At 64.1% G+C, this 55,855-nt stretch carries 53 protein-coding genes and 1 other RNA gene (2 of these 54 only partly in view); 27 read left to right on the top strand and 27 right to left on the bottom strand.

Annotated features, from left to right (window positions below; translation table 11 throughout):
- The 3 genes in view from hemC to ASS64_RS11560 are tightly spaced (at most 49 nt apart) and all read left to right on the top strand, a layout consistent with a single transcriptional unit that may run on beyond the window.
- Positions 1-734, top strand: the 3' portion of a protein-coding gene (gene hemC, locus ASS64_RS11550; RefSeq protein ID WP_083508328.1) for a hydroxymethylbilane synthase. It extends 196 nt beyond the left edge of the window; the window shows 734 of its 930 coding nt (coding positions 197-930); the start codon falls outside the window, past its left edge; its stop codon occupies positions 732-734.
- A complete protein-coding gene (locus ASS64_RS11555; RefSeq protein ID WP_067694437.1) occupies positions 731-1,420 on the top strand; it encodes a uroporphyrinogen-III synthase in 690 nt (229 codons plus the stop codon). Before hemC ends, ASS64_RS11555 begins: the two co-directional genes overlap by 4 nt.
- Positions 1,421-1,469: 49 nt before the next feature.
- Positions 1,470-2,357: a hypothetical protein gene (locus tag ASS64_RS11560; RefSeq protein ID WP_067695225.1), complete on the top strand. Its 888-nt coding sequence runs from the start codon at positions 1,470-1,472 to the stop codon at positions 2,355-2,357.
- Here ASS64_RS11560 and ASS64_RS11565 read toward each other — a convergent pair.
- The gene (locus ASS64_RS11565) at positions 2,354-3,568 is read right to left on the bottom strand and encodes an FAD-dependent monooxygenase (protein WP_067694439.1); all 1,215 of its coding nucleotides are present in this window, start codon (positions 3,566-3,568) and stop codon (positions 2,354-2,356) included. The genes ASS64_RS11560 and ASS64_RS11565 overlap by 4 nt on opposite strands.
- A gap of 25 nt (positions 3,569-3,593) precedes the next feature.
- Here ASS64_RS11565 and ASS64_RS11570 point away from each other — a divergent pair, with 25 nt between their 5' ends.
- Positions 3,594-5,687, top strand: a complete 2,094-nt coding sequence (locus ASS64_RS11570; RefSeq protein WP_234002391.1) for a protein-disulfide reductase DsbD — start codon at positions 3,594-3,596, stop codon at positions 5,685-5,687.
- On the opposite strand, the gene ASS64_RS11575 is transcribed toward ASS64_RS11570, so the two are convergent.
- From ASS64_RS11575 to uvrB, 4 genes are all read right to left on the bottom strand, one after another.
- The gene (locus ASS64_RS11575; RefSeq protein WP_067694445.1) at positions 5,635-6,213 is read right to left on the bottom strand and encodes a hypothetical protein; all 579 of its coding nucleotides are present in this window, start codon (positions 6,211-6,213) and stop codon (positions 5,635-5,637) included. The genes ASS64_RS11570 and ASS64_RS11575 overlap by 53 nt on opposite strands.
- Positions 6,214-6,267: 54 nt before the next feature.
- Positions 6,268-7,767, bottom strand: coding sequence for a S10 family peptidase (locus ASS64_RS11580; protein ID WP_067694450.1), 1,500 nt, complete (start codon positions 7,765-7,767; stop codon positions 6,268-6,270).
- A 38-nt stretch (positions 7,768-7,805) separates the two neighbouring features.
- A complete protein-coding gene (locus ASS64_RS11585) occupies positions 7,806-9,266 on the bottom strand; it encodes an amidohydrolase family protein (protein ID WP_067694452.1) in 1,461 nt (486 codons plus the stop codon).
- Between the two features lie 96 nt (positions 9,267-9,362).
- Entirely contained in the window at positions 9,363-11,558 is a 2,196-nt protein-coding gene (uvrB, locus tag ASS64_RS11590) for an excinuclease ABC subunit UvrB (RefSeq protein WP_067694455.1), read from the bottom strand.
- 95 nt (positions 11,559-11,653) lie between these two features.
- Between uvrB and ASS64_RS11595 the strand changes: the two genes are divergently transcribed.
- The 7 genes from ASS64_RS11595 to ASS64_RS11625 all read left to right on the top strand — a co-directional run bounded on the left by ASS64_RS11595 (position 11,654) and on the right by ASS64_RS11625 (position 17,842).
- Entirely contained in the window at positions 11,654-12,202 is a 549-nt protein-coding gene (locus tag ASS64_RS11595; protein ID WP_067694459.1) for a DUF3617 domain-containing protein, read from the top strand.
- A gap of 55 nt (positions 12,203-12,257) precedes the next feature.
- Positions 12,258-13,025: an alpha/beta fold hydrolase gene (locus ASS64_RS11600; protein WP_067694462.1), complete on the top strand. Its 768-nt coding sequence runs from the start codon at positions 12,258-12,260 to the stop codon at positions 13,023-13,025.
- 82 nt (positions 13,026-13,107) lie between these two features.
- Complete coding sequence (locus ASS64_RS11605) at positions 13,108-14,535, top strand: circularly permuted type 2 ATP-grasp protein (protein WP_067694465.1); 1,428 nt, start codon at positions 13,108-13,110, stop codon at positions 14,533-14,535.
- Positions 14,536-14,551: 16 nt separating this feature from the next.
- Complete coding sequence (locus tag ASS64_RS11610; protein ID WP_067694467.1) at positions 14,552-15,496, top strand: alpha-E domain-containing protein; 945 nt, start codon at positions 14,552-14,554, stop codon at positions 15,494-15,496.
- A complete protein-coding gene (locus ASS64_RS11615; RefSeq protein WP_067694470.1) occupies positions 15,496-16,311 on the top strand; it encodes a transglutaminase family protein in 816 nt (271 codons plus the stop codon). The genes ASS64_RS11610 and ASS64_RS11615 overlap by 1 nt, the downstream gene beginning before the upstream one ends.
- A gap of 21 nt (positions 16,312-16,332) precedes the next feature.
- The gene (locus ASS64_RS11620) at positions 16,333-17,079 is read left to right on the top strand and encodes a proteasome-type protease (RefSeq protein WP_067694473.1); all 747 of its coding nucleotides are present in this window, start codon (positions 16,333-16,335) and stop codon (positions 17,077-17,079) included.
- A 133-nt stretch (positions 17,080-17,212) separates the two neighbouring features.
- Positions 17,213-17,842 carry a response regulator transcription factor gene (locus tag ASS64_RS11625; RefSeq protein WP_067694476.1) on the top strand — a complete coding sequence of 210 codons (630 nt, stop codon included), beginning with the start codon at positions 17,213-17,215 and terminating at the stop codon, positions 17,840-17,842.
- Between the two features lie 13 nt (positions 17,843-17,855).
- Here ASS64_RS11625 and ASS64_RS11630 read toward each other — a convergent pair whose 3' ends face one another.
- The 4 genes from ASS64_RS11630 to putP all read right to left on the bottom strand — a co-directional run bounded on the left by ASS64_RS11630 (position 17,856) and on the right by putP (position 22,314).
- Positions 17,856-18,524 carry an extensin family protein gene (locus ASS64_RS11630; RefSeq protein ID WP_067694480.1) on the bottom strand — a complete coding sequence of 223 codons (669 nt, stop codon included), beginning with the start codon at positions 18,522-18,524 and terminating at the stop codon, positions 17,856-17,858.
- Positions 18,525-18,604: 80 nt separating this feature from the next.
- Positions 18,605-18,976: a VOC family protein gene (locus ASS64_RS11635; protein WP_067694483.1), complete on the bottom strand. Its 372-nt coding sequence runs from the start codon at positions 18,974-18,976 to the stop codon at positions 18,605-18,607.
- 25 nt (positions 18,977-19,001) lie between these two features.
- A complete protein-coding gene (gene ggt / locus ASS64_RS11640) occupies positions 19,002-20,792 on the bottom strand; it encodes a gamma-glutamyltransferase (protein WP_067694486.1) in 1,791 nt (596 codons plus the stop codon).
- A 40-nt stretch (positions 20,793-20,832) separates the two neighbouring features.
- A complete protein-coding gene (gene putP, locus ASS64_RS11645; protein WP_067694488.1) occupies positions 20,833-22,314 on the bottom strand; it encodes a sodium/proline symporter PutP in 1,482 nt (493 codons plus the stop codon).
- 119 nt (positions 22,315-22,433) lie between these two features.
- Here putP and ASS64_RS11650 point away from each other — a divergent pair, with 119 nt between their 5' ends.
- Positions 22,434-23,189 carry a hypothetical protein gene (locus tag ASS64_RS11650; RefSeq protein ID WP_067694491.1) on the top strand — a complete coding sequence of 252 codons (756 nt, stop codon included), beginning with the start codon at positions 22,434-22,436 and terminating at the stop codon, positions 23,187-23,189.
- 230 nt (positions 23,190-23,419) lie between these two features.
- Positions 23,420-23,659 (top strand): hypothetical protein, encoded by a 240-nt coding sequence (locus ASS64_RS11655; protein WP_067694494.1) that lies wholly within the window; start codon positions 23,420-23,422, stop codon positions 23,657-23,659.
- A gap of 40 nt (positions 23,660-23,699) precedes the next feature.
- Here the strand turns inward: ASS64_RS11655 and ASS64_RS11660 are convergent, their stop codons facing one another.
- Both ASS64_RS11660 and typA read right to left on the bottom strand, forming a co-directional pair.
- Positions 23,700-24,476 carry a LuxR family transcriptional regulator gene (locus ASS64_RS11660; protein WP_198147702.1) on the bottom strand — a complete coding sequence of 259 codons (777 nt, stop codon included), beginning with the start codon at positions 24,474-24,476 and terminating at the stop codon, positions 23,700-23,702.
- Positions 24,477-24,550: 74 nt separating this feature from the next.
- Positions 24,551-26,374, bottom strand: a complete 1,824-nt coding sequence (typA, locus tag ASS64_RS11665) for a translational GTPase TypA (protein ID WP_067694500.1) — start codon at positions 26,372-26,374, stop codon at positions 24,551-24,553.
- A 257-nt stretch (positions 26,375-26,631) separates the two neighbouring features.
- Between typA and ASS64_RS11670 the strand changes: the two genes are divergently transcribed.
- Complete coding sequence (locus ASS64_RS11670) at positions 26,632-29,325, top strand: TonB-dependent receptor (protein WP_067694503.1); 2,694 nt, start codon at positions 26,632-26,634, stop codon at positions 29,323-29,325.
- Between the two features lie 87 nt (positions 29,326-29,412).
- On the top strand, positions 29,413-29,880 hold the full coding sequence (locus tag ASS64_RS11675; protein ID WP_067694506.1) for a GNAT family N-acetyltransferase: 468 nt from the start codon (positions 29,413-29,415) through the stop codon (positions 29,878-29,880).
- On the opposite strand, the gene ASS64_RS11680 is transcribed toward ASS64_RS11675, so the two are convergent.
- Both ASS64_RS11680 and ASS64_RS11685 read right to left on the bottom strand, forming a co-directional pair.
- A complete protein-coding gene (locus tag ASS64_RS11680) occupies positions 29,877-32,384 on the bottom strand; it encodes an ABC transporter permease (RefSeq protein ID WP_067694509.1) in 2,508 nt (835 codons plus the stop codon). The genes ASS64_RS11675 and ASS64_RS11680 overlap by 4 nt on opposite strands.
- Complete coding sequence (locus tag ASS64_RS11685; RefSeq protein WP_067694512.1) at positions 32,381-33,085, bottom strand: ABC transporter ATP-binding protein; 705 nt, start codon at positions 33,083-33,085, stop codon at positions 32,381-32,383. Before ASS64_RS11685 ends, ASS64_RS11680 begins: the two co-directional genes overlap by 4 nt.
- Before the next feature lie 47 nt (positions 33,086-33,132).
- On the opposite strand from ASS64_RS11685, the gene ASS64_RS11690 reads away from it, so the two are divergent.
- Positions 33,133-33,840 carry an arylesterase gene (locus ASS64_RS11690; RefSeq protein ID WP_067695227.1) on the top strand — a complete coding sequence of 236 codons (708 nt, stop codon included), beginning with the start codon at positions 33,133-33,135 and terminating at the stop codon, positions 33,838-33,840.
- On the opposite strand, the gene recF is transcribed toward ASS64_RS11690, so the two are convergent.
- On the bottom strand, positions 33,837-34,919 hold the full coding sequence (gene recF / locus ASS64_RS11695) for a DNA replication/repair protein RecF (RefSeq protein WP_067694515.1): 1,083 nt from the start codon (positions 34,917-34,919) through the stop codon (positions 33,837-33,839). The two genes, ASS64_RS11690 and recF, sit on opposite strands and share 4 nt — an antisense overlap.
- A 229-nt stretch (positions 34,920-35,148) precedes the next feature.
- Here recF and ASS64_RS16430 point away from each other — a divergent pair, with 229 nt between their 5' ends.
- The 3 genes from ASS64_RS16430 to ASS64_RS11700 are packed head-to-tail and all read left to right on the top strand — an operon-like array spanning position 35,149 to position 35,646.
- Positions 35,149-35,268: a recombination protein F gene (locus tag ASS64_RS16430; RefSeq protein WP_083508330.1), complete on the top strand. Its 120-nt coding sequence runs from the start codon at positions 35,149-35,151 to the stop codon at positions 35,266-35,268.
- A 43-nt stretch (positions 35,269-35,311) separates the two neighbouring features.
- Positions 35,312-35,428, top strand: coding sequence for a recombination protein F (locus ASS64_RS16845; protein WP_198147703.1), 117 nt, complete (start codon positions 35,312-35,314; stop codon positions 35,426-35,428).
- On the top strand, positions 35,425-35,646 hold the full coding sequence (locus ASS64_RS11700) for a PspC domain-containing protein (protein ID WP_067694518.1): 222 nt from the start codon (positions 35,425-35,427) through the stop codon (positions 35,644-35,646). Before ASS64_RS16845 ends, ASS64_RS11700 begins: the two co-directional genes overlap by 4 nt.
- A 99-nt stretch (positions 35,647-35,745) precedes the next feature.
- Here ASS64_RS11700 and ASS64_RS11705 read toward each other — a convergent pair whose 3' ends face one another.
- From ASS64_RS11705 to ASS64_RS11725, 5 genes are read right to left on the bottom strand one after another with little or no spacing between them, the layout of a single operon-like run.
- On the bottom strand, positions 35,746-36,528 hold the full coding sequence (locus ASS64_RS11705; protein WP_067694521.1) for an SDR family oxidoreductase: 783 nt from the start codon (positions 36,526-36,528) through the stop codon (positions 35,746-35,748).
- Positions 36,525-37,103 carry an NUDIX hydrolase gene (locus tag ASS64_RS11710; protein WP_067694525.1) on the bottom strand — a complete coding sequence of 193 codons (579 nt, stop codon included), beginning with the start codon at positions 37,101-37,103 and terminating at the stop codon, positions 36,525-36,527. Before ASS64_RS11710 ends, ASS64_RS11705 begins: the two co-directional genes overlap by 4 nt.
- A gap of 11 nt (positions 37,104-37,114) precedes the next feature.
- On the bottom strand, positions 37,115-37,789 hold the full coding sequence (locus tag ASS64_RS11715; protein ID WP_067694528.1) for a TPM domain-containing protein: 675 nt from the start codon (positions 37,787-37,789) through the stop codon (positions 37,115-37,117).
- Positions 37,789-38,607, bottom strand: a complete 819-nt coding sequence (locus ASS64_RS11720) for a YgcG family protein (RefSeq protein ID WP_067694531.1) — start codon at positions 38,605-38,607, stop codon at positions 37,789-37,791. The genes ASS64_RS11715 and ASS64_RS11720 overlap by 1 nt, the downstream gene beginning before the upstream one ends.
- 11 nt (positions 38,608-38,618) lie before the next feature.
- Entirely contained in the window at positions 38,619-39,242 is a 624-nt protein-coding gene (locus ASS64_RS11725) for a LemA family protein (protein ID WP_067694534.1), read from the bottom strand.
- A gap of 208 nt (positions 39,243-39,450) precedes the next feature.
- On the opposite strand from ASS64_RS11725, the gene ssrA reads away from it, so the two are divergent.
- Together ssrA and ASS64_RS11735 are read left to right on the top strand one after the other, a co-directional pair.
- Positions 39,451-39,797, top strand: a transfer-messenger RNA (tmRNA) gene (ssrA, locus tag ASS64_RS11730).
- A 362-nt stretch (positions 39,798-40,159) separates the two neighbouring features.
- The gene (locus ASS64_RS11735) at positions 40,160-40,840 is read left to right on the top strand and encodes a CPBP family intramembrane glutamic endopeptidase (protein WP_067694537.1); all 681 of its coding nucleotides are present in this window, start codon (positions 40,160-40,162) and stop codon (positions 40,838-40,840) included.
- Between the two features lie 3 nt (positions 40,841-40,843).
- On the opposite strand, the gene ASS64_RS11740 is transcribed toward ASS64_RS11735, so the two are convergent.
- From ASS64_RS11740 to ASS64_RS11755, 4 genes are all read right to left on the bottom strand, one after another.
- Positions 40,844-41,104, bottom strand: a complete 261-nt coding sequence (locus ASS64_RS11740) for a hypothetical protein (protein ID WP_067694540.1) — start codon at positions 41,102-41,104, stop codon at positions 40,844-40,846.
- Between the two features lie 144 nt (positions 41,105-41,248).
- The gene (locus ASS64_RS11745) at positions 41,249-42,517 is read right to left on the bottom strand and encodes an N-succinylarginine dihydrolase (RefSeq protein WP_083508332.1); all 1,269 of its coding nucleotides are present in this window, start codon (positions 42,515-42,517) and stop codon (positions 41,249-41,251) included.
- Positions 42,499-43,515: an arginine N-succinyltransferase gene (locus ASS64_RS11750; protein ID WP_067694544.1), complete on the bottom strand. Its 1,017-nt coding sequence runs from the start codon at positions 43,513-43,515 to the stop codon at positions 42,499-42,501. The genes ASS64_RS11745 and ASS64_RS11750 overlap by 19 nt, the downstream gene beginning before the upstream one ends.
- The gene (locus tag ASS64_RS11755) at positions 43,512-44,720 is read right to left on the bottom strand and encodes a hydrolase (protein ID WP_067694546.1); all 1,209 of its coding nucleotides are present in this window, start codon (positions 44,718-44,720) and stop codon (positions 43,512-43,514) included. The genes ASS64_RS11750 and ASS64_RS11755 overlap by 4 nt, the downstream gene beginning before the upstream one ends.
- A gap of 131 nt (positions 44,721-44,851) precedes the next feature.
- Between ASS64_RS11755 and ASS64_RS11760 the strand changes: the two genes are divergently transcribed.
- Positions 44,852-46,954 (top strand): malate synthase G, encoded by a 2,103-nt coding sequence (locus ASS64_RS11760; protein WP_067694549.1) that lies wholly within the window; start codon positions 44,852-44,854, stop codon positions 46,952-46,954.
- Here ASS64_RS11760 and rsmA read toward each other — a convergent pair.
- From rsmA to ASS64_RS11780, 4 genes are all read right to left on the bottom strand, one after another.
- Complete coding sequence (rsmA, locus tag ASS64_RS11765) at positions 46,935-47,768, bottom strand: 16S rRNA (adenine(1518)-N(6)/adenine(1519)-N(6))-dimethyltransferase RsmA (RefSeq protein WP_067694553.1); 834 nt, start codon at positions 47,766-47,768, stop codon at positions 46,935-46,937. The genes ASS64_RS11760 and rsmA overlap by 20 nt on opposite strands.
- Positions 47,761-48,765, bottom strand: a complete 1,005-nt coding sequence (pdxA, locus tag ASS64_RS11770) for a 4-hydroxythreonine-4-phosphate dehydrogenase PdxA (RefSeq protein WP_067694556.1) — start codon at positions 48,763-48,765, stop codon at positions 47,761-47,763. The genes rsmA and pdxA overlap by 8 nt, the downstream gene beginning before the upstream one ends.
- A gap of 5 nt (positions 48,766-48,770) precedes the next feature.
- Positions 48,771-50,105, bottom strand: coding sequence for a peptidylprolyl isomerase (locus ASS64_RS11775; protein WP_067694559.1), 1,335 nt, complete (start codon positions 50,103-50,105; stop codon positions 48,771-48,773).
- Positions 50,106-50,248: 143 nt separating this feature from the next.
- The gene (locus tag ASS64_RS11780; protein ID WP_083508333.1) at positions 50,249-52,645 is read right to left on the bottom strand and encodes an LPS-assembly protein LptD; all 2,397 of its coding nucleotides are present in this window, start codon (positions 52,643-52,645) and stop codon (positions 50,249-50,251) included.
- Positions 52,646-52,745: 100 nt separating this feature from the next.
- Between ASS64_RS11780 and ASS64_RS11785 the strand changes: the two genes are divergently transcribed.
- The 5 genes from ASS64_RS11785 to ndk all read left to right on the top strand — a co-directional run.
- Entirely contained in the window at positions 52,746-54,206 is a 1,461-nt protein-coding gene (locus tag ASS64_RS11785) for a leucyl aminopeptidase (protein WP_067694562.1), read from the top strand.
- A 30-nt stretch (positions 54,207-54,236) separates the two neighbouring features.
- Positions 54,237-54,404, top strand: a complete 168-nt coding sequence (locus ASS64_RS16435; protein ID WP_083508364.1) for a DUF2256 domain-containing protein — start codon at positions 54,237-54,239, stop codon at positions 54,402-54,404.
- The gene (locus ASS64_RS11790) at positions 54,401-54,847 is read left to right on the top strand and encodes a DNA polymerase III subunit chi (RefSeq protein ID WP_067694565.1); all 447 of its coding nucleotides are present in this window, start codon (positions 54,401-54,403) and stop codon (positions 54,845-54,847) included. Before ASS64_RS16435 ends, ASS64_RS11790 begins: the two co-directional genes overlap by 4 nt.
- 34 nt (positions 54,848-54,881) lie before the next feature.
- Positions 54,882-55,412, top strand: coding sequence for a hypothetical protein (locus tag ASS64_RS11795; protein ID WP_067694568.1), 531 nt, complete (start codon positions 54,882-54,884; stop codon positions 55,410-55,412).
- Positions 55,413-55,492: 80 nt separating this feature from the next.
- Positions 55,493-55,855 carry the 5' portion of a nucleoside-diphosphate kinase gene (gene ndk / locus ASS64_RS11800; protein ID WP_067694571.1) on the top strand. It continues 60 nt past the right edge of the window, so 363 of the gene's 423 nt are visible here — the first part of the coding sequence; it begins with the start codon at positions 55,493-55,495; the stop codon falls past the right edge of the window.

Raw genomic sequence — 55,855 nt, forward strand, 5'->3', positions numbered from 1 at the left:
CGCGCGAACTGGATCACTGGCTCATCGAGGGTCGGATCGATGCGGCGGTCCATTCGATGAAGGATGTCGAGACGATCCGGCCCGATGCGCTCGCTATTGCCGCCATCCTGCCGCGAGCGGACAAGGCCGATCGCCTCCTCGGGGCCGGCTCCATTGCGGATATTCCCCAAGGCGCGCGGGTCGGCACCAGCGCGCCGCGCCGCGCCGCGCAGCTGCTCCACCTGCGGCCAGACCTGACCGTGGTCGGCATTCGCGGCAATGTTGCCACGCGCATGGCCAAGCTCGAAGCGGGCGAGGCCGATGCGACCTTCCTCGCCGCCGCCGGGCTCGACCGACTGGGCGAGGATGCGGTGGGCGCCCGGCTCGACCCGCAGGAATGGCTGCCCGCGCCCGCGCAGGCGGCAATCGGCATCGAATCCCGCAGCGGCGATACGCGGGTGCGCGATCTGCTGGCGGCCATCGACCACGCGCAAAGCCATGCCGAGATTGCCGCCGAACGCCGCCTGCTCGAGGGATTGGGCGGATCGTGCAGCAGCCCCATTGCCGCGCTGTCGCACATTCGCAGCGGAAGAATTACGCTATCCGCGGCGATCTTCAGCCCGGATGGCAATGTGCGAATAGCGGACGAAAGCGAATTCGCGGCCGATGACGACAAGGCTCCGCTCGAGCTCGCTCGCCGGTTGCTTGGGCAGGCACCGAAAGAGGTCACGCGGCATTTCGGCGAGCGGCCGTGAAGCCGCTGTTCCTGTTCCGCCCCGAGCCGGGCTGGTCGGTCAGCGCGCAAACCGCTCGCGATATGGGGCTCGAAGTGCATGGAGCACCGCTCTTCGCCATCGAAGCGATCGAATGGGACGCGCCTTCGCCCGAGGATTTCGACGGCCTGCTGGTCGGCAGCGCGAATGTCTTTCGCCATGGCGGCAAGCAACTGGAAAAGCTGACCAAGCTTCCCGTACATGTTGTGGGGGAGGCCACTGGCGACGCGGCGCGCAGGGCGGGCTTTCTCGTCGGCCGGACGGGGCGCGGAGGACTGCAGAACCTGCTCGACGAGCTCGGCGAACGTGAGCTGCGGCTACTCCGCCTTGCCGGGGCCGATCGCGTGACGCTGCGCCTGCCCGACACGATCAAGGTCGAGACCCGGACGGTTTACCGTGCCGTGCCCGAGCAGCTGGGCGAGGAAGATCGCGAGCTGCTCGTTACGGGCGGGGTGGTGGCGTTGCATTCGGGTGCCGCGGCCGAGCGGCTGAAGGTCGAATTCGACCGTCACGGCCTCGATCGCGCGCTTGTCGATCTCGCCGTCATCGGGCCGCGCGTTGCCGAACTGGCCGGGGAGGGCTGGCGCTCCGTCCACATTGCCCCGGCGCCCGGCGACAGCGAGCTACTGGCCTTGGCGCAGGCTTTGTGCCAGACCGACGCTCAATGATATGGAAGGGCCCTTGAGAACCGGCCCCAGGGTCGCGGAACGGTATTCGATGGACGATTTTATGAGCACCAGGCGCAAGGGGCCTTCGACGAGGCCGGTCCTTATCGCCGTGCTTGCCAGCTTCCTGCTCGGTGGTGCGATCGCCGGGTACGTGGTCTATTCGATGACCGACCGAGATCAGCCCGTTTCCGCTTCACCCGCGCAAGGTCCGCAGGCTCTCTCCAGCCCGACCGCGGAACCTACGCCCACACCCAGCGCCACCGCCAGCCAAGAGGCGCAAGAGGCGGTCGAACGCGTCGAACAGCAACAAGGGGGTATCGACCAGCGATTGGCCGCTGCCGAACAGCGTCTCGCGCGCCTCGACCTGCAAGCGCAGGCCGCTGCCGGCAACGCAGCCCGCGCCGAGGGCCTGCTGATCGCCTTCGCCACGCGCCGCGCGCTCGAGAAGGGGGCCGAACTCGGCTATCTTGCCGACCAGTTGCGCCTGCGTTTCGGTGATACGCTGCCCAATGCGGTCGATACGATCATTCGCACCAGCCGCGATCCGATCACGCTCGACCAGTTGATCGCGCGGCTGGAAGGTCTCTCGCCCCGGCTGGCCGCGCCGAGCGACCGGACCGGATTCGACCGGTTCAGCGAGGAATTGGCGCAGCTGTTCGTCATTCGCCGAGAGAGCGCGCCTTCGCCGCAACCCGAGCGCAGGCTCGACCGCGCGCGGCTGTTTCTCGAAAGCGGGCGGACGAATTCGGCGATCGCCGAGGTGCGCAACCTGCCGGGCGCCGATCAGGCCGAAGGCTGGCTGCGCGATGCCGAACGCTATGCCGCCGCGCAGCGCGCGCTCGATCTGATCGAGACCGCCGCCGTGCTCGAGCCGCGGCGCCTGCGCGACGGCGCGGGCAACCGGATAGAGCAGCCGAGCCCCGCCGAAGAGACCTAGGCCTTGAGCAGTTCGGGCAGTTCGCCCGAGATGCCGCGTGCCTCGTCCATGAAAAAGCGTTTGAGCCAGCCACTGCGCTGAATACCGGTCATGCCCAACCGGCGCACGGCGCTTGCCGCCTTGCCCGGAATGCCGAATATCCGCGTCAAGCTGTCGGTTGCGCCCATCACCATGAGCGAGTCGAGCGCGCGCCACTCTTCGTACTTTTTCAGGACCTGCGCATCGCCGAGGTCGAGGCCGAGCCGAACCGCCTCGTCGAGCACCTCGACCAGCGCGCCGACATCCCGCAGGCCGAGATTGAGGCCCTGGCCCGCGATCGGGTGCATGCCATGCGCACTGTCGCCGACCAGCGCCAGGCGGTGCTCGACGATCTTCGCCGTGTGCTGGAAACTCAGCGGATAGGACGAGCGCGCGCTGTTGATGGTGAGCTCGCCGAGAAGGTCACCCATGCGCTTGTATACCTCGGCGAGGAAGGCACGGTCGGACAGTTTGAGAACGCCTGCGGCATCCTTCTCGTCCACCGTCCAGACCAGTGCGCTGCGATGCTGGCCGTCGGGGCCGTCGAGCACGGGCAGCAGCGCGAAGGGCCCGTCAGGATAGAAGATTTCCCACGCCACGTTCTCGTGCGGCTTCGTGTGGTCGAGCCCCACGATCATCGCGCGATGGCTGTAATCCCAGTTCGCCATTTTCAGGCCCGCTTCCTCGCGACTGGGCGATCCGCGCCCTTCCGCGCCGACCATCAATGCGGCTTCGAGGACGCGGCCATCGGCGAGCGTTGCCGATACACCGAATTCGCCGCGCTCACGCGACACGACATCGACCGGAGCATGCCATGCGATCAGCGGCTCCTTCGCTGCTGCCTCGTGCAGCGCGAGGCGCAGCTGGCGGTTGGCGAACATGCGGCCAAGCGTGCCTTCGTGCGGTTCGGGCCGGAAATCGAGCCGGCCCGCCTTCATCTGGTCGAGCACGGCGATGGCGGCGATGTCGCAGCCATGCGGTTCGAGCTGGTCCTCGAGCCCGATGTGGCGGAACAGCCGCCAGCTGGCGGTCGAGATTGCCGAAGCACGGCCGTCGAAGCCTTCCGCCGTCAGGCTGGCCGGATCGGCGCGGTCGACGAGGTGGCTCGAGAGCCCCTTTTTCGCCGCCGCCAGTGCCAGTGTCATGCCTACCAGGCCGCCGCCCAGGATCAGCAGGTCTCGCTTGTCTGTCATGGGGCCAATCCCTAGAGCGGCCTGCGTGATCGACGCAAGGATAATGGAGCGGTTCGCCGCGCTGGTGATGCTGGTCGCCTTGGCGTTGGCGTTGCCGCTGAAGGCGCAGGGGCCGGGCAGCGACCGGATGCCGGTCGACCTGGTGGCCGAAGGGGCGCCGCAGCCCGGCGAGACCTGGATGGTGGCGCTGCATTTCATGCCCTCCACACCCGAATGGCACGGCTACTGGTCCAATCCCGGCGATGCGGGGCTGGGCATGGAGCTCGAGTGGGACCTGCCCGACGGATGGGAGGTGGGCGAACCGCTCTATCCGCTGCCCAAGCGGTTGGTGATCGGTGGCTTGATGAATCATGTTTACGAGGGCGACTACGCGGTTCTCGTGCCGATTGCCGTTCCGGAAAACGCGGCGGTCGCCAATGTGGCGCCGATCAGCGTCACGGCGAACTATCTGGCCTGCACGGACAAGATCTGCGTGCCGCAGCAGGCGCGGCTGGCGCTCGATCCCGCACAGTCCGGGTTCGACCCGCGGTTCGGTGAGTGGCGCGCGGCGATCGTCCCCCAGCTCGACAGCAGCGCGCAGTTCGAATTCACACCTACGCATCTGCGCGTCGGCATTCCGATCCCTGCGGAAACCGCGCTCGGTGATCTCCACCTCTTCCTCGGTACGCCCGAATTGGGGGAAGGCGACAGACCCGATTACACGGGCGTGCAGACCTTCATCAGCGAAGGCAATCTGCTGGTGGCCGAAGTTCCGATCGAGCCAATCGCGGTGCCGGACAATGTCGAAATCGCCGTCGAGTCGCGTCCCGAAGAGATTACCGGCATTCTCGATCTCGGCAATGGACGCGGAGTACGCTTTACCGCCCTGCAGGGCGACGTGCCGCTCGAAGGCGTGAAGCCGATCCGTGGCGGCGGGGCGGAACCGGTTCTGTGGCAATTACTGGCTGCCGCACTGGTCGGTGGGCTCCTGCTCAACATCATGCCCTGTGTCTTCCCCATCCTCAGCCTCAAGGCGCTGTCGCTGGCCAAGGCGGGCGGGGATGAACGCGCGGCGCGACGGGACGCACTGGCTTATACGGCGGGCGTGGTGCTGGCCTGTGCCGCGCTTGGTGCAACCATTCTGCTCCTGCGTTCGGCGGGCGAACAGGTCGGCTGGGCCTTCCAGTTGCAGGAGCCGGTCGTCGTGGTCGGCCTGTTGCTCCTGGCACTGGCGATCACGGCTAATTTCCTCGGGCTGTTCGAAGTGCCCGGCATGGCCATTTCGGGCGGTGCGCCCTCGCGCGGGGGTTCCTTTTCGACCGGGCTGCTCGCAGCTTTCGTGGCGACGCCGTGCACCGGGCCATTCATGGCGGTCGCGCTGGGCGCGGCGCTGGTTATCCGGCCGATCCATGGGCTGTTGGTCTTCGTCGCACTCGGGATAGGGCTCGCGCTCCCGTTCCTGCTGGTCGGGTTCGTGCCTGCTGTTCGCCGGCGGCTGCCGAAGCCGGGCGCGTGGATGGAAACGTTCCGGCGCTGGATGGCGTTGCCGATGGGGCTGACCGCGCTCGCGCTTGCATGGCTCGTCTGGCGAATCGGCGGGTGGGACTATCTCGCGCTGGTACTTGTGCTCGCCGTGGCCGCACTCGCGGGCCTTGCGCTCGGCGGCCTGTTTCAGCGCAGGGCACGAAGCGGTTCGGTGGCGGTCTTCGCTGGCCTCGTCGTACTACTTGGCATCGGGGCCGCGCTGCTCCCCAGACCCGAGGCGCAGGCCGCATCGGCAGAAAGCCTTCTGGATCCCATCGGCTACAGCGAGGCCGCGCTGGCCGAAGCCCGTGCCTCGGGCCGCCCGGTTTTCATCTGGTTCACTGCCGACTGGTGCGTCACCTGCAAGGTCAACGAGGGCGTAGCGATCGAACGCGAGGCGACGCGAGCGGCCTTCGAGCAGGCGGGCGTCATCGCATTGCGCGGCGACTGGACGCAGCCGGACGAAGAGATCAGCCGCATGCTGACGCAGCAGGGGGCGGCGGGCGTCCCGCTCTACCTGTGGTACGCGCCCGGCGCCGAGGCCGAGCAATTGCCGCAGGTGCTTACGCCGGATCTTCTGGTGGAGAAGGCTCGGAACTCTCAGCCTCGTCGCTAGGCGGGTCGGCCAATGCGCGGCAGTTCTCGACCAATTCGCCAGGCAGAGCGCTGGGATTGAGGATTACGCTGCCCGCACCGGGCACGGTCGCCTCGACTTCGCGCCTGCCGGTCATGACGTCCCAGCGAGGGTCGGCTACCGGCGCTGCCCCCTCCCAGCGCCATACTTCGCCATGCCGTTTCGCATCGATCGGCAGCCTGGCGACGTGGCTATTTCCGATCAGAGCGAGCACGGCCTTGGCATGTGCGTCCGCCTTGGCGAACCGGGTGTAGGCGAGCATCGGCTCGGTCCCTTGCACGACGCATTCGAGGGCGAACAGCGGGCGCTCTCCAGGCTTGCCGTAAAGCAGGCGACCGTCCGTGTCCGCGGGAGCCCAGATCGCCCCTTCGGTATCGGGAGAATCGATCGGCTCCGAAGGTCCTTCGGCGCCGCTGTCGATCCGCGTACGTTCGACATACTCGTCCGAGGCGGGGGGCTTGCACGCCGCCAGCAGCACGATCGGCAGGACACGGACGAGTGAACGCATGCGCGGGCTATGGCACAGGCGTAACCACGTGCAAGCGGTGCGACGAAGCTATCCTCAGCGCGCGCGAATGAAGGCGCGCAGGTCGCGCGACAGCTTCGCCCGGTCTTCGTCGCGGACATACATCATGTGGCCCGATCCGTAGTAATGCAGCTCGACCCGATCCTGTGGGATACCGAAGCGGTTAAGCGAATATTCCGCTCCGAAAAACGGCGTGGCGAAATCGTAATAGCCCTGCGCATTGAACAGCCGCAGGCCGGAATTCTCGCGCATTGCCTTGCCGATCAACGGCGCGACGTTGAGATAGGCGTTGCGGCCCGGACCGCTCGATAGGCTCCAGTTCCAGTGCCGCCCCGGCTCGCGCCCGATCGACTGGTACTCGCGGTCGGTCTCGAAACCCAATCCCTCGCGCAGCCAGGCGTTGACCGCCGCGGTATAGCCTGCGTCGATGCCGTAGAAACTGGGATCGTTGTCGGGATATTCGCCGGCATTGTCGTAATCCGTGCCCGTATAGCGCGCATCGAGACGACCGATGGTGAGCCCCCGATCGCGCAGCAGTTCCTTGTAGAACCGCCGACTGGTGACGCGCAGGTTCGCCTGCTCGAGATAGGTTTCGGACAGGCCCGTCAGTCGCGAAAGCTCGGCGCGCACGGCAGCGCGTTCGGTGTCGGGAAGGTCCTGTCCCTTGAGCAGGGCGCTGGCGAACGGACCTATGGCGAAGCGGCGGGCTTCTTCGGCAATCGCTTCGACCGAAGGTGCCTCGGCCTTGCCATGGAACCACGCGGCGGCGGCCATGTTCGGCAGCGTCACCACATAGGCCATTTCGTTGCCAGGGGTCGGCTCGCGTGCGGCGAAATCGAGAATGGTCGAAACCAGAACGAGGCCGTTCAAGGCGACATCGTTGAAGGTGCCGCCCTCCAGTTCGTCGACCACCATGGCGGTGCGCGTCGTGCCGTAGCTTTCGCCGCCGAGGTATTTCGGGCTGTTCCAGCGGCCATTGTCGTTGATCCAGCGACGGATCACTTCGGCCACGGCGCGCGCATCCTCGCGCAGGCCATAATACTTCTCCGGATCGGTGCCGGGCGTGAGGTAGCTGAAGCCCGTCCCCGGCGGATCGATGAAGACGAGGTCGGCGACATCGAGCAGGCTGTCCGGATTGTCGAGCAGCGGGTAGGGCGGCGCGCCGTCGTCGCGTGCGTCGGAAGGTATGCCCACGCGCTTTGGCCCCCAGGCACCCATCTGCAACCAGACCGAGCCAGATCCCGGGCCGCCATTGTAGATGAAGAATACCGGCCGCGAGGTCTCGCGTGGGCTTTTTACATAGCTCGTGGTGACGATCACCGCTTCCTGCTTGCCGTCATCGCCCTCGAGGATCGTCTCGCGCACGGTCGCGGTATAGGAAACGCGCTGACCGCCGAAGGTGCCGGATAGGTTACGCGTGCGGACCTGCGGTTCGATGGTCGAGGCGGATGCGGCGGGGGTATCCTTCTCCTGCGCAACAGTGGGTCCGCCTAGGGCGAATGCGGCGAGAACCGCCAGAGCGCTACGAAGAATCATGCTGGTGCCTATGCCAAGCTTGCCTGTTACAGTAAATCTCAGCCGGGCCTGCCGCCCTGCTCATGCCAGAGCCGCATGAAGTCACGTCGGTTCTTCGGACCATAGGTCGCAAAGCTCGGGTTCGCCTCCGCCCGGTGGGCTGCGCGGCGCTCGGTCAAAGAGGACGCGCGTTTGGCCTGCGGCACATCGATGCCATAAACCTCAGCTCCGTTGAGACCGAAAATGCGGCGTTTGGCATAGGCATCGAGCGCCGGATATCCGAAGCGTTCCTGATATTCCTCGCCAATCTCGAAGGCACGGAAGGCCTGGATTTGGTCTTGTGGACTGCCGAACCAGATACTGTCCGTGCCCCAGATGATCCGCTCTTCGCCGAAGGTCGCAAGGAGCTTGCCGAGGACATGCGCTGCCTCGTCAGGGCGACTCATGAAATGGCGCCATAGCGAGCCGAGCTCGGCATAGAGATTGCCTTCGTTGCGTTTGAGGCCGGCGTCCTTGTGCGCCTTGATCAGCCGATCGACACCTTGCGGGTCGACAGCATTGTAGGCCCCTTCCGTTTTCGCGTGCTCCATGCCCGAATGGTAGACGAGGAAGGTGAGGTCGGGATTCTGCACCGCCGCGCGGCCCATATCCGCGGGTGAGGAAAATTCGTATTCGAGCCCGTAGAGCGGAATGCCCTTGTGAACTGCGATGGTGGTGACACCGAGCCTGCGCGCTTCGTCGAAGGCGCGGTGTGCGAGATCGCTTTCGTCGAGGAAAAACCCGCGCCCGTCCGGTCCCCATTGCGGGTACATCTTCCACGCGTCGACCTTGTGGATGCGGGCTTTCTCTTCCATCGCTTCCAGATCGCCTGGATCGTTGGGTAGCAGCCCGCCGTGAATCAGACAGCGCGCATCCTCTCCCCCGATGCTCTCGACGATTTCGCGCGCTTCCGCGGCATAGTGCGTGGGTGTGGGATTGCTCTTCTGGCTGCCCCACAGGGCGGAGACGACTGCGACATCGGTGTCGCTGTCGAGATAGACCTCCTTGGCCAGCGTCTGCGCGGAATAGCATTCATATCCCTCGCCGCCGCATTTCGCATACTGTCCGAAGGCCTGCCGCAAGACAGCGTCCCAGATCTCGCCCTCGCGCCCGACTTTCCATGCGCCCGAGGGGTCGACGCAGTGCGTCTGCACATCGAAGATAAATTCATCGCCTGTCAGGGCAGAGGCTGCCGCTTCAGTGTCGAGGGCGGCATCGTTCGGGAGAGCGTAGCGCCCGCCCGCCTGCGGATTGGCGGCGTTGCAGGCAGACAGCGTTGCTGCGGCTCCTGCCGCGCTGACGAGGAACTCGCGCCTCCCCATACCGAGCCTGCGCGCATTTGCAGTTGCGGTTTCGTGCGCGATTGCATTGGCTCGCTTCTGCTCTTGAGTGAGATCCAGGGGCAGGAATTCGGCATTGCTGGTTCCGTCAAAACGAACCGGCAGGCGCGTGCCTTCGGGATCGAGATCGAATTTGGCCATGATAATCTCCCCGGTTGAAGAGATTATCACACTGTCGGCCAAGGCGAAGCGCGATCCGATGAGCGGCGGATAGGCTTCTGCCGAAGGGGCGTGCGGCTAGGGCTTCCCGCCCATCCTCTTGTAACGCGTTTTGCCATAGCGCGTCTTGCGCGTGCCGGGCCGCCCGGCATCGCTGCGCCCGACGCGTGGGGCTTTCTTTTCCTCGTCTCCAAGGCCCAGCTCGTCGTTCTCGAGACGGCGGATCTCGTCGCGCAGGCGTCCGGCTTCTTCGAATTCGAGATCGGCGGCGGCGGCGCGCATGCGTTTTTCGAGGTCCTCGATATAGGCGCGCAGATTGTGACCGACGAGGTTGTTGCGCTCCTCGTCGCCCGTATCGACCGTGACGCCATCCTGGCTCGCGGTGTCGGCGACGATATCGGCGATCTGGCGCTTGATCGTTTGCGGCGTGATGCCGTGTTCTTCGTTATAGGCGCGCTGTTTCTCGCGGCGGCGCTCGGTCTCCGCCATCGCGCGTTCCATGCTGCCGGTGATGCGGTCGGCATAGAGAATCACGCGGCCATCGACATTGCGCGCGGCGCGGCCGATGGTCTGGATGAGGCTGGTTTCGGAGCGCAGGAAGCCTTCTTTGTCGGCATCGAGAATGCAGACCAGCCCACACTCGGGAATATCGAGCCCCTCGCGCAGCAGATTGATGCCCACCAGCACGTCGAAGACGCCGAGCCGCAGGTCGCGGATCAGCTCGATACGCTCCAGCGTTTCCACATCGGAGTGCATGTAGCGGACCTTGACGCCCGCCTCGTGCATGAACTCGGTCAGGTCTTCGGCCATCCGCTTGGTCAGCGTGGTGACGAGCGTGCGATAGCCCTTGGCCGCGGTTTTCTTGCACTCCTCGATGCAGTCCTGCACCTGATCCTCGACCGGCTTGATATCGACCGGCGGATCGATCAGGCCCGTGGGGCGGATGACCTGTTCGGCGAAGACGCCGCCGGTCTGTTCCATCTCCCATGTGCCCGGCGTCGCCGAAACGCAGAAGGTCTGCGGGCGCATCGCATCCCATTCGTTGAAGCGCAGGGGGCGGTTGTCGATACAGCTCGGCAGCCGGAAACCGTATTCGGCCAGCGTGATCTTGCGGCGGTGGTCGCCGCGCGCCATCGCGCCGATCTGCGGCACCGTCTGGTGGCTTTCGTCGACGAACAGCAGCGCGTTTTCGGGAAGGTATTCGAACAGCGTGGGCGGCGGTTCGCCCGGCAGGCGGCCGGTGAGGAACCGGCTGTAGTTCTCGATCCCGGCGCAGGAGCCGGTGGCGGCGATCATCTCGAGGTCGAAATTGGTGCGCTGTTCCAGACGCTGGGCTTCGAGCAGACGGCCTTCCTCGTGCAGTTCCTTGAGGCGTTCCTGAAGCTCGAACTTGATCGCCTCGCTCGCCTGCTTCATCGTCGGGCCAGGCGTTACGTAGTGCGAGTTCGCATAGACCCGCACCTTGTCGAGGCTGGCGGCCTTCTTGCCGGTCAGCGGATCGAATTCGCTGATTTCCTCGATCTCGTCGCCGAAGAAGCTGATCCGCCAGGCCATGTCCTCGTAGTGCGAGGGGAAAATCTCGAGATTGTCGCCGCGCACGCGGAAGTTGCCGCGCGCGAAAGCGGCATCGTTGCGCTTATATTGCAGCGCGACGAGCTTGCGGATCAACTCGCGCTGGTCGACGCTCGTGTCCTTCTTGATGTCGAAGATCATCGCCGAATAGGTTTCGACCGATCCGATACCGTAGAGGCAGGACACACTGGCGACGATGATGACGTCGTCGCGTTCAAGCAGCGCGCGCGTGGCCGAGTGGCGCATCCGGTCGATCGCCTCGTTCACCGAGCTTTCCTTCTCGATGTAGGTGTCCGACCGGGGGACGTAGGCTTCGGGCTGGTAGTAGTCGTAATAGCTGACGAAATACTCGACCGCGTTTTCCGGGAAGAAGCTTTTGAATTCGCCATAGAGTTGCGCGGCGAGGATCTTGTTCGGGGCGAGGACCAGGGCAGGGCGCTGCAGTTCCTCGATCACCTTGGCCATGGTGAAGGTCTTGCCCGAGCCGGTGACGCCGAGCAGTACCTGCGTCTGGTCGCCTTCCTTCGCCGCACCGGTCAATTCGGCGATCGCGGTGGGCTGGTCGCCGCTGGGTGTATAGTCGCTGACGAGTTCGAATTTCTTTCCCGGCATCGACTTTTCGGGGCGCGCGGGCTTGTGGGGTACGAACTCGCCGGTGGTGTCCGGCTCTTCCAACCCTCTTCGAATGACGAGTTCGCTCATGCGCGCACATATGGGGAACAGCGGGCCTGCACGCAACGGTGCTTGCCTCGCGTCGTTCGACTGCTAGCCTCGCAAGGAGAATTGGGAGACTCGATATGCGCCGTATCGCCATTGCCGCCGCCGCCAGCCTCACCCTTGCCGCCTGCGGCGACTCCACCAGTGCCGACGCCGACGGCGATGGCGAGATCACGATGGAGGAAGCCGCGGCCAAGACGGCGGACATGGTCAAGCCGCAGCCGGGCAAGTATCGCGCCACGGTGGAATTCGTCGATATCGAGATGCCCGGGGCGCCCCAGCAGGTGCAGGATATGATGCGCGGCATGTTCGATCAGGGGCCGCAGACGCACGAATACTGCCTGACCGAAGAAGAGGCCGAGCGCGGTTTCGAGGAAATGGCGCGGCAGGCCCGCGAGGACGATTCGAACTGCAGTTTCGAGAAATTCGATGCCGATGGCGGCAGGATCGACGCGGTGATGAACTGCAATACGGGCGGGCAGGGCGCTGCCCGCATGACCATGCAAGGCACCGGGGATGAAACCTCTTCGCAGATGACCATGACCATGGATGCCGAGGGTCCCGGCGGCGAAACCATGAAGATGACCATGCAGAGCTCGCAGGAACGCATCGGCGATTGTGACGCCTAGCTGACCTTGCACGATTAGGGAGCCATTCATCGGCTTCGTGCATTATTACGCGGTGATGGCATCGTTACCGTTCAAAGACACACGATTCATCGACCGCGAGGAATTGGCGCGTCGCTGGGCTTTGGCCGCCGAGCCGAGCCCCGACGATGCGCGCGGGCCGCGCTGGCAGTTGCTATTGCGCGAATTCCTCTGGCCGCTCGAGCCGGTTCGCCGGTTGGTCGACACGCCGCTGTCGATTCCGGCGGCCCGCAATCCCAAGACCGTGATGCTCCTGCCCGGCTTCGGCGCGCATCCGATCCGCATGCGCTGGATGGCGCGTACACTCGAGCGCGCGGGGCACTCGGCGAAGAAATGGGGCCTTGGCTACAATCTCGGTGCGACGGAAGCGCGTTTCCGGAAGGCGGAAGAACGGCTTGTGGACCTTCACCAACGTTCGGCAGAGCCGATCTATCTTGTTGGCTGGAGTCTCGGCGGGGTGATGGCGCGCGAACTGGCGAAGAAACACCCGGACAAGGTCGCCAAGGTGATCACCATGGGCTCCCCGTTTTCCGGCAGCCCGCGCGCCAACAATGGCTGGCGTGCCTATCAGGCGATCGCCGGCCACAGGGTCGATGAACCCGAAATCGATACCGTTATCCACGAAAAGCCGCCGGTCGAAACCGTGGCTTTCTGGAGCCCGCGCGACGGCGTCGTCCATCCACGCGCGGCGTGTGGCAAGCCCGGCGAACGCGATCGCGCCGTGCCCTTGCGGTGTTCGCACATGGGTTTCGTGCTGACCCATGAGGCGGTTGTGGCAGTGTTGGGGGAACTGGACCGCTGCTGAACCTTTAATTCCCTGAAGGAGGGCGTCCTGTCCTCTCGCTGCCGGTCGAGAATGGCGGCGATCTCAACCACTCCGGGGGGCCATGAGCGGCAACGCCGATCATTTCGACGAGATGCACAAGCCCGATGGCGGCGTTCGTGAGGCCTATTCCGGCTATTGCGAGTGGTTCGACGACCAGGAAAATGCGCTGTTGCGGCGCAAGCATGCCGAGGCCGAGACCAATTTTCGCAAAACCGGCATCACTTTCAACGTTTATGGCGAGGACGAGGCCGAGGAACGGCTGATCCCCTTCGACATGGTGCCGCGCGTGATTTCGGCCGGCGAATGGCGCAAGCTAACCCGCGGGATCGAGCAGCGCGTGTCGGCGCTCAACGCGTTCATGCACGATCTCTACCACCGGCAGGAAATCATCCGTGCGGGCCGGATCCCGGAGCGCCTGTTCAGCCAGAACGAGGCCTGGCTCCCGCATATGGTCGGGTTCACGCCGCCGGGCGGGGTCTACACGCATATCGTCGGGATCGACCTGGTGCGCACCGGACCGGACGAATTCTACGTCTTGGAAGACAATGCCCGCACGCCGTCGGGCGTCAGCTACATGCTGGAAAACCGCGAAACCATGATGTCGATGTTTCCCGAGCTATTCATGCGCGTGCCGGTGGAGCAGGTTTCGGACTATCCAAGGCGGCTGGCCAAGAGTCTTGCCGCCTGCGCTCCGCGTTGCATCAAGGGCAAGCCGATCGTCGCGGTGCTTACGCCCGGCATCTACAATTCCGCTTACTTCGAACATGCCTTCCTCGCCGACCAGATGGGAGCCGAACTTGTCGAGGGCTCCGATTTGCGGGTCATCGACGGGCGTGTCGCCATGCGCACGACCCGCGGATACCAGCCCGTCGACGTGATATACCGCCGGGTGGACGACGAATTCCTCGACCCGTTGACCTTCAACGAGGACAGCGTGCTCGGCGTGCCGGGGATCATGGATGTCTATCGCGCGGGCGGTGTCACCATCGCCAATGCGCCGGGGACCGGGGTCTGCGACGACAAGGCGATCTATTCCTTCATGCCCGAAATCGTCGAGTTCTATACCGGCGAAAAGCCGCTACTGCCGAATGTCGAGACACACCGCTGCGCGGATGAGGAAGCGTGCAAATACGTGCTGGAAAATCTCGCGGATCTGGTGGTGAAGGAGGTCCATGGTTCAGGAGGCTACGGCATGCTGATCGGACCGACCGCGAGCAAAAAGGAAATCGAGAGCTTCCGCCGGAAGATAGCCGACAATCCCGAGAACTACATTGCCCAGCCGACACTGGCCCTGTCGACTTGCCCGGTCTTCACCAAGAAGGGGCTCGCGCCGCGTCATGTCGATCTGCGTCCCTTCGTGCTGGTTTCGCCCGACAAGATCGACATTACTCCCGGCGGCCTCACGCGCGTGGCGCTCAAGAAGGGCTCGCTGGTCGTCAATTCGAGCCAGGGCGGCGGCACCAAAGATACCTGGGTGCTGAAGGACTGATGGCCGGGGGATGCCCATGCTAGGCCGGACCGCCAACGGGCTATTCTGGATGTTCCGCTATCTCGAGCGGGCCGAAAACACCGCGCGGTTGCTCGATGCGGGCTTGCGCATGGCATTGACCCGCGACCTCGTCACCGCCGAAGAGGAATGGCGTTCGGTCATTTCGACGTCCGGGCAACGTGGCGGGTACGAGGCCAAGCACGCGACCTATTCGGGCCAGCAAGCGTGGAACTTCATCCTGCGCGACAAGGACAACCCGTCCTCCATCCTCGCCATGTTCGGTCAGGTTCGCCAGAATGCCCGGCTCGCCCGCAATGCGATCAGCGGCGAATTATGGGAAGCGATCAACGAGAACTGGCTCACGATCAAGGACCAGCTGTCCAAGCCGGTCGGCGAGAACCGCGTACTCGAAACCGTCGCCACTATCCGGCGGGCCGGCACGATGGCGCGCGGCGCGATGGAAGGTTCGATGCTGCGCAACGAGGGCTATCACTTCGCGCAGGCCGGCGCCTTCATCGAACGCGGTGACAGCATCGCCCGGATTCTGGATATCAAATACTACCTTCTGCTGCCCTCGCTGTCCTATGTCGGGTCGAGCCTCGATACGGGCCAGTGGGATCAGGTGCTGCGCTCCGTCTCGGGCGACCGCGCCTATCGCTGGCTCAATGCCGGGCAGATCGATGCGCGCGGGATTTGCGACTTTCTGATCCTCGACGATTGTTTCCCGCGCTCTCTCGCCTTCTGCCATTCGGAGCTGCGCGCCAATCTGGCCGCGCTGGCGCGCCTGCATGGCCAGGAAGGCGAAAGCAATGCGCTGATGCGCGCGGCCGATACGCGGCTGGCCGACCTCACCATCGACGACGTGTTCGACCAGGGACTGCACGAATTCCTGGTCGATTTCACGGCGTCCAACGTCGCGATCGGCAATGCCATCGCCAAAGATTATCGGTTCCTGTCCTGATGCGCCTTTCGATACGCCATACGACCCGTTATCGCTTCGATTCCCCAGTGGTCCATGCGCTCCAGCGCCTGCGCCTCACGCCCAAGGAAACGCAGGGGCAGGAAATTCTCGAATGGGAGATGGAATACGATCGCGCCAATCCGGAACTCACCTACGAGGACCAGCACTGCAACACGGTGACATTGGTGGCGGTGGAAGAGGGTACGCAGGCGGTTACCGTAACCTGCCGCGGCAAGGTCGATACGCACGACCATGCCGGCGTCATCGGACGCCATGCGGGGCTTCTTCCGTTGTGGTGTTTCCTGGGCCAGACCAAGCAAACGCGGCCCGGGTCCGGCATGCACAAGCTGGCGCAGGAAATGAAAGCGCGCGACGAGGAGCGCATCGATATGCTGCACGGCCTGTCCGCGGCAATCCTCGATCGCGTTGCCTACAAGACCGGTACGACACATTCGCGTACCATTGCCGAGGAGGCCTTCGCCTCGGGTAGCGGCGTTTGCCAGGACCATGCGCACATTTTCATCGGCATCGCCCGTTCGCTTGGAATACCCGCGCGCTACGTCAGCGGATATCTGATGATGAACGACCGGGTCGAACAGGAAGCGGGCCATGCCTGGGCCGAAGCCTTCGTCGAGGAGCTCGGCTGGGTGGGATTCGATATTTCCAACGGGATCAGCCCCGATGCGCGCTATGTTCGGGTGGCCACGGGGCGCGATTACCGCGACGCCGCTCCGGTGACCGGGATCAGCTTCGGCAGCACTTCGACGGTGCTCGAGGTCGATGTCGCAGTAGAACAACAACAAGTGCAGCAGTGAACCTGCCAAGAGGATGAATTCATGACCTATTGCGTGGGGATGATGCTCGACAAGGGCCTGGTTCTGATGAGCGATACCCGTACCAATTCGGGCGTCGACAATATCTCCGTTTTTCGCAAGATGTTCACCTGGAGCGTGGCGGGCGAGCGGATCATTACGCTAATGACCGCTGGCAATCTCGCCAGCACGCAGGCGGTGATCAGTCAGCTGGAAGAGCGGATGAAAGAGCCCGACGAGCGCGGGAACATTATCCTCAAGTCGCCAACCATGTTCCAGGTCGCGACCGAAATCGGCAAGCTGCTGCGGGCGATCATCGCCGATCGCCAGCAAGCCAATGGCGAAAAGGGCAGGGGACGTTTTACCGCCTCGATCATCGTAGCCGGGCAGATCGCGGGAATGGAGCCGCGCCTGTTCATGGTCTATCCCGAAGGAAATTTCATCGAGGCGAGTCATGACACGCCCTTCTTCCAGATCGGCGAAACCAAATACGGCCGCCCGATCATCATTCGCGGCTACGACCGAGCCATGAGCATGGAAGATGCCGTCAAGCTTGTGATGGTCAGCTTCGATTCCACGCTCAAGGCCAATCTGTCGGTCGGCCTTCCGCTCGATTTGCAAGTCATCGAACGCGATACCTTTGCGCCGACGCACGAGCATCGCGTTACGCATGAGGATCCCTATTTTCAGGCAATCTCGTCGAGCTGGGGCGATGCGCTGAAGAGTGCTTTTCACTCATTGCCTGATTATGATTTTTACAAGAATGGGTAATATAAAAACTTCATTGATTATATATATTCCATTCAGGTGAATTATATAGCTATCCCGATCTGGTTAATTCCGAATTTATTTCAGGGAAACAAATATATAGCGCGATAGTCTTTATTGATTTATGACTTGCTTCATGAAGGAGCGCCAGATTCTCCATATCGTGGGTGGTTCGAGCCGGTGCCGGGCGGAGCAGTCGCATCTCGTTTACGAGCTTGGGCACCACTGCGAGACCTATTCGGACGCGCACGAATTTCTGGAGCGCCCGCCCGAAGAGGGGGTCATCCTCGCGCGCGACGACCCCGGCCGGGGTGGTGCTGCCGGAATCCTGAGCGCGCTGGCGGGAAATGGGGTGTGGTTTCCCGTAATCGCGACTGCGCCGGAACCGCGGCCCGGCAATGTGGTCAATGCGGTCAAGGCGGGAGCGCTCGACTATCTGTCCCTTCCGCTGCGCCCGACCCGGCTTGCGCAAGCCCTCCAGCGCATCAGCGAAGACCTCGACGTATACACCCAGGCGCGGCGCAGGATGGTGGAAGCCCGCAGCAGGATTGCCAGCCTCTCCCCGCGCGAGCGTGAGGTGCTCGACTGGCTGGCCGAAGGGTGCAGCAACAAGGCGATTGCCAGCAAGCTGAACATCAGCCCGCGCACGGTCGAGAACCATCGGGCGAACCTCATGTCCAAGCTTCGCGCAGAGCATCCGGCACAGGCTGTCCGGTTGCAATTGGAAGCCCATTTGGAAGACAGTGTGCGCGAGACTATGGGCTAAAGCCCCAGGGGCGCTAGCGGCAGTAGTTGTTGCCACCATATTCGAGATGGAAATGGTCCTCATGCGCTTTGTTGTAATCGGGACCGAGCACCGTGCCGAACCGCTTGCATGCACTGGAATGGATCACGCGCAGGAATTCGCGCTCCCTTGGCGAAGCGTTCCATCCCGATTGGACCGAGATACGTCGCCCATCGGCCAGTACGAAGGCTGCCACGTCGATCGCTTCGGCGCGTGAATGGGCGCTGCGCCGCGCGGTGCCCGCAACATTGCGGCACGAATAGCTTCCCATGGTCTCGATCCGGCGGAGCGGGGAGCCCAAAATCTGCCGGGCGGCGCGATCGACGCCGAAGCGCGCCCATCCGGCGAAACTGTTGGCCAGCGGGCAGGCGACCGCGCCAAGGTTCGTGACGCTGAACTCATGCGCATCGCCGGCGACCCCATCGAGCCGCACACTATTGGTCGTGGAACAGCCGGCGCCGTAGAACTTGTCCGGTAGCGGGGCAAAGCGCGAGCCCGTCTGGCCCAATTTGGCATAGCATTGGCGAGCCTCGGGCCGCGCGACAGCGACGGGACCGGACCCTGCCTGCCGCGCCGTCCGCTCGGCCGAGTTGGAGCTGGGTATGGCGCTGCATCCCGCCAGGGTGAGGAGAACGAGCAGAGAGAGGGCGGGATGCAAGCGCATGACCGGGAATATTCCAGAGGCATGGTTAACTTTCAGCTAACGACGCTACGGAAAGCCTGCTCGTGCGCGTTCCGCCCTGCTCAATCGGGTGCCTGCACCTGCTCCCAAAGCTCGATCTTCACGCCATCGGGATCGAGAATCCAGGCGAATTTCCCATAGCCCTCGTCGACATGGCCGAGCACCTCGACGCCCTTGTCCCTGAGCTGCGCGACCATGCCGTCACAATCGTCGACGCGCAGGTTGATCATGAAACCGCCCTTGCCCGGCTTGATATATTCGTCGTCGCTGAAATGGCTGATCAGCGAATAGGGCTTGTTCCCCGTCTCCTCCGACCAGTTCAACTGTGGCCCGTATTCGCCGTCGATGCCCAGGGTATCGCGATACCACGCACGCGTCGCCGCCGGGTCCTCGACCACATAGAACACCCCGCCCAGGCCGGTTACCTTCGCCATGACGCTCTCCTCTCTTGCACGACCATCAATAGCCGCTTGCCTGCCCGTCCTTGCGCATCTCCGTCGCGCCGGTCAGCACGCCCGTTTCGGGATCGCGCGCAATAGCCTGGTAGCCGCCGAACATGATGCCGTTGTCGATCACTTCCACCTTGTGGCCCATGGCGCGCAAGCGCTCGATCGTTTCGGCGGGGATGCCGGGCTCGACATAGAGCGTGCCGAGCGGGTCGGCCGACGGGCCGGTCAGCGGCTCGGTGGGCTGACGGCCGCCGTCGTGGTTGAAGCGCGCCGCATCCCCTGCTTCCTGCAGGTTCATGCCGTAATCGACGATATTGACGAGGATCTGGACATGGCCCTGCGGCTGCATGCCGCCACCCATCAGGCCCAGCGTCATCCACGGCTTGCCGTCTTTCTTCACGAAGGCGGGGATAATGGTGTGGAAGGGGCGCTTGCCGGGCGCGTAGGCATTGGGATGCGCGGGATCGAGGCTGAACAGCTCGCCACGATCCTGGAACATGAAGCCGGTGCCGGGCGCGACCAGCCCGCCGCCCATTCCGCGATAGTTCGACTGGATCAGGCTGACCATCAGTCCGTCGCCATCGACCACGGTGAGGTAGGTAGTGTCGCCTTCGCCCTCGAGCTTGGGTTCGCCGGGCCCGAATTCGGGCGTAGCCTTGTCCGGGTCGATCAGCGAGAAGCGTTCAAGGCCGTATTCCTCGGTGAGCAGTTCCTCGGGGAAGGGGGCGAAGTCGGTATCGGCATAGAAGCGTGCGACATCGGCATAGGCGAGGCGCTTCGCCTCGACCATGTAATGCAGCGCCTCGGGGCTGCCGCGTTCCCATTGCGAAAGGTCGATGTTCTTGAGGATATTGACCATCTGCAATGCGGCGAAGCCCTGGCCGTTGGGCGGCAGTTCGCACAGCTCGTAGCCATTCTTGTATTCGGCGCAGGCCGGCTCGACCCAGTCGCTGGTGTGGCTGGCGAAATCCTCGCGCGTGAAGGCGCTGCCCTGCGCCTGGAGATAGTCCACCATCACTTGCGTGAGCGCGCCGTCATAGAAAGCATCGCGCCCCTCGCGGCCGATCGTCTCAAGCGTATTTGCAAGGTCGGGATTCCTGAAGATTTCGCCCGCGTCCGGCGCATCCCCGTCGGCGAACCAGACCTTGATGGCGTTGTCGAACTCGAACGGATAGGCCTCGCGTCGCGCGGTATAGGCGCGGAGCGCACGGTCGAGATACATGCCGATGACCGGTGCGATCGGGTGCCCGTGGCGGGCATAGCGCACCGTGGGGGCGAGATTCTCTGCCATCGACAGCTTGCCGAATCTTGCGTGCATCGCGAACCAAGCATCGACCGTGCCGGGGATCGTGACGGGCAAGGGGCCGACCGGGGGCAGCGCGTCCGCGCCGTCGAGTTTTTCGAGCAGTTGCTCCAGCGTCTGCCCCTTGGGGCTGCGACCGGATCCGTTGATGCCATGCAGCTTGCCGGTCTCGGGATCGTAGATGATCGCATAGAGATCGCCGCCGATGCCATTGCCGGTCGGCTCCATCAGGCCGAGCGCGGCATTGGCGGCAATCGCCGCGTCGACCGCATTGCCGCCCGCCTTGAGGATATCGAGCGCGACCTGCGTCGCCAGCGGGTGCGCGGTGGCGGCCATGCCATTTTCCGCGATCACCGGGCTGCGCGCCCAGTTCGCGCCCACCGGCCGCCCGCCCCCGCCGATCTGTTCTTCGACCGTGGGCGTGGCCGAAGGCTCCTGCGCGGTCGCGGGGGTGGCCGTGAGGGCGAGGGCCGCTACGCCCGCCATTAGTGCTCGCATCTGTGTCTCCTCTGTCGGGAGACGGTGTGGCGAAGCCGCGTCAGGCTGGCAAGGGGCGCTCTGCGGAGCCTGCCGTCGCCTTGCTGACCAGCCAGATGGCAAGCCATGCCGCGATGAAGCCCGGGACGATCTCGTAGAGCCCCTGGTCCATGCCGGGTAGGGCGGAATTCCAGCCCAGCGCGATCCATGCCATCACCACGCCGGCCCCGGTGACCAGGCCCGCAACCGCGCCTGCGCCGGTCATACGGTCCCAGGTCAGCGAAAGGATGATCAGCGGCCCGAAGGCTGCGCCGAAACCGGCCCACGCGTTTGCCACGAGGCCGAGCACCTGGCTGTCGGGATCGCTGGCGATGACGATCGCCGCGAAGGCGACCAGCGCCACGCAGATGCGCCCAACGTTCACGCTCTCGCGCTCCGACGCATTGCGGCGGAAGAACAGCTTGTAGAAATCCTCGGTCAGCGAGCTGGAAGCAACCAGCAGCTGCGAACTGATCGTCGACATGATTGCCGCCAGCAGCGCCGCCAGCAGGAAGCCGGTGATCAACGGATGGAACAGCAGGTTGGCGAGCACGATGAAGATCGTTTCCGGATCGTCCACCACCAGACCGTTGCGTTCCACGAAGGCGCGCCCCGCGATGCCGATACCGATCGAGCCGAGCAGCGCCACGCCCATCCAGGTCATGCCGATATTGCGCGCCGGGCGCACCTTCTCGACCGTGTCGATGGCCATGAAACGCACGATGATATGCGGCTGGCCGAAATAGCCGAGGCCCCACGTCACTGCACTGATGAAACCGAGCAGGGTGAGGCCGGCGGTGAGGCTCAGAAAGCCGCCGACCGGCACTTGCGTGAGTGATCCGCCCCCGCTGCCGCCCTCGCCGAACATGACGACCAGCGGCATGACGATCAGTGCTACGACCATGATCAGGCCCTGCACGAAATCGGTCAGGCTGACGGCGAGAAAACCGCCGACCATCGTATAGGCCAGCACGACCAGCGCGGTGATCCAGATGCCGAGCATGTAATCGCTCATGCCGACATCGCCGAATGCGCTGGCGAAACTGGTTTCGAACAGCTTACCGCCGCCGACCAGGCCTGCCGCGGTATAGACCGCGAAGAATACCACCACGATCAGCGCTGAGATAACGCGCAGCGCAACCGCCTTGTCGGGAAAGCGGTTGGCGAGAAACTCGGGAATGGTCAGCGAATTGCCGTAGCTTTCGGTCTGCGCGCGCAGACGCGGCGCAACCACGAACCAGTTGGCCAGTGCGCCGACGAAAAGACCGATGCCGATCCATGCCTCGACCAGCCCGCTGGCGTAAAGCGCGCCGGGCAGGCCGAGCAGAAGCCAGCCGCTCATGTCCGAAGCGCCGGCACTCAGGGCCGCGACTGCCGGTGGCAGGTTGCGTCCGGCGAGGAGGTAACCTTCACTGGTATCGGTCGACCGCTTCCAGGCCCACAGGCCGATCGCGATCATGAGAATAAAATATAAGGCGAGTGAAATATATGTGCCGGTCTGCATGGGCGCGCCACCTAACAGACTGATGCTGCGCTGACCACCGGCCTCGGGGAATTGCTCCGATAACGGGTCTTCGAGCGTGAGACATGGCCAATCGCTCGCGCGTCTTATAGGGCTCGATTATGCCGATGACGCTCATTACCGGCCTGATGGCGCTCGCCTTTTGCACCGTGCATCTGTTCGTCGGAAAACTGCGCTTTCTCGAGCGAACGCCGCGCAGCAAATGGCTGAGTTTCGCGGGCGGCGTAGCAGTCGGATATGTGTTCCTGCACATCCTACCCGAACTGGGCGCGCATGCGACGACATTCGGCCGGGAGACACGGCTCGCTGCGATGGTTGCGGAAAGCTGGGTCTACACCTTGTCGCTGGCCGGACTCGTCCTCTTCTACGGGTTGGAGCGCGCGCTTGCAGTTTCGCGCGACGAGCGAATGACAAACGAGGGCAGGGACAGGCCGCATCGTGGCATCTTCTGGGTTCATATCGGGGCCAGCGGTTTGCTCATGCTGATGATCGCCTATTTGCTCAACCACCGTGAGGATTCCGGGACGGCCGGGCTTGTCCTCTATTTCGCGGCGATGATGCTCCATTTCGTCACGGCTGACTTCGGTACGCGCTCCGACCATCCCGAACTCTACGATCGGCGAGGCCGCTGGATACTCGCGGTGGCCACGCTGGGCGGATGGGCGCTGGGCTTGTTGGTGAACCTGCCCGAAATCGTCATCGCCTGGCTGTTCGCTTTCGTTGCGGGAGGGATCGTGTTGTTGGTGCTGAAGGAAGAACTGCCCGAGGAGCGCAAGAGTTACTTTCTGCCGTTTCTCGGGGGCGTGGCCCTGTATGCGGTCCTGGTCCTGGGAGAGATTCACCTCGTCGCGACCTGAAACGCCGCAGGTTGAGCGCGAGCGCGCTTCTGCGCGAGGCCCGACAATGATTACTTCTCATAGGTTCACACCGAAATGCGAACCGCTAGATTGAAGAGGCTGACTTGGGCCGGCAAAAGCCCTGTCACTCCCCGCGGCTCGTGTCGTCGGCGACTTTGGTCCAAGGCTCGCGGAGGGTGACAGGCACCAGCCCAGGCGAGGCGCGCTTTGAAGCCACCGAAGGAGGTCCTGTGACAATCGACCTGACCCGCAAATGGTTTGCTCACCTCATTCGCCCCTATTCGTGGCCGCGGCTTGTGCGGGTCGCGGCGATCATCCTGTTTCCGATTGCGATACCCGTTTTGCTTGCGCTGATCTGCGCGACGATCCTGTCGCATTTCATGCTTTCGGTACTAGACGGTTTGCGCCGATTCCTCACGACGCCCCGCAAACAGCTATCGCGTCATACGATGTATTCCCATCATCGCTGATGCTGAACGCTTCGCATCGCCCGCTGTTACTACAAGAATACTACAAGAACCCGTAACGGTAGCCCATCGCTACAGCCGCAGCGAGGGTGGGGGCATCGAGCTTGCGCCGGATATTGGCGCAGTGATGATCGACTGTCGGTAAAGCGATAGACAACCGTTCGGCAATCCGATCCCGCCGCAATCCTTGGGAAAGCGCGCCCAATACGTCCTTTTCTCTCGGCGAGAGGCTCGAAAAACACCTGTCGGCATGCATGGCGAGGCGCGGATGGAGGTGCTCGATCAGCGCGAATGTAGCCACGAGCAAGTCGCAGGACATGTCCTGCGCATGGGCGCGGCTGCCGTGGTCACCGCCCAGTCCCAGCCCGAAATATTGCACGGTGCCCTCGCGTCCGCGCACGGCGGTCCGACCGACCAGTCCGACTGCGTCCTTCAGCCCCGCATCGGCGCACCCTCGAAGAACGGGTGCGGACACGAGATCTTGCCCCTCCAGCTGCGGTACGAGCCAGTCGCCGAAACCGAAGCTCGAATAGGATCGCGTCTCGCTCAGCGCTTCCACTTGCCGTGCGACATAATCGTCGGCGGCCAGGCCGGCTGCGTTATATTCTTCCAGCCAGTATTCCGGCATGTTGGATGCAAAAAGGTCGGGCGCGCTCTCTTCGGCGCCGCCAAGCTCGACCAAACCGAAGTTATAGTACTCGATGCCGGATGCATTAACGAAGGCGGCATATGCATCCAGCACCTCCTCGAAGGTGAGTTTGGACTCGCCAGCGCGCGCTTCGAACAACGTCGACAGAAAACTCGCCAAGTGCGGCGTCACGAAATCTCCTCCCGGCACGAGCCCTCGATGGAAGGAGATGTAGCGAAACGGAAGCCGCGCGTCGAATCAGCGGGTTAGGACGCTTCCAACTTGCGTTTCGCGCGCTTGCGCTCGTGCGGGTCGAGGATCGCCTTGCGCAGGCGGATGCTTTCGGGTGTTACCTCGACCATTTCGTCGTCGTCGATATAGGCGATCGCCTGCTCCAGCGTCATCACGCGCGGCGGGGTCAGGCGGATGGCGTCGTCCTTGCCGGTCGAACGGAAGTTCGTCAGCTGCTTCGACTTCATCGGGTTGACTTCGAGATCGTCGGGCTTGGCGTTCTCGCCGATAATCATGCCCTCGTAGATCTTCGCCTGCGGGCGGATGAACAGCTCGCCCCGATCTTCCAGCGCGTTGAGCGCGTAGCCCACGGCTTCGCCCGGGACCATCGAGATGAGCACGCCGTTCTGACGGCCTTCGATGGGGCCGCGATAGGTGTCGTACTTCTCGAACAGACGGTTCATGATGCCCGTGCCGCGCGTGTCGGACAGGAATTCGCCGTGGTAGCCGATCAGGCCGCGCGAGGGGGCGGAGAAGGTGATGCGGGTCTTGCCCTGGCCCGAGGGGCGCATCTCGGTCAACTCGGCCTTGCGACGCTGCATCTTCTCGACGACCGTGCCTGAGTGCTCGTCGTCGACGTCGATCACCACCGTCTCGAACGGCTCCATGCGTTGGCCGTTTTCCTCGCGGAACAATACACGCGGGCGGCTGATGCCGAGTTCGAAGCCCTCGCGACGCATCGTCTCGATCAGCACGCCAAGCTGGAGTTCGCCGCGGCCGGCGACCTCGAAGCTGTCCTTGTCGGCGCTTTCGGTGATGCGGATGGCGACATTGGTTTCCGCTTCGCGATAGAGACGATCGCGGATCATGCGGCTGGTGACCTTGCTGCCCTCGCGCCCGGCAAGCGGGCTGTCGTTGACCGAGAACTGCATGGCAAGCGTCGGCGGATCGATCGGCTGCGCTTCGATCGGCTCCTTCACCGCCGGATCGGCGATGGTGTTCGAGACGGTCGCCTTTTCGAGACCGGCGAGCGCGATGATGTCGCCCGCCTGCGCGCTGTCGACCGGTACGCGGTCGAGGCCGTCGAAGGACAGCAGCTTGGTCGCGCGGCCGACTTCGATGACGTTGCCGTCCGCGTCGAGCGCGTGGATCGGGTCGTTGACGTCGATCTTGCCCGACTGGACGCGGCCAGTGAGCACGCGGCCCATGAAATTGTCGCGGTCGAGCAGCGTGGCGAGGAAGCTGAACGGCGCTTCGGTGTCGAGGCCGGGCGCGGGCACGTGATCGACTATCAGCTTGAACAAGGGTTCGAGATTACCCTCGCGGGCGTGTTCGTCTTCACTCGCATAGCCATCGCGGCCCGAGGCCCAGAGCGAGGGAAAGTCGAGCTGGTCGTCATTGGCATCGAGCGAGGCGAACAGGTCGAACACTTCGTCCAGCACCGCCTGCGGGCGGGCATCGGACCGGTCGATCTTGTTCACCACCACGATCGGGCGCAGGCCGAGACCCAGCGCCTTGCCGGTGACGAACTTGGTCTGCGGCATCGGGCCTTCGGCGCTGTCGACCAGCAGGATGACGCCATCGACCATGCTCAAGATACGCTCGACCTCCGCGCCGAAGTCGGCGTGGCCCGGCGTGTCGACGATATTGATGCGCGTTCCGTTCCACTCGACGCTGGTGCACTTGGCGAGGATCGTGATCCCGCGTTCCTTTTCCAGATCGTTCGAATCCATCGCGCGTTCCTCGACGCGCTGGTTTTCGCGGAAGGTGCCCGATTGGCGGAAGAGCTGGTCGACGAGGGTGGTCTTGCCGTGGTCGACGTGGGCGATAATCGCCACGTTGCGCAGGTCGCGGGACATGGGTGTTTGCTTTCTATCAGGGTGTCGTAGCGTCAACGCGCAGGCGCGCTTCGCGTTTCGGGCGCGCCCCTAGCCCAGATGCTGCACTGCGGCAAGGCGCTGCGGTGTAACGCGAAAGGCACAGTCGTCGGATGAGCTTCTACGCTGGTCGGCTAAATACTTGAGAGGCCATGCGAGTCTGGTAACTCGCCGGGGCTTGCGTGATTTTGGGGACTGCGCAGCAGACCAAAAGACGTCTTGAGAGAAGAGGACCTTTCATGAAATTCATTACTTTCGGCCGCACTGCGACCGTTCGTACCGCCCTGCTTGCCGGCACCGCCGCGCTCGCGCTGCCCGCCGCTGCCCAGGCACAGGATGCCGCAACCGAGGCGGACGACACCGACGTCGAAGCGCCCGCCACGAGCAATGTCATCGTCGTGACCGCGACGAAGCGGGAGCAGACGCTGCAGGAAACCCCGGTCGCGGTCAGCGTGACCAGCGCCGAAACCATCGAACGCGCGCAGATCCGCGACGTCGCCGACCTAGCTACCGTGGTGCCCTCGCTGCGCGTGAGCCAGAACCAGAGCTCGTTCGCGACCAGCTACTCGATCCGCGGCTTCGGCACCGACGGCAACAATATCGGCCTCGAACCCTCGGTCGCCATGTTCGTCGACGGCGTCTATCGCAGCCGTGCCGTTTCGCAGATTTCCGACCTCCCCGACATCCAGCGCGTCGAAGTGCTGCGCGGGCCCCAGTCGACCCTGTTCGGCAAGAACGCCAGCGCGGGCGTGATCTCGATCGTTACCAAGGAACCCGAGTTCGACTTCGGCGGCATGGTCGAGGCAAGTTACGGCAATTTCGATGCCATCGTGGCCAAGGGCTACGTGACCGGTCCGGTCAGCGATTCACTGGCCTTCAGCTTGGGCGCCGGCATCAACAAGCGCGACGGCTTCCTTACCAATGGCGTCAATGGTCAGGACATCAACGACCGCGACCGTTGGTTCACCCGCGGCCAGATGCTGTTCGACAACGGCGGCCCGCTGCGCGTCCGTGTGATTGCCGATTACGACCGTATCGAAGAGCGTTGCTGCGGCGTCGTAAACGTCGCACCCTCGGCGGAACTGGGCGCAATCCAGCTCCTCGGCGGACAGGTCAACGACTTCCGCAACAATCCCGATGGCGATGTGGTCTTCACCGATGTCGATCCGCTCAACGAGGTCGAGAACTACGGTATCTCGGGCCAGATCGATTACGAGTTCGGCGCGCTGACGCTGACGTCCATCACCGCCTATCGCAACACCAGCCTGATGGCCGACCAGGACGTCGACTTCACCAGCCTTCCGGCGGTCACCGGTGCGAATATCGGCGACGCCGATATCGACACCTTCACCCAGGAACTGCGCATCGCGTCCGATTTCGACGGCCCGCTGAACTTCCTGATCGGCGGCTACTATTTCGACGAGCGCGTCGATACCTCGGACGACATCGTCTACGGACCCGGTTTCCGTCCCTTTGCCGACCTGCTGCTGCAGGGCGCCACCGGCGGAACGCAGAATGTCAACACGCTCGAAGCGACGCTTTCGGCGCTCAACGGCCAGAACTACACCGGCCAGTTCTTCGCTGCCGGCCAGGGCTTCTTCAACAACATCGTGCAGGATAACGAGGCCTATTCGTTCTTCGGCAATGTCGATTTCGAGATTACCGACCGGCTCGTTCTCACGCTTGGTGCGAACTACACCAAGGACAAGAAGCAGATCGTGACCAATTCGGTCAGCACCGATGTGTTCTCGAACATCGATCTGGTGGCTTCGGGCAATACGGCGATTACCCAGCAGGGTATCGCGGTCGGCGCCGGCCAGGCGCTCAACCTCGGTCGCCCGGCAACGGCTGCCGAAATCCAGGCGCTGATCGGCAATATCGGCCTTCCCGCCTTCAACCAGCTGATCGCCGGTCCGGCACAGGCCTTCGCCGATGCGAACGACACAAATCCCGCGGTTAACCCGCTGCTGGCGCTGACCCCGTTCCAGTTCCTGCCGCCGTTGCAGAACTGCCCGAACGCGGTGGAAGACTGCTCCACCAATGACGACGACTGGAGCTGGAACGTCCGCCTCGCCTATGAAATCTCGCCGACGCTCAACGTCTATGCGAGCTGGGCCACGGGCTACAAGGCGCCGAGCTTCAACCTGTCGCGCGACAGCCGTCCGCTCCCGGCCGACTTTGCCGCGCTTCAGGCAGCCGGGCTGGCGGTCACCAACCTGCGCCCCGGTACCCGCTTCGCCAATGCCGAAAATTCGGAAGTTTACGAAGTCGGCATCAAGGGCAATTGGGATCGCGCTGCCGCGAACCTGACCTTCTTCCAGCAGTCGATCGAGGATTTCCAGGCGAACACCTTCACCGGGACCTCCTTCATCCTGTCGAACGCGGGCAAGCAGGAAACCTTCGGCGTCGAGTTCGACGGCCAGTTCTATGCCAGCGACGAGCTGACGCTGAGCGTCGCGATGACCTATCTCGATGCGAAGTACGACAGCTTCGTCGCTTCGCCGGTCGGCGACCTTTCGGGTGAGCCGGTGGCCGGTGTGCCCGAACTGTCGGCCGTGTTCGGTGCGCAGTACGACAAGGAAGTCAATTCCAATGGCGACCGCATCATCCTGCGCGGCGATTTCTCCTATGCCTCGCCGGTACAGGTGGTGGACGGGCTGACCAACTTCATCGTGGTCGACCCGGCAACGGGCGCGCGCGATTTCGGTCCGGCACGCGCCGCTGCGGCCGCATTCAAGCGCGAGGTCAACAGCCTCAACGCTTCGCTGACCTACGCGTTCGACATGGGGCTGGAACTGACCGTTTGGGGTCGCAACCTGCTTGACGATCGCTTCCTCACCACGGTCTTCCCGGCGGTGGCGCAGGGCCAGGCGATTTCCGGCTACCCGAACCAGCCGCGGACCTACGGCGTGGCGGCGCGCTTCCGCTTCTGATCGGATAAGACAATTCGAAATGGGGAAGGGGGCTTTCGGGTCCCCTTTTCTTTTGCCCATAGCGACTGAAAGCGCGAAGAACGCGGCATGGCCGGCGGAATTCGACCTTTGACCGAGCAGGAGCTGGAAGAAGCCAGCGCCCTGTGCCTGCGCTCCAAGGCGCATTGGGGCTACGATGCGGCATTCATGACCGCCTGCCGGGACGAACTGACCCTTCGGGCAGCGGATCTGGAGGGCGGATTGGCTGTCGGCCTGCGAGAGAACGGTGCGCTTGTGGGTGTCGCGCAAGTCACCGAAGTGGGCGAAAGCTGGGAACTGGAGAAGCTCTTCGTCGATCCGCCGGCCATCGGTAGCGGCATCGGCAGGCAGCTATTCGCCTGGGCGGTGGAAGCCGTCGGTACTCGCGGCGGACAAATCCTGACAATTGCCGCGGATCCGCAAGCCGCCGAATTCTATCGCAGGATGGGCGCCGTCGATAGCGGGCACGTGGCTTCGGCGTCGATCCCCGGTAGGAGGCTCCCCCGCTTGCGTTACCGGATCGTGCTCGGCGGCTAGAGCGCCCGCAGCGCTTGCGCGGGCTTGGCCCGCAGCAGCGGCAGCGAGGCGCCCAGTGCGAAGGCCAGGACGATCGCGATCCCAAGTCCCAGAACCGCAAGGATCACGCCCCAGTCGGGCAGCCAGTCGAATTCGAAAAGCTGGGTGACGACCAGCCAGGCGGCGACGCTCCCGATGCCGAGCGCGACCAGGGCGAGCGCCCCGGCAAGGACGACATACTCGATCAGCTGCATGACCAGGACCTGTCGCCGGTCCGCCCCGAGCACGCGCAGGACGACGGTATCGTAAGTCCGCGCCGCGCGCGCCGCCGCGATCGCCCCCAGCAGCACCGCGAGACCCGCCAGCACCGCAACGCTTGCCGCTGCGAGCGTTGCGAGGCCGACCTGTTCGAGGATCGTTCGCGCCTGTTCGAGCACGCCGCCGACCTCGATTACCGAGGTCGAAGGCAGTGCCGCGACGAGCGACTGGAGCAACGGCCCGGTGGGCGTTCCGCGGGTGAGTTCGACCGTGGCCGCGAGGTTGTGCGGTGCATCCTGAATCGCATTGGGGCTGAGTACGAAGACATAATTGAAGCCCAGGCTCTCCCAGTCGATCCGGCGCAGATTTGCGATCCTTGCGGTGCGTTCGACCCCGAGAACGCCGAAGGTGAGCATGTCCCCCACTTCGAGCCCGGCAGCATCGGCAAATTCCTCGTCCACCGACACCAGCGGTTCGCCCTCGTAGAACGGCCCCCACCAATCGCCTTCGGTCAGTTCGTTGCCTTCGGGAAGCGTGTCGGAATAGGTCAGCCCGCGCTCGCCGCGCAGCGCCCAGGCGCCGTCGGGGATTTCCTCGAGATCGAGCGTGCGGGTCATGTCGCCCTCGGGTCCGAAGGCGAGGACGGAACCGCGCAATGCAGGCACCGTGCGCCAGTCGGCATCGGGATCGGCCTGGCGCACCAGTGTCTCGAATTCGGTCACCTGGTCGCGCGGAATGTCGAGTACGAAATAGTCCGGTGCGCGGTCGGGTACGCGCTTGGCGATATTGCCGTCGATAGCGCTCTGCACGGCTGCCAGTAGCACGAAGGCAGCGAGGCCGAAGCCGAGCGCGGTTACCAGCGCACCTGTCGATGAGCCTGGCCGGTGAAGATTGGCAAGCGCGTTGCGGGCCACCGGGCTTTGCGGACGGGGCAGCGCGCCCGCCAGCTTGCGGATGCCGAGGCCGAGCAGCGCGAGGAGGGCAAGAACCCCCGCGGCTCCGGCCAGGAATCCTCCGGACAGCAAGGGATTCTCGGCAGTAAGCAGCGCCAGTGCGACGATTGCCGCCAGGCCGCCGCCCACGAGAATAAGCGCCTGCGGGTCGCGGGCCAGCGGGGCGACGCGGGCGCGCATCAAGGCCATCGCGGGGAAATGCCGCGCACGCAGCAGGGGCGGGGCCGCAAAGACCAGCGCGACCAGCATGCCGTAAGCCAGCGCCAGCAGGATCGCGCCGGGATCGAGCACCAGGCCACTCGATACGGGAAGCAGACCTTGCAACGCAGTCGCAAGCAAGGGGACGAGGGCGACTCCGACCGCGATCCCCGCAAGGCTGCCGACGAGCGAGGCGGCGACGATCTGCAGCGCATAGATGCGGGCGATATCGCCGCTCGATGCTCCCAGGATCTTCAGCGTGGCGATGCCCTGACGCCGGGCGTCGAGATAGGACGTCACGCCCCCGCCGATGCCGATTCCGGCAATCACCAGCGCGGCAAGCCCGACCAGCGTGAGGAATTCACCCATGCGATCGACGAAGCGATCGGTGCCCGGCGCCGCGCGTTCGGCGGTATCGATATCGAAGCCTTGCGCGGGAAACTGTTCCTCGAGCGCGTTGCGGGTTTCGCGGATGTCGCGATTGTCCGAAAAGCGGACCCGGGTCTTGGTCTGGTACATCGATCCCGGCGCGATTAGCCCGGCGCGCACAGGAAGATCCTCCGCGACGATGATGGTGGGGCCGAGCTGAAAGCCTTCGCTTAGCCGATCGGGCTCGTTCGCGACTATCCCGCCTACGGCAAGCGTTGCGCTCCCGATGGTGATCCTGTCGCCAGGCGTCACACCCAGCCGGTCTGCCGCGCCGGGCGACAGCCAGGCCTCGTCCTGCCGTGGCGAGCCGACCGAGCGCCCGTCTTCGAGCGTCAATTCCCCATAAAGCGGGTAGGCCGCGTCGACCGCCTTCAGTTCGATCGGCGCGGCCTGGTCGCCGTAGCGCGCCATTGCCTGCATGCGGATACCGGCGGACACGTCGCCCAATTCGTCGAGCGCCGCGCGTTCCTCTTCGTTGAGGCCGCGCTGCCACAATTCGACCTGGAGGTCTCCGCCGAGATATTCGCGCCCATTGGCCTCAATCTCGCGTTCGATGGCGGCGGTCAGCGACCCGATCGCGGCAAGCGCGCCGGTACCGAGAAACAGGCACACGAGCAGGAGCCGAAGTCCCCGGAAGCGCGCGTTCAGGTCGCGCCGTGCGATACGCCAGGCGGTCGCCCAGCTCATGCGGCGTCCTTGGCCGACAGGGTATCGCTGACGATACGGCCATCGGCGAGCTGGAGCACGCGCTCGCAATGCTCGGCCAGTTCGGGGTCATGCGTGATGACCAGCAGCGTGGCGCCGGTTTCCGCACGTCGGGCGAAAAGCAGTTCGACGATCTCGTGACCGGTGCCGGCATCGAGGTTGCCGGTAGGCTCGTCGGCGAAGATCAGGTCCGGGCGCGGGGCGATCGCTCGCGCGATGGCCACGCGCTGCTGCTCGCCGCCCGAAAGCTGCTGCGGGTAGTGGTCGAGCCGGTGGCCGAGGCCGACAGCCTCGAGCTCCGCCCTGGCGCGTGCCTGCGCGTCGGTTTCGCCCGCCAGCTCCATCGGCGTGGCGACGTTTTCGAGTGCGGTCATGGTCGGCAGCAGGTGAAACGCCTGCAGCACAATCCCGATGCGTCCGCGCCGCGCATGGGCCAGCGCGTCTTCATCCATCGCGGCGAAATCCTCGTTTGCAACCAGCAGGCTGCCTCCGCTCGCGCGTTCGAGGCCGGAAAGCACCGCCATCAGCGAACTCTTGCCGGATCCGGATGGACCGAGCAGCGCCACGGTCGAGCCGAGTGCGATATCGAGATCGATCCCGCGCAGGATATCGACCGGCGCTTCTGCGGTGCCGAGGGTGAGGGTGAGGTTGCGGGCGGAAATCGCGGCTTGAGAGTTTGTCACGAGCCTGCGATGGCATGAGGCCCGAATTTGCACAAGGAAACTCGCCGATGCTGCTACGGCATTTGTCGATAATGGTAATCGCTTTCTCGCTGGCTGCCTGCGGCAATTCAGGGGATGTCGCCGAGGCACCGGCTACCGAGATCGACGGGGCCGAAGTAGCCACCATTACCGAGATCGCAGTCGAGGGGCCGGAGCGTCGCATCCTCGCATTCGGCGACAGTCTGTTTGCCGGATACGGTCTGGAGGAGCAGCAGGGGTACCCCGAGCAGCTCGAGGACGCCATGCGGGCGCGGGGCATCAACGCGAGGGTGATCGATGCCGGCGTTTCGGGCGACACGAGCGCTGCGGGGCGCCAGCGCCTCGCATTCACGCTCGATGCACAGGCGGCGAAGCCCGACCTCGTCATTCTCGAGCTGGGCGGCAACGATATGTTGCGCGGGATCCAGCCCGATCAGACCCGCGCCAATTTCGAAGCGATGCTCGAGGAATTGCGCGATCGCGAGATCCCGGTGTTGCTTATGGGCATGCGCTCTCCGCCCAATTACGGCGAGGAGTATCAGCGGCAGTTCGACGCCCTTTATGGCGAACTGGCGCAGGAATACGACGCGGCACTGGTGCCGTTCTGGCTCGAGAGTATCTACGAGGACCAGAGCCTGTTCCTCGACGATCGCATCCACCCGACCGCCGAAGGTATCACCGAGCTGGTCGAGGATACGGTGGACGATGTCGAAGCGGCGCTGCCGCCGGCCGGTTAGGCGCGCTCCACGGCTCCGGCGCTTACACGCCAGACGGCGGCTTCACCCGCTATCGTGCTGAAGGGAGCGGGCTCGGTACCCGTCATCCACACCTGCGATCCGTTCCCGCGCAATTGGTAGAACAAGGCGGCGCGGCGCACGGGATCGAGATGCGCGGCCACTTCGTCGAGCAGTAGCAATCCTGCGCGCCCCTGCGCGGCGAGGCCTGCATGTGCGAGCGTCATCGCCACCAGCATCGCCTTCTGCTCGCCGGTCGAGCTTTGCGCCGCGGGCACGCGCTTGGCGGCATGAACTACCTCGAGCTCGTCGCGATGCGGACCCGACAGCGTCCGCTGTGCGGCCCGGTCGCGCTTGCGATTGTCGTAAAGCGCCTGACTGAGCCCGTCGGCATGGCCGGGCGCGCCCGGGTTGTAGGTGAGGGCGGGACGGGCGAAAGGATCGGCTGGCATTTCCGCAAGCCGCACCGCCAGCGTCTCGACCAAACGTGCACGGCCCTGCATCAACGCCGAGCCATGCTGGACCATCTGCGCCTCGATCGCTTCGAGCCAGGCGCTTTCGGGTTCGCGCATGTCGGAAAGCAGGCGGTTGCGTTCGCGCAAGGCCGCTTCGTAGCGTGCGGCGTGGCTCGCATGTCCCGGATCGAGCGCGAGGGCAAGGCGATCCATATAACGCCGCCGGTCGCCTGCGGGTCCGGTAAACAGCCCGTCCATCGCCGGGGTGAGCCAGGTCACCGCCAGCCATTCGCCAAGACTGGTAGCGCTGCTCTCCGCCCCATTAATGCGCACACGGCGGCGACCGGGATTGGCGCCTTCGGAATAAGTTGCCAGGCGCACGGATTCGTCGTTGTGCTGCGCCAGGCTCGCCCCAATCCCGAAACCCGTCTTGCTCCCGCTGCGGACCATGTCGGCGAGCGCCGCCCGGCGCAGCCCGCGTCCGGGTGCGAGCAGCGAAAGCGCCTCGAGCACGTTGGTCTTTCCCGCGCCGTTTTCGCCCACCAGCAGGTTGAACTGCGCGGTCTCGCCCATCTCGGTCGCGGCGTGGTTGCGGAAGTCGGTCAGGGAGATGCGGTCGAGCGCCATATGATTGACGGGCGATAGCGGGCGCACGCAGCCATCGCTACTTGAAAGGCCATTTTCCAATATTTGGGAAATTTTACCAACCTTTCGGATTGCTGAACGGGTCCCGGCGTAGGTGTTCATAGGAGAATGGCTGATTTCTGCGGTTTTTCGAGTTTGGCACGCCCGTTGCAAAGTATGGGGCAACCCGGATGGTCCGGGGAAAACAAGCCAAGGTTCAAGGAGTTACCAAATGTCCGTCTTCGAAAATGCCAGCAACCGTGCACTCGCCGCCGTCTTCGCTCTCAGCGTCTCGGCAATGTTCATGGCCACAGCCATCGTCCCCGCAAGCCCCGCCGGCCTCATCGCCTGATCGGCCGTCTAACCCACCCCATCAAATCAAAAGGAAAGGAATTATGTTCAACTCGGAAAACGGCAGCAAGCTCTTCGCAGCTGCCTTCTCGCTGGCCATATCGGCGGCCTTCTTCGCCACGGCCATCATCCCCGCCTCGCCGAATGGACTGGTAGCATGAACGATCTCAAATTCCGCGAAAACGACCACGCCGTCCGTCCCACCAAGCGCTTCGCGCTCGACCGCACCGACGGCAAGTTGCTGGGTGTCTGCTCCGGCATCGCCCGCTACTTCGGCATCGACGCCACCTGGGTCCGCCTGGGCTTCGTCGCAGGAACGCTGCTCGGTTTCGGCAGCTTCATCCTGATCTATCTGGCAATCGCGCTGATTGCCGACTGAGCACGGCCACTCGCCAGACCGACCCGGTTTTCATGGGGCGGTCGTGCCCACAAATCGAAGAGAGAACCGGGAGGGGCCTGATCGGCCCCTCTCTTGATTCTACATCGCCGAGATGCCGCCATCGAGCTTAAGCTCGGCACCGGTCATGAAGCGGCTTTCGTCGCTCGCCAGATAGACCACGGCATTGGCGATATCGTTCGGCTCGCCGACAAATTTGAGCGGGATCTGCCGCGCCAGCTTGTCCATGAGCACGCCTTTGTCGAGATTGTGATGCTTGGCCGTCCCGTCGAGAATCGGCGTATCGACGAAGGTCGGGTGCACCGAATTGCAGCGGATCTGCATGTTGTTCTTGGCGCAGTGCAGCGCGATCGACTTCGACAGCATCCATACCGACGCCTTGCTGGCATTATAGGCGGGCATGGTGTCGCTGGCGATCAGCCCGGCGATGCTCGAGATGTTGACGATCGATCCAGGCGCGTGTTCGCGCATCAGCGGCAGCGCCTTCTGGCAGCCGTGGAAAATCGAATCCACATTGATCGCGAAACAGCGCTTCCAGTCGTCGAAATCGCAGGTCTCGATATTGCCCGCGACGCCGATCCCGGCATTGTTGACCAGAACGTTGAGACCACCGAGCTGTTCGCGCGCGGCATCGACCGCGGCTTCCCAGGCGTGCGGGTCGGTGACGTCATGCGCGATCGAAAAGGCAGTGCCATCGCCCAGCGCCTCGTTGATCAGGCTGGCGGTTTCCGCCGCGCCTTCGCCGTTGATGTCGGTACACAGCACCCGCGCGCCCTCTTCGGCCAACCGCGTCGCATGGGCGCGCCCAAGCCCCTGCGCCGCGCCCGTAACCAGTGCCAGCTTGCCTTCGCAACGTCCCGTCATTTTCTCTCTCCCTCCAGCAGATCGACCGATGCGAGCAGCATGGCGATCCGTACATCCACCCCGTGACCCATGGCGCGCCAGCGGGCAACAAATTCCGCAAGCCCGGACCGGGGAATACGATGCACAACGATGTCTTCACTTTCGGTTCCGCCGCCTTCGCCGATTTTGGTCAGGCCATGCGCGCGAAGCAGCGTAAAGCTTTCGCTGACCATGCCGGGCGAGGAGAAGAAACTGCCGAGGTTTTCGAACCGTGCAGCACGGTAGCCGGTTTCTTCTTCCAGCTCGCGACCGGCGGCAACCTCCGCGCTTTCGTCGCTTTGTCCATCATCGTCGCCGATCAGGCCGGCAGGAATTTCGAGGCAGATACGGCCCAAAGGGACGCGGTACTGGCTGACAAGGATGACGTGGTCCTGATCGTCGATCGCGACGATCGCGGCGGCGCGGATACCCCGGGACCGGGATGCATATTCCCACCGTCCCCGCTTTTTCGCGGTAACGAACTTGCCCTGCCACATGACGTCTTCGGGCAGGTCGGCATCCGGATCGCGCCCCGGCTGGGCGATGGGTTCACTCATGGACGCGGCGTCTAGACCTCGATCAGCCTGTCGGGCAACTCGTTCTGGTCGTCCTCTGCGCGCGGGAAATGTTCGGACAGGACCTTGCCGACGTCGCGCACGCCCGCGGCGAGCCCCTCGGCGATGCGGCCTTCCTTGATCTCCGCCAGCATGTCCGCCATCGCCTCGCCCCACACCTCTGCAGGGACCTTTTCGGCGATCGGCTGGTCGGCGACGATCTCGGCGCGGTGTTCGCGCATCGAAAGATAGAGCAGCACCCCGGTGCGGCCGTGCGTGCGGCGTTCCGCGCCGACCTTGAAGTGCTTGATAGCGCGAGCATGTACGCGCGCGGTCTTCACCGGCCCAGGAGTCAAGGCAAAGCGCAGCGGGTCCCAGCTCAGCAGCAGCCAGCCCAGCGCGAAGGCGACGAGCCCCAGGGCGATGGTCATGCTGGCGAGTTCGCCGGTGGTCCATTCATGCATCCATCCGCCGATCAGCGAATCCCACAGATCCATGAAGGGCTGGGGCAGCATCGCGAACAGACTCATCGCCGAAAAGGCAAGCGCAGCCGCCCACACCAGTACGACATCGGAATAGCCGTCGCTGTGGTCGGCGAGCACGGTGACGATCTCGCCGCTGGTGGTGAGTTCAGCCTCGGCTACCGCGTCCGAGACTATCTTGTGATCGGCTTGTGAAAGATAGGCCATTACCACCCCCCGGAGGCGCCACCGCCCCCGAAACTGCCGCCACCGCCGGAGAAACCGCCGAAGCCGCCTCCGCCACCGAAGCCGCCGCCTCCGCCACCCCAATCGTCATCGGTGAGGCCGCGGGCGATCGCCTTGCCGGCTTCCCACAGAATGATGTCGCCTACTACACCGCCCACGCCTCCGCGACGATAGCGCCGCCGCCGCCCGCGGCCGAGCATCGGCAGGACGAAAAAGAAGAAAATGAAGGCGAGCCAGATCAGCGCGCCGATAGGAAAGCCGCCCTCGTTCTCCCGCGCTTCGCTGCGCTCCTGTGCAATGCGTGCGGCTTCTTCGGGTGGCAGTTCCAGCTGGGTTATGATTTGATCCGCACCCCAAGCGATTCCGGCGGAATAGTCGCCATCGCGGAAGTAGGGCTTCATTCCCTCGACATATTCGAAGGCGAGCCCGTCGGGGATGATCCCCTCCAGCCCATAGCCGACCTCGATGCGCATCATGCGCTCATTGGGTGCGACGATGAGCAGGATGCCGTCATCGTTCTCGGCATCGCCCAGCGCCCATTCGCGGCCGAGGCGATAGCCGTAGTCGGAAATCTCGTATCCCTGAAGGTCGGGAATCGTCGCTATGACGAATTGCCGCTGGCTGCGCTCCTCGAAGGCATCGAGTTTCTCGGTCAGTGCCGCCTCGGTCGCCTCGTCGATGATATTGGCCGCATCGACGACCGGTGCGGTGCCGCGCTCGGGGAAGTCCTGCGCGGCGGCGGGCTGGGCAAGACCCAGCACCGCGGCCAGCGGAAAGATCAGACGCGATAGTATGCGCATCGGTGCGCCGCTCAGTTCGCGGCGTCGCTATCCGAACGCATGTCGAGCGTGGGTGCCACTTCCGCACCCTCGGTCACGGCTTCGTAGGGGACCATGGGTTCCGCGCCGTGTATGATGTTGGCGCCGATCGTGTCGGGAAAGGTGCGGATCGTGGTGTTATACTGGCGCACCGCTTCGTTGTAGTCGCGGATGGCAACGCGGATCCGGTTCTCCTGCCCTTCGATCTGGGTCATGAAGCGGCCGAAGTTTTCCTGGCTGCGCAATTCGGGATAGGCTTCGACATTGGCCATCAGCCGCGACAGGGCGCCACCGAAGGTGTTTTGCGCTTCCTGGTACTGCGCCATCTTCTCGGGGTCGCCGAGATCGTCGCCATCGAGTTGGATTTCGGGCCGCGTGGCCGAAGCGCGCGCCTGGATCACCGATTCGAGCGTTTCGCGCTCCTGCTCGGCCGAACTCATCACGATCTGTTCGAGATTGGGCACGAGATTTGCGCGCTGCTGGAAGGCAGCTTCGACATCGGCCCACTTGGCCTTCGCCGTTTCCTCTGCCGCGGGGACCGAGTTGATCCCGCAAGCCGAAAGCGCAAGCGCGGCAGCGGCAACGATAGTGGTGCGAAAAGCAGCCAAGCGGTTCATGGAAAATCCTTCATGTGGTAAACGTGTCTTGCCTAGATAGCACACCTTCGCGTCCATTCAAGATTAACGCGATCCCATGCCACAGGCGCTTCCATGCCATGGGATCGGGGCATCCGAGGGGTAAATGCGTAGGAGCCCTAAAAAACATATTGCCCGGCGGAATCTCCCGGCGTGGATGCCGTCATCGCCCGGGCGATGCTCGCCTTGCTCACTTCACATTAAGCCTTGGATCGCTATATGGGGCTTTGCCGGTTTCGACCGGATATGGCGATAAATTGCGCTGTGTAATAGGTACAACGGACCCGGGGGCAGTACCCGGCGGCTCCACCATAACCCGCGGGATATGCGCGGTTTTTGACGGGGCCGAACTAGGATCGACGTGTGCTGAAAGACAGTGTTTTCGCCCGGGCTGAGTACCCCGTAAAACTGTTCACAACACACAAGTGCCAATGACAATGAAGCACTCGCTCTCGCTGCGTAACCTGATGGCCTAACGGCCTGATCTTACAAAGCTAAAGCGCGGTTGGACCCACCGGGCAACAGAAGCGGATTCCGGGGGCCCGGGGCGGGCCTAGCAACAGAACCGCCCCACCTTCGCTAGATTGAGAGAGCCGAGTTCGCCATGGCGCGAGGGTTCTCGCCCCTGCATCTGAGTCCGGGGCAGTTAGCAACAGAATCCCCCCCTTACTCCATTTGAGCGCAATCATCGTTGTGAAGGCGCTACGGTCCTCCTCCCGAGAATGGCGGCGGATCTAAGGGCCAGCCCATCGTGCGGTTTTGCGATCTGCCGATTCGCTCGTCTGCCGCTATCGCCCCCTAAGCGGGTTTCGGCGAGCGAGATTTGCCATTGGTCGACCCCAGTTTGCGCCGCGGCCATTTCTTGCGAGGTCCCATGTGAGAGTAAAAAAGGGGGGCGCATGGACGCAGAAACCAATCAATCGAGACAATCTGCGCTGGGCGATCTGGCCCTGGTTGTCGGTACGCTCGTGGCAGTCAAGCAGAGCGTGCTACCGTTTACTATCGTTTACGCCGGGCCGGTCTCGACCTTCTCGGCGATGATCGTAGCGACTTTCCTGCTTTACAGGCGCGGGTTGAGCTGGGCCGATCTCGGCTTGCGCAAACCCGATAGCTGGTGGCGGACGCTGGGCCTGTGTGTCGTGGTCTTTCTCGCATTCGTCGGCGCAGCCGCCGGTTTCGGCGCCATTGCGGACGTTTTCTTCGAGGATGTCGGTGCGAGCGGGCGGTTCGACTTCGTGAAGGGAAACCTGCCCGGCTATCTGCTGATCATGGCACTGGTCTGGACGCATGGCTCATTCTTCGAGGAACTGCTGTTTCGCGCTTTCGTGATAACGAAAGCGAGCACGGTCCTGGGCGGCGAAAGGGGCGCGACACTGGTGGCGGTGCTGCTGGCTGCCGTATTTTTCGGCTACCGCCACTATTACTATCAGGGAATGCATGGCGCCCTGGTGACCGGCGGCATCGGGCTGGTCTTCGGGTTGATCTACATCTGGTTCGGCAAGCGCAACATCTGGCCGCTGGTACTGGTGCACGGGCTGGTCAATTCGATCAGCCAGACGCAACGTTTCCTGGGTGCATAGGAACTAGGGGGCAGGATCGACGGGCACTTCGCCCGCATCCCGCTGCCGCGCCTCGCGTTCGTAGCGCAGCGCGTCGAGGATCTTGGCGCCGCCGAGAAATACCGCACCACCCGTCGCGCCGAACAGCAGATATCCGCCCACGCCGGGATACTCGACCGTATAATGCGCGCCGCGCGTCATCGCGCCCAGGGCGAGGGCGAAGATGATCAGATACGCTTCGACCCGCGTCTTGATCACGAACAGCCGTTTCATCCTGGTCAGCACGTTGGGGTCGGTCTCCCTTGTTAACCTGCGGACTGCAATACCCGTGCCAGCGACGGATTTACCGGCGCTCCGATGGTTAATTTCCGATGCACTGTAAGAGCGCCCGACACACCGGTCCAGCGCGTTAACTTCGGGCAGCCCGGATCAGGCGAGTTCGTCCAGCGACAAGACGGAAAGCAGCGCTTCGCGCGCTTCGATCACGGTCTTCGCAAGATTTTCCGAGCCGAGATCCTGCGGCTCGATTCGCTCGGGCCACATCTGGGCGATTACAGCCTCGATTCGGTCCGCCTTAGCTTCGTCAAGGAGGAATCGCGGGTCCACTGTGGCTGGATCGGCGACCACCCGCAGTCGCAGACAGGCGGGGCCGCCGCCATTGGCCATCGACTGACGCACATCGACCGGGATCACTTGCCGGATCGGCCCATCCGAAGCGAGCATGTGCTCGCACCATTCCCAAACGCTGGCACTTTCCCGGCATTCGCTCGGTACGACCAGCGCCATTTCACCGTTCGGCAACGTCAGCAGTTGCGCGTTGAAGAGATAGGTCCTGATCGCCTCCCCGAGGCTGACCGCGCTGTCCGGGACTTCGACGACTTGCAGCTTGGGGAAGACGGCGAGGATCGCTTCATAGGCATCTTCGCGGTCGGCAAAGGCGCGCTCATGGGTGAACAGCACGGTCTCGTTCGCCACTGCCACGACGTCGTTGTGAAACGCGCCCGCCTCGATCGCCGCCGGATTCTGTTCGATGAACACGCACCGGGCGGGGTCGAGGCCATGCAACCGGGCAACCGCGCGACTGGCCTGTTCGTGCTGGCGCGCCGGAAAGCGCCCTCCCGGCCGGCCGTAGACGAACACTTCGACACCCGGAGAGCCATGGCCCTCGCAAAACCGCATGTGATTGGCCGCGCCCTCGTCGCCGAAGCTGGGCGGCACCGCATCGTGCACTTCGAAGTGCTGTTCGTCTCCGAAGGCGATCTTCAATTGCGCCTGCGTTTCGCGCCATTCCTGCCCCCGGTGAAGCATGGTGACGAGGTTGGCGGGTGTCAGATGGCAGCGCCCGTCGGCGGTGTCTGGCGCCGGACTGACCGTGGCGGCATTGGCGGTCCACATCGAACTGGCCGACCAGGCCGCCGCCAGCAGGGCGCGATCGGTAAACTCGTCGACCGCAAGAGAGCGCAGCAAATCGTTGTTCGGGCGCCGTAGCGGCAGCAGGAAGCCCTGCGCGAGCCCGCGCTGCATGTTGCCGCGCATCTTCGCGACGCCCTGCAGCGCTGCCGCGCGAGGATAAGAGGTATCGCCCTTGTGACTCGCGCTGGCGACATTGCCGAGGCTTAGGCCGGCATAATTGTGGCTCGGCCCGACGATTCCGTCGAAATTGATCTCGGCCAGCCCGCTCATCTCGCCACGCTCCATACCTCGTCGCCCTCGTCTACCTCGAGCACTTTGGCGCAAGCCGCGTCGATGGCGATCGTCCCGTCCTCGGAGATTTCGCGCATGCCGAAGGCGCTTCGAAACGTGCCGAGCGTGCCGGTGGCGATAAGCGCGCGTTCGCCGATATCGAGATCGGTTGCCGAGACGCGGCCGGGTACCGAATTGGCGATGCTCTTCACATTGTCCGTCCGCGCCGTCATGGTCGGGCCACCGTCGAAGATGTCGACATACCCTTCATGCGCGAAGCCCTCGTTTTCGAGCATGCGCATGGCTGCACGGCCGCTGGGATGCGGTACGCCGATGACCTTCTTGGCTTCGTCGTCGAGCATGGCGACATAGACGGGGTGTTTGGGCATCAGGTCGGCGATGAACTGGTTGCCGTTGATGGCATTGAAATAGTCGGCTTCCTGGAAGGTCATGCCGAAAAATCGGCCGGCAACGCCGTCCCAGAAAGGCGAACCACCGCGATCGTCGATCACTCCGCGCAATTCGGCAATGATGCGGTCCGCAAAGCGGTGGCGATGCATGGCTACGAAGAGATAGCGGCTGCGGGCGAGCAGCAGGCCGAGCCCGCCCGCGCGCTCTCCCGGGTGGAGAAACAGCCCGCCGACTTCCGAAGAGCCTTCGAGGTCGGTAACAAGGCTGAGCAGCTCGGCGCGCACCGTGCGGTCGAGTTCCTGGCTGTGCTGCGTCAGCGTGTTCAGGCGGTAGCTGTAGAAGGGCCATTGCTGGCCGACCTGGCTGAACAGCTGGCAGGTGCCGCGCACCTGACCGCTCTCGGTATTCTCGAGCACGAGGGTGAACTGGTCATCGCCCAATTCGTCGTCGGTACGCGAGAAGGCTTCCTCGGCGCGCTCGAGCTTCTTGGTCAGCGCGGCGCGGTCGGCAGGCAGGTTGGTAAATCCGCCGCCGGTGAGCTTGGCCATTTCGTAAAGATGTTCGAGATCGCTGATATGCGCGGCGCGCAGGCGAAAGGTCACAAATGGTCTCCGGTGGATAGCTTCGCGAGGACCAGCGCGGACAGCGCGGCGCGTTCCCTGAGCGAAGGTACGATCATGAATTCGTTGGGCGAATGGATGGCCCCGCCGCGCACGCCCATCGTGTCGACCACGGGCACGCCGGTGGCAGCGATATTGTTGCCGTCGCACACGCCTCCGGTGGATTTCCAGCCGATCTGCTGGCCCAGCTCGGCGCCGCAGGCCTTGACGAGGTCGAACAGGCGCTGCGCCTTCGCATCGACCGGCTTGGGCGGGCGCGTGACGCCCCCGTGGCGGTGGATATCAACCTCGTGTTCCGCCTTGATCGCGGCGAGGATCGTATCGAGTTCGCCGTCGAAGCGGTCCATCGCATCGGTCGACTTGGGGCGAATGTTGAAGCGCAGGATAGCAAGGTCGGGCACGACATTGTTCGCGCTGCCGCCTTCGATCTTCGCAGGATTGACGGTGATGTCGTCGGTCTCGAGCGCCTTGATCCGCAACACGAGGTCGCTGGCAGCGACGATTGCGTTGCGCCCGTCATGCGGATTGCGCCCGGCATGGGCGGACTTGCCGGTAAAGGTGATCGAGTAATTACCCGTGCCGCCGCGCGCATGGGCGAGCGTGCCGTCGGGCAGGGCGCTTGGTTCGTAGGTCAGCGCGGCATATTTTCCGCGCGCCAGCTCTTCGATCAGGCCCCGGCTGGCGAGGCTGCCGGTTTCCTCGTCCGAATTGATCATCACGTCGTAGCCGACGCGATCCGAACCCTCGATCGTCTCGAAGGTCTTGAGCGCGTGGAGGATCACGTTCAGCCCGCCCTTCATGTCGGCGGTGCCGGGGCCGTTTACGGTCTCTTCGTCGAGCCAGACAGTCTCCTGGAACGGGTGATCGACGGGGAAGACCGTATCCATGTGGCCGGTCAGCACGAATCGGCGCTCGGCATCGGGACGCACGCGCAGCACCAAGTGCTGGCCGTGCGGTTTTTCGTACTCGCGACCTTCGGAGGAAATCGCGGTGACCGTGGCCGGGTCGACCAGTTCGACCTCTCCCGGAAGCGCGCTGAAGGCATCCGCCAGCACGCTCGCCATACGCGCCAACCCCTCGATATTGGCGGTGCCGGTGTTGATCGCCGCCCATTCCTGGACCTCTCGCAGCATTCGTTCGGCATCGATCGCTTCGAGAAGCGCTTGCGGGGCGGTATCCGGTTTCATGTGCAACGTCCTTAGTCCTGCTCGGGCCCGAGTCCACCCCGCGCCTTGCATTGATCAACCGCTGACGGCATAGACCGTGCCGCTCCTCCCCGGGTTCGACATTGCCACGATTGCACAATCCGAGGAGTTCCATGACCCAATATGTGACGCGCGCCGGGATTGAAGCAGACCCCAAGCTTGCCGCCTTCATCGAAAGCGAAGTGCTTGGTCCGTTGGGCCGTGATGTCGATGAATTCTGGCAGGGTCTCGCGACGCTGCTGGGCGAGTTCGCGCCGCGCAACGCTGCGCTGCTCGCAAAGCGCGAGGAGCTGCAGGCGAAGATCGACGCGTGGCATAGCGAGCGCGCGGGACGGGCGATCGACCAGGGCGAATATCAGGCTTTCCTGCGCGAGATCGGCTATCTCGTTCCCGAACCTGGCGACTTCACCATAGGCACCGAGAACGTCGATCCCGAGATTGCCACCATGGCCGGCCCGCAGCTGGTGGTGCCGATCCTCAACGCGCGTTTCCTGCTCAACGCCGCCAATGCGCGCTGGGGCAGCCTCTACGACGCGCTCTATGGAACCGATGCGCTCGATGCGCCGCCGGCACGGCCCGGAGGCTATGACGAGGAACGCGGCGCAGCCGTGGTCGCGGAGGCAAAGCGGTTCATGGACGAGGCCATTCCGCTGGCGGATGGCAAAAGCTGGGCCGACCTTTCCAATGTCAAGGAAAACGGCATCCCGCTCGCCGATGCGGCGCAATGCGTAGGTTGGAACGAGGGCTCGTGCTTTTTCAAGCACAATGGCCTGCACATCGAAGTGGTCTTCGACGCCGAGCATCCGGTGGGCAAAACCGATCCCGCGAACATCGCCGACATCATCCTCGAATCCGCGCTGACCACCATTGCCGATTGTGAGGATTCGGTCGCGGCGGTGGATGCCGAGGACAAACTGCTCGCCTACACCAACTGGCTCGGCGTGATCCGCGGCGACCTTGAAGAGAGTTTCGAGAAGGGCGGCAAGACGCTCACCCGAAAGCTTGCGGTCGACAAGACCTTCGCCGATGCCGACGGTACCGAGCACACGCTGCCCGCCCGCAGCCTGATGTTCGTGCGCAATGTCGGGCATCTGATGACCAATCCGGCGATGCGCTGGGACGGCGAGGAAATCCCCGAGGGTATTCTCGACGCCGTGGTGACATCGGCCATCGGCGCGCAGGACGTGGCGGGGCTGGGCCGGTATGGCAACAGCCGGAAGGGCAGCATCTACATCGTGAAGCCCAAGATGCACGGGCCGGAAGAATGCGCTTTCACCAACGACCTGTTCGACGCAGTCGAGGATTTGCTGGGGCTGCCGCGCCACACGATCAAGGTCGGCGTGATGGACGAGGAGCGCCGTACCAGCGCGAACCTTGCGGCATGTATCCACGCGGTGAAGGACCGGATCGTCTTCATCAACACCGGCTTCCTCGACCGAACGGGCGATGAAATCCACACCTCGATGCGAGCGGGTCCGATGATGCGCAAGGGCGAGATGAAGAACTCCGCCTGGCTCAAGGCCTACGAGGCCCGCAATGTCGGCATCGGCCTTGCACATGGCCTTTCGGGCCGCGCGCAGATCGGCAAGGGCATGTGGGCCGCACCCGATCTCATGGGCCAGATGATGATCGAGAAGATCGGTCATCTGCGCGCGGGCGCCAACACCGCCTGGGTGCCGAGCCCGACCGCCGCGACGCTGCACGCGATCCATTACCACCGCGAAGACGTGTTCGAGATCCAGAAGGGCCTGCCCGATGCGGCGGGCCTGGACGAACTGCTCACGATCCCTCTCGCCGACGGGGTGAACTGGTCGGAAGACGAGATCCGCGAGGAATTGGACAACAACTGCCAGGGCCTGCTCGGCTATGTCGTACGCTGGATCGACCAGGGCGTCGGCTGTTCCAAGGTACCCGACATCAACGACGTCGGCCTGATGGAAGACCGCGCAACTCTGCGCATCTCCAGCCAGCACATCGCCAATTGGCTGCTGCACGGTGTGATCTCGGAAGAGCAGGTGATGGACAGTCTGCGCCGCATGGCTGCCAAGGTGGACGAGCAGAATGCGGGCGATCCATTCTACGAGCCGCTGCTGCAGAATGAAGACGGCGCCGCCTTCAGCGCAGCGAAGGACCTCATCTTCAAGGGAGTGGAGCAGCCCAGCGGCTACACCGAACCGCTGCTGCATGCCTGGCGGCTCAGGAGGAAGGCCGGGTAAGCACTCGCGCGAGATTCGCGAATTCGGTCACCGTCACGGTCTCGGCCCGCCGCTGCGGGTCGATCCCGACCACCTCAAGCGCATCGACCGCGCCGGGCACGCCCTTCAGGCTCTGGCGGAGCATCTTGCGGCGCTGGCCGAAAGCCGCCTCGGTGAGGCGTTCGAGCATGCGGGCGCTGACGCCTGCCGGCATCGCGTCCGGCTCGACATGGACGATGGCGCTCATCACCTTGGGCGGCGGCGTGAAGGCGCTGCGGTGGACTTTCATCGCCAGCTTCGCCTGCGCGCGCCATTGGGCGAGAACCGCGAGCCTGCCATAGGCCGAGGTGCCCGGCTGCGCGACGATGCGCTGCGCGACTTCCTGCTGGAACATCAGCGTCAGGCTGGTCCAGAGCGGCGGCCAGGCCTCGCCGCCCAGCCAGCGCACGAACAGTGCGGTTCCGACATTATAGGGCAGGTTGGACAAGACCGCGAAGGGCTCGCCCCCCATCAGCCCGGCATGGTCGAGTTTGAGCGCATCGCCTTCGACGACCCGAAGCTGCCCGGGGAAAGCTTCGCCGAGCTCTGCCAGGGCCGGTAGGCAGCGCTTGTCCATCTCGATCGCCGTTACCCGCGCGCCGGCGCGAAGCAGCGCGCGCGTCAGGCCGCCCGGGCCCGGGCCGACCTCGAGCACCTGCCTGCCCGCAAGGTCTCCCGGGATCGCGGCGATGCGCTCGAGAAGCTGTTCGTCGAACAGGAAATTCTGGCCCAGGGCCTTCGATGCACTCAATCCGTGGCGCGCGATGACCTCGCGCAGCGGAGGCAGGTCAGCCATGCTCGGCCCGCCGCTTCGCCATCTCGCCAGCCATCTTGAGGGCCGCGATCATTGCGCCCGGATCGGCCACGGCCTTGCCTGCAATGTCGAAGGCGGTGCCGTGGTCGGGACTGGTGCGCACGATGGGCAGGCCAAGCGTGACGTTCACACCCTCGTCGAAGTCGAGCGCTTTGAGCGGCACCAGCGCCTGATCGTGATACATTGCCAGCGCTGCATCATAAGTCCGGCGCGCACGCGGTGTGAACAACGCATCGGCGGGATGGGGGCCGGTGATGCTCAGGCCCTCGCCGCGCAAGGTCTCGATTGCGGGTTCGATGATCCGCGCTTCTTCATCGCCGAAACGGCCGCCTTCGCCGGCATGCGGATTGAGCCCGCACACCGCCAGACGCGGCGCGGCGATGCCGAAATCGCGGGCGAGCGCCCGCGCGACGATGCGCGCGCGACGCTCGATCAGATCTTGCGAGAGCCGCGTCGGGACGTCGGCCAGCGCGCAATGCACGGTGAGCGGTACGGCGCGCAGGCTGGGCCCGGCAAGCATCATGACCGCGTCTTCGCGCTCCAGCCCGCAGACATCGGCAAGGAACTCGGTCTGGCCGGGATGCTCGAAGCCCACCCGGGCGAGCCGGGCCTTGGCGATCGGTGCGGTCACGACGGCAGCGGCCGAGCCTAGCAGCGCGTGGCGGGTCGCCTCGGCCAGCGAATGCAACGCGAGCGCGGCGCCGTGATCGTCCGGCGCTCCGAACGTCGCCCCGTGTTCCTCCGCTCCCAGCACAGGCAGCGCCGTCTCGAACATTGCGCACGCGTCCGACAGGTCGGCTATCCGTTCGACCGGGATATCCAGTCCGCGCGAGTGGGCGGCCCGCGCGATCACATCAACGCCGCCGCTTACGAAGAAAGGCGTCAGTCCGGCTTCGCGGCGGCGCGCCCAGCCTTCGGCGATGATTTCGGGCCCGATCCCCGCCGGATCGCCAAGCGAGACGGCGAGGGGGGCGATCATCCGGCTCAGTTGTATTCGATGAAGGCGTCGTTGCGCAGGTCGCGCAGATAGCGCTGCGCGCGCTTCTGGACGCGTTCATCTTCGAGCTGACCCATCAACTGGTCGAAATCGGGACCTGCGGCGACTTGCGGATCGTCGCGTCCGCACAGCATCAGCACCCGCACGCCCTCTTCGAACGAGCCGAAGGGGGGCGTCGACTGGCCGACCTGCAACTGCAGGATGATGTTCTGCAGCTGGTCGGGTAGCGAACGCACGCGAATCTGGTCGTTGGTGACCACACTTGCCCCCAGCGCCGCCGCTGCGTTGTCGGCATCGCCGCAGCCGCGAATGGCGCGCACGCCCTCGGTGAAGGCAGCCACGCGTTGCTGCGCCGCTTCCGGCGTGGTGCCGGGATCGAATGTGATCTGGATCTGCTTCAGGCTCAGCAGCGCATCGCGCGGATCGGCCATCAACACTTGACGCTTGTCGATCAGATAGAGGATCGAAAAACCGCCCGGGATGCGGATCGGGCCGACCAGCTGGCCGGGGCTCATCTCGCTTGCGACCGCTTCGAGCTGCGCGTTCTTGAGCTGCGCGAGCTGGATCCAGCCCAGATCGCCGCCCACCGCGGCCGTCGATGCTTCCGAAAACTGGCGCGCATAGGCGACGAAGCTACCGCCCTGACGAAGCTGCTCGACGATCTGGTTGGCATTGGCCTCAACCGCGGCTTCGGTTTCGGGCGTGGCCGACAGGTAGATTTCGCCGAGGCGGTATTCTTCGGTCCCGCGCGAAGCCTCGAGTCGCTCGATGAGCTCGTTCACTTCCTCGGCAGAGACGTTGACGAAGGGTGCGATATTGCGGCGGAGCAGCCTGTTCCAGGCAAGCTCGCCTTTGATCTGGCGCTTGAGCGTTGCGGGCGAAGACCCGATCGAGCGCAGATACTCGTCCATCGCTTCGGGGCGCTGTTCGAAATTCTGAGCGGCCACGCCGGCATAGGTCTGGTCGATCTCGGCCTGGGCGACTTCGAGCTCCTGCGCCTCGGCGGCCTGGATCTGCAGCGTTTCATCGATGAGGTTGCGCAGTACCTGCATCCGGACGCGGATCATCTCTTCCTCGCTGACGGGACGCTGGTTGGCCGCGAGCAGGAGGGCGACGCGATGATCCACGTCGGTTTCGGTAATCACGAAGCCATTGACTACGGCCGTCGCCACGCGGCGATTGGGATCGGTATCGCGCAACATGCTCAGGTCGCTCGGCAGGCCGAGCAGATTGCCCTGCGCAGTGGCCTGCTGCGCCTGCCCGGCAATGGGTGCAGCGGCGAGTCCGGTCGCAGCGGCAAGGGAAAGCAGTCGGGAAAACATCTTTGCAGTCACGTGTCGAACCTGTCTTGCGGCATCGCCGGGATGCCCGAATATGCCGCCCGCTTTGCGGTGTCGCGGCTTAACCGAAGCTGATAATCGCGGGCCGGATAGCGTGTTTGGCCCAAGGTGCCAATAAGCGCGGCCTAGCGGAAACCCAGATTTCTCAGGCTGAAATAGACCTGGAAGGTGTCGCCGCGTTCGGCGTCGCCCGAGGTGATGTAATCGCGCCGCCAGGTAACGCCCAGTTCGAGACAATCGTCCTGATAGGCGACGCCGAGCCGAGTGCGGATCGGATCGAACCCATCGGAGGAGAACGTCGGATCCTCCTCGCGATCGGTAAGGTTGAACACCCCCGATCCGAACAACGACCAGTAATTGGCGAAAGCGACACGAACGGCGCCGCGCAATTCCTCGCGATCCTGCAAATCCTCGACCTGGGTGATATCTCGGTTGAGGCGGACATATCCCAGCTCGGCATAGGTCCTGCGCGAGCCCACGGTCGCATCGATTTCGTTCCGACGGATCGCCAGATTGTCCTTGTCGAGCCGGAAGCGGTGCGTGAAGCGCAGGAAGTCTTTATAGCGCACTTCGGTTCGCCCGACGAAATCCGAGAAGCGTTCGGACAGGCCGGTCCCGACGGGCAGGATGTCGCGGTCGCTGTCGAGCCGGTAGGACTGGCCGATATTGGTCTTGAGCTCCCAATTCGGGATGCGCAGCGCCCAGTCGAAGCCATAGGTTACCCGCGCGCCGTCTTCGACACGGTCGTAACCGGGAAAGCGGTTGAGCGCGAAGAGGTTGGAATCCTCCAGGTCGATCGCGCGCGCATCCTCGTTGGGAATGGCAAGGTTCCTGATCGGTGGTGTGGCCACGAACTGCACGCGGGGGGTGAAGACCTGCGTGCCGCCGAATGCCGTCCCGACGAAGGGCCATAGAACGTCCACCGCACCCAGTGCCACGCCGCGGAATTCCCAGCCGGGATTGCCGCGATAGCTGGCGGTGGCGGTGAGGAAGTTCTCGTCGGAATGATAGACATCGCCGCGCAGCATCCCCGTGAACGTGACAACCTGACCGAGAGCGGTCACGCGGCGCAGGTCCCACTGCGCGCGGGCGAAGGCGCGCTGCGTATCCTGTCCGACGTCGCGATGGATGGCGAGCGTATTGGCCTGCAGCTCGATCTGGCCTCCGAGTATCGGCGTGTCGGGTCGCCAGCGGACGTCGAGCACCGGCAGCGCGATCGGCACTTCTCCCTGTGGCTGATTGAGGCGCAGCGTCTGCGTGGCCCAGCCGGCGAGCGAGAAATAGGTGTTGCTGCCGATCCGCTCGAGCTCGAGCGTGGAGCGCAGACGATCGTCGCGGCTGATATCGTAGCGGCGCAGGAATGTGCGATCGGTTGCGCGGCGGATCGACCCGGTCAGGCTCCAGTCGGGCGTCAGCTGGAACTTGCCGTTGGCGAATAGGTAGCCGCGAAATTCCTCTTCGCTGGTCGACACGCCCGTCAGGCTGGAAATGCGCTGGCTGTGCGTTGCATAACCGGTGATCTGGTAGGCGCCCCGCTCTGTCAGGTGACGCCACTGCGCGGCCACCATGGGTGCCGCATCGGTATAGACGTGGGTGGTAACCGTCAGGTCGCGGTTGTCGGCAAAGCGGATGTAATAGCTGCCCGAGACCTCCACACCATTACTCTCCGAGACGCGAAGATCCGGAACGAGGAAACCGGAGACCGCGCCCCCATCGGTGCGAACGGTCAATCCCGGGAGAGGCAGGACGCGCGCACCGAAAATCTCCAGGAAGGCGCCCGAGAATCTGATCCGCCGTTCGTCGGGGCTGTAGATTACGCGTTCGGCGGTGATCCGCCAGCTCGGGTCCCGGGGGCACCCTTTGGGATCGACCACCGAACACCCGCTATAGGCGGCCTTCTCAAGCGCGACCGTGCCGTCGCTTTCGCGAATCCCGCGATTTGCGGCAAGCCTGCCGCCCTGGCGCAGTGCAAGCAGGAGATTGTCCATTGCGCCCGCTTCGAACTCGTCGGTCAGCTCGATCCGTTCGGAAAAGAGCTGGTTGCCGTTTTCGTCGACGAAGCGGACGCGACCCGATGCGACGATCTCGCCGGTACGCTGACTCCAACTGACCGAATCGGCCCGCAGGCTGCGATCGCCGCTGCGCAACACGACATTGCCGCTGGCGGTGACCATGTCGTTGTCCGAACTGTATTCGAGGATGTCGGCCTCGAAGGCAATTTCGCGATTGCCCTCGGCGTCGATTCCGTCGTCGCCCGTCGGCGGTGGCGCGGTATCGAGGTTCGCGTTGGGATCGGGAACCGCGAGCAGTTCGTCGACATCGGCGGCATTGTCGACGGTCGGCTTGTCGGGCTGAGGATCGCCTGGCTCGCCTTGCGGATCGATCACGGTGCCGACGTCGTCTGCGGCTGCTTGCGCGGCAAGCGGCGCAGCGGTGACCAGCGCCAGAGTGGTCGCGGTCAGGATTACGGGACGAATGGCCTCCCGGCCGGCGTGCAGGGCTGTCTCGACAGGCGGGAGCATGGCTTGCCTATCGCACCGGCCACGCCTAATCGCAATCGCCATCCTTGCAGGGCGCGCTTTGCCTGCGCCGCCCCGTCCGACAAATGTTTCCGGAGATCCCATGAAGATTCAGTTCAGCCAGTCCCGCCCGCAGGTTGCGCGCCTTGTTGCGCAAGTCACCGACAAGGGCAAGGTTCCCGCGGGGCTCGACAAGGCGATGACCGAAGGCATGGAATCGGCGCGGTTCAAGGGCAATGCCGGTCAGGTCTTCGAAGGTTTCGTCGAGCGTGAGGGACAGGTTCTGCGCCTCGCCATCGTCGGTGTCGGCGACAAGAATGACGAAGCACGGTTGGCCAATTGCGAAAAGGCGGGTGCTGCGCTGGCGGCGAAGTACCAGACAAGCGGCGTTAAGCAATTCGAACTCGACCTATCGGACAGCGGCCTGTCGTCCGAAGAGGCAGCCAGCGTCCTGCTTGGCGTGCGGCTGCGTAACTGGCGCTACGATATCTATCGCACGAGAATGAAGGACGAGCAGAAGGTGACGCTGGAAAGCGCCACCGTGGTCGGCGCGCCCGAAGGTACCGAGGCGGCGTGGGACGACATGGCGCATGTCGCGACCGGCGTAGAATTCACCCGCGAACTGATCACCGAGCCGGCCAACATTCTTTATCCCGAAAGCTTCGTCGCCCGCTGCCAGCAGCGCTTCGAAGGCACGGGTGCCGAACTGATCGTGCTCGACGAAGCAGAGATGGAAAAGCTCGGCATGGGCTCGTTGCTGGGCGTGGGCCTCGGTTCGGAACGCGAGTCGCGTATCCTGGCCATTCGTTGGAATGGTGGCAGTTCGGGCGAGGCGCCGACCGCCTTCGTCGGCAAGGGCGTCACCTTCGACACCGGCGGGATTTCGATCAAGCCGGGGCCGGGTATGGAAGACATGAAGTGGGACATGGGCGGCGCCGGTGCGGTTGCCGGAGCCATGCTTGCCCTGGTCTCGCGCAAGGCCAAGGCCAATCTCGTCGGCGTGATGGGTCTCGTAGAGAATATGCCCGACGGCAAGGCGCAGCGTCCGGGCGACGTGGTCACCTCGATGAGCGGGCAGACGATAGAAGTGCTCAACACCGATGCCGAGGGCCGTCTGGTTCTGGCCGATGCGCTGCATTGGACGCAGGAGGAATTCCAGCCCGCGCGGATCCTCGACTTCGCTACACTTACCGGCGCCATGATCGTTGCGCTGGGCCACGAATTCGCCGGCGTTTTCGCCAATGACGACCAGCTTGCCAAGGATCTGCACGAGGCAGGCGAGGCTACCGGCGATCGCAACTGGCGCATGCCGATCGGTCCTGCCTACGACAAGCTGATCAATTCGCCGATCGCGGACATGAAGAACATCGGCGGCAAGGCGGCTGGGTCGATCACCGCCGCGCAGTTTCTGCAGCGCTTCATCGCCAACGGCACGCCCTGGGCGCATGTCGATGTGGCGGGCATGGTGTGGTCGGACAAGCCGGGCCGCACCTGGGGCAAGGGCGCCACGGGTTATGGCGTGCGGCTCCTGGACCGCTTCGTGCGCAACACGCTGGAAAGCTGACGCGGCGCGGTGGCCAAGGGCACGGGCAAGATGCGGCGCAAGAGCGATCTGCCCTCCAAGATCTGCCTGACCTGCGGTCTCGAATTCGCCTGGCGAAAGAAGTGGGAGCGCGACTGGGACGAGGTGAAATACTGCTCGGAACGGTGCCGCCGGAACAAGCCGTCCTCAAGTAGCGAAGCGGTAGGACAACAAATATGACCACCCGGGTCGATTTCTACCAGCTCAGCTGCGATCCGGTGGACGTCACCGTTGCCAAGCTCGCGCGCAAGGTGTTGCAGGCGGGCGAGCGTCTGCTGGTGGTGAGCGCCGACGAGGCGCAGCGCTCGCATCTATCCAAAGTGCTTTGGGAACAGGGCGGGGCGGCCTTCCTCGCCAATGGAATGGCGGGCGGTGCACACGAGACCCGTCAGCCGATCCTGTTGTCCGAAGGCTCCGCTGCGCCCAACGACGCACGCATGGCGTTGATCGCCGATGGCCGGTGGCGCGAGGAGGCGCTCGGTTTCGACCGTGTGCTGTTGCTGTTCGATGCAACGCAGCGCGATGCCGCGGCCGAGCTATGGCGACGCTTCGCGAAGGACGAAACAATCGACAACCGGATCAACAAGCAGGACGAAAACGGCGCCTGGCGAGAGGGCGCCTGACGGAACCACTGCAGGCTTCGTGGGTCGAATGGTTATGGCCCGCCCTTCATTTGCCGCCCGCCTTGCCGCTCTTGCCGGCGCCTCGCTCGCCATCGCGGCTTGCAGTGCCGGCGGTGCGGATGACAGCGCCGACGCGACAGACAACGAGATCGAACCGCGCGGATCCTACGACATCGACCGGGCGACGGGCGAAACGCGCGCTCGCTATACCGCCGATGATGGCACGACCACTACCATGCGCTCGGGCGAGAATGTCCCGGTGGCGCTCCCGGCCGATTTCACTGTCTTTCCCGGCGCGAAGGTGACCAACAACACCCGAGTCGAACAGGCCGACGGCCTCTTGGTTCTGCTTGCACTCGAGAGCGAGGCTGAGCCCGAAACCATGATCGCGCATTACCGCGCGCAGGCGGAGGCTGCCGGGATCGACGTCGCCATGGCGCTGGAATCCGGCGCAACGCAGATGATCGGTGGCGAGGCCCCCGACGGCACCAGCTTCTCCTTCACCGCCACGCGTGAGGACGACCTGACCGAGGCCCAGCTTTCCATTGGGCGCGGTCTCGAATGAATCTTGCTCGCGCGCGCGCGCGGCGCTAGGGGCGCGCGCGAGAAATCTCTCCCCCGCATAACCCACGCAAGGAATTCACCATGGCGGTTACCCGCACCTTTTCGATCATCAAGCCCGATGCCACTCGCCGCAACCTGACCGGTGCGGTCACCAAGATGCTGGAAGACGCCGGTTTGCGCGTCGTCGCGTCGAAGCGCATCCAGATGACCCGCGAGCAGGCCGAAGGCTTTTACGCGGTTCACAAGGAACGCCCCTTCTTCGGCGAATTGGTCGACTTCATGATCTCCGGCCCTGTCGTGGTGCAGGTGCTGGAAGGCGAAGACGCCGTGAAGCGCAACCGCGACGTAATGGGCGCCACCAATCCGGCCGATGCGGATGAGGGCACCATCCGCAAGACCTATGCCGAATCGATCGAAGCCAATTCGGTGCACGGTTCGGACAGC

This window comes from Erythrobacter sp. AP23 (genome assembly GCF_001542855.1).
Lineage (GTDB): Bacteria > Pseudomonadota > Alphaproteobacteria > Sphingomonadales > Sphingomonadaceae > Qipengyuania.

Excerpts from the sequence above, each read along its gene's own strand:
- ASS64_RS11560 (WP_067695225.1), top strand. The coding sequence starts at position 1,470 with ATGGACGATTTTATGAGCACCAGGCGCAAGGGGCCTTCGACGAGGCCG.
- ASS64_RS11565 (WP_067694439.1), bottom strand. The coding sequence starts at position 3,568 with ATGACAGACAAGCGAGACCTGCTGATCCTGGGCGGCGGCCTGGTAGGC.
- ASS64_RS11575 (WP_067694445.1), bottom strand. The coding sequence starts at position 6,213 with ATGCGTTCACTCGTCCGTGTCCTGCCGATCGTGCTGCTGGCGGCGTGC.
- ASS64_RS11580 (WP_067694450.1), bottom strand. The coding sequence starts at position 7,767 with ATGATTCTTCGTAGCGCTCTGGCGGTTCTCGCCGCATTCGCCCTAGGC.
- ASS64_RS11585 (WP_067694452.1), bottom strand. The coding sequence starts at position 9,266 with ATGGCCAAATTCGATCTCGATCCCGAAGGCACGCGCCTGCCGGTTCGT.
- uvrB (WP_067694455.1), bottom strand. The coding sequence starts at position 11,558 with ATGAGCGAACTCGTCATTCGAAGAGGGTTGGAAGAGCCGGACACCACC.
- ASS64_RS11595 (WP_067694459.1), top strand. The coding sequence starts at position 11,654 with ATGCGCCGTATCGCCATTGCCGCCGCCGCCAGCCTCACCCTTGCCGCC.
- ASS64_RS11600 (WP_067694462.1), top strand. The coding sequence starts at position 12,258 with ATGGCATCGTTACCGTTCAAAGACACACGATTCATCGACCGCGAGGAA.
- ASS64_RS11605 (WP_067694465.1), top strand. The coding sequence starts at position 13,108 with ATGAGCGGCAACGCCGATCATTTCGACGAGATGCACAAGCCCGATGGC.
- ASS64_RS11610 (WP_067694467.1), top strand. The coding sequence starts at position 14,552 with ATGCTAGGCCGGACCGCCAACGGGCTATTCTGGATGTTCCGCTATCTC.
- ASS64_RS11615 (WP_067694470.1), top strand. The coding sequence starts at position 15,496 with ATGCGCCTTTCGATACGCCATACGACCCGTTATCGCTTCGATTCCCCA.
- ASS64_RS11620 (WP_067694473.1), top strand. The coding sequence starts at position 16,333 with ATGACCTATTGCGTGGGGATGATGCTCGACAAGGGCCTGGTTCTGATG.
- ASS64_RS11625 (WP_067694476.1), top strand. The coding sequence starts at position 17,213 with ATGAAGGAGCGCCAGATTCTCCATATCGTGGGTGGTTCGAGCCGGTGC.
- ASS64_RS11630 (WP_067694480.1), bottom strand. The coding sequence starts at position 18,524 with ATGCGCTTGCATCCCGCCCTCTCTCTGCTCGTTCTCCTCACCCTGGCG.
- ASS64_RS11635 (WP_067694483.1), bottom strand. The coding sequence starts at position 18,976 with ATGGCGAAGGTAACCGGCCTGGGCGGGGTGTTCTATGTGGTCGAGGAC.
- ggt (WP_067694486.1), bottom strand. The coding sequence starts at position 20,792 with ATGCGAGCACTAATGGCGGGCGTAGCGGCCCTCGCCCTCACGGCCACC.
- putP (WP_067694488.1), bottom strand. The coding sequence starts at position 22,314 with ATGCAGACCGGCACATATATTTCACTCGCCTTATATTTTATTCTCATG.
- ASS64_RS11650 (WP_067694491.1), top strand. The coding sequence starts at position 22,434 with ATGCCGATGACGCTCATTACCGGCCTGATGGCGCTCGCCTTTTGCACC.
- typA (WP_067694500.1), bottom strand. The coding sequence starts at position 26,374 with ATGTCCCGCGACCTGCGCAACGTGGCGATTATCGCCCACGTCGACCAC.
- ASS64_RS11670 (WP_067694503.1), top strand. The coding sequence starts at position 26,632 with ATGAAATTCATTACTTTCGGCCGCACTGCGACCGTTCGTACCGCCCTG.
- ASS64_RS11675 (WP_067694506.1), top strand. The coding sequence starts at position 29,413 with ATGGCCGGCGGAATTCGACCTTTGACCGAGCAGGAGCTGGAAGAAGCC.
- ASS64_RS11680 (WP_067694509.1), bottom strand. The coding sequence starts at position 32,384 with ATGAGCTGGGCGACCGCCTGGCGTATCGCACGGCGCGACCTGAACGCG.
- ASS64_RS11690 (WP_067695227.1), top strand. The coding sequence starts at position 33,133 with ATGCTGCTACGGCATTTGTCGATAATGGTAATCGCTTTCTCGCTGGCT.
- recF (WP_067694515.1), bottom strand. The coding sequence starts at position 34,919 with ATGGCGCTCGACCGCATCTCCCTGACCGACTTCCGCAACCACGCCGCG.
- ASS64_RS16430 (WP_083508330.1), top strand. The coding sequence starts at position 35,149 with ATGTCCGTCTTCGAAAATGCCAGCAACCGTGCACTCGCCGCCGTCTTC.
- ASS64_RS16845 (WP_198147703.1), top strand. The coding sequence starts at position 35,312 with ATGTTCAACTCGGAAAACGGCAGCAAGCTCTTCGCAGCTGCCTTCTCG.
- ASS64_RS11700 (WP_067694518.1), top strand. The coding sequence starts at position 35,425 with ATGAACGATCTCAAATTCCGCGAAAACGACCACGCCGTCCGTCCCACC.
- ASS64_RS11705 (WP_067694521.1), bottom strand. The coding sequence starts at position 36,528 with ATGACGGGACGTTGCGAAGGCAAGCTGGCACTGGTTACGGGCGCGGCG.
- ASS64_RS11710 (WP_067694525.1), bottom strand. The coding sequence starts at position 37,103 with ATGAGTGAACCCATCGCCCAGCCGGGGCGCGATCCGGATGCCGACCTG.
- ASS64_RS11715 (WP_067694528.1), bottom strand. The coding sequence starts at position 37,789 with ATGGCCTATCTTTCACAAGCCGATCACAAGATAGTCTCGGACGCGGTA.
- ASS64_RS11720 (WP_067694531.1), bottom strand. The coding sequence starts at position 38,607 with ATGCGCATACTATCGCGTCTGATCTTTCCGCTGGCCGCGGTGCTGGGT.
- ASS64_RS11725 (WP_067694534.1), bottom strand. The coding sequence starts at position 39,242 with ATGAACCGCTTGGCTGCTTTTCGCACCACTATCGTTGCCGCTGCCGCG.
- ASS64_RS11735 (WP_067694537.1), top strand. The coding sequence starts at position 40,160 with ATGGACGCAGAAACCAATCAATCGAGACAATCTGCGCTGGGCGATCTG.
- ASS64_RS11745 (WP_083508332.1), bottom strand. The coding sequence starts at position 42,517 with ATGGAGCGTGGCGAGATGAGCGGGCTGGCCGAGATCAATTTCGACGGA.
- ASS64_RS11755 (WP_067694546.1), bottom strand. The coding sequence starts at position 44,720 with ATGAAACCGGATACCGCCCCGCAAGCGCTTCTCGAAGCGATCGATGCC.
- ASS64_RS11760 (WP_067694549.1), top strand. The coding sequence starts at position 44,852 with ATGACCCAATATGTGACGCGCGCCGGGATTGAAGCAGACCCCAAGCTT.
- rsmA (WP_067694553.1), bottom strand. The coding sequence starts at position 47,768 with ATGGCTGACCTGCCTCCGCTGCGCGAGGTCATCGCGCGCCACGGATTG.
- pdxA (WP_067694556.1), bottom strand. The coding sequence starts at position 48,765 with ATGATCGCCCCCCTCGCCGTCTCGCTTGGCGATCCGGCGGGGATCGGG.
- ASS64_RS11775 (WP_067694559.1), bottom strand. The coding sequence starts at position 50,105 with ATGTTTTCCCGACTGCTTTCCCTTGCCGCTGCGACCGGACTCGCCGCT.
- ASS64_RS11780 (WP_083508333.1), bottom strand. The coding sequence starts at position 52,645 with ATGCTCCCGCCTGTCGAGACAGCCCTGCACGCCGGCCGGGAGGCCATT.
- ASS64_RS11785 (WP_067694562.1), top strand. The coding sequence starts at position 52,746 with ATGAAGATTCAGTTCAGCCAGTCCCGCCCGCAGGTTGCGCGCCTTGTT.
- ASS64_RS16435 (WP_083508364.1), top strand. The coding sequence starts at position 54,237 with ATGCGGCGCAAGAGCGATCTGCCCTCCAAGATCTGCCTGACCTGCGGT.
- ASS64_RS11790 (WP_067694565.1), top strand. The coding sequence starts at position 54,401 with ATGACCACCCGGGTCGATTTCTACCAGCTCAGCTGCGATCCGGTGGAC.
- ASS64_RS11795 (WP_067694568.1), top strand. The coding sequence starts at position 54,882 with ATGGCCCGCCCTTCATTTGCCGCCCGCCTTGCCGCTCTTGCCGGCGCC.